Origin of the sequence: Bradyrhizobium sp. CCBAU 25338, from assembly GCF_028128965.1 — a bacterium.
GTDB lineage: Bacteria > Pseudomonadota > Alphaproteobacteria > Rhizobiales > Xanthobacteraceae > Bradyrhizobium > Bradyrhizobium liaoningense.
Genome location: NZ_LFKY01000035.1, coordinates 170258 through 226059 on the forward strand (window position 1 = coordinate 170258; position 55802 = coordinate 226059).

Here is a 55802-nt window from a genome sequence, read left to right on the forward strand (position 1 = left end):
ACAATCTGACGCTCAACATCCTGATGCTGATCCATCCGATCGAGGCCGTGAAACAATGGCAATCGGGGCCGCCGATCATCTGACCTGAAATGCGGCTTGTCCCGGCGCGCATCTGACCCTAGCTAAGCACACATGACAGACTTCTCTCCCCGCGAAATCGTTTCCGAACTCGACCGTTTCATCGTCGGCCAGGGCGACGCCAAGCGCGCCGTCTCGATCGCGCTGCGCAACCGCTGGCGGCGGCAGCAGCTCTCCGGCTCCTTGCGGGAGGAGGTTCTGCCGAAGAACATCCTGATGATCGGCCCCACCGGCGTCGGCAAGACGGAAATCGCGCGACGGCTCGCCAAGCTCGCGAACGCGCCGTTCCTGAAGGTGGAAGCGACGAAATTCACCGAGGTCGGCTATGTCGGCCGCGACGTCGAGCAGATCGTGCGCGATCTCGTCGAGGTCGCGATCGCCCAGGTGCGCGAGAAGAAGCGCAAGGACGTGCAGGCCCGTGCCCAGCTCGCCGCCGAGGAGCGCGTGCTCGACGCCTTGGTCGGCGCCAATGCGAGCTCGGCGACGCGCGAATCCTTCCGCAAAAAGCTGCGCGCCGGCGAGCTCAACGACAAGGAAATCGAGATCGAGACGCAATCGTCCGGCGGCGGCATGCCGATGTTCGAGATCCCGGGCATGCCGGGCGCGCAGATGGGCGCGATCTCGCTCGGCGACATTTTCGGCAAGTTGGGAGGCCGCAGCAAGACGCGGCGGCTCACGGTGGAGAGCTCGCACGAGATCCTCGTCAACGAGGAATCCGACAAGCTGCTGGACACCGAGCAGCTGACGCTGGAGGCGATCAGCGCGGTCGAGAACAACGGCATCGTGTTCCTGGACGAGATCGACAAGATCTGCGCGCGCGACGGCCGCGTCGGCGGCGACGTCTCGCGCGAGGGCGTGCAGCGCGATCTCTTGCCGCTGATCGAAGGCACCACGGTCTCGACCAAGCACGGTGCGGTCAAGACCGACCACATCCTGTTCATCGCCTCGGGCGCATTCCACGTCGCAAAGCCGTCCGACCTGCTGCCGGAATTGCAGGGCCGCCTGCCGATCCGCGTCGAATTGCAGGCGCTGACCCGCGACGACATGCGCCGCATCCTGACCGAGCCCGAGGCCTCGCTGATCAAGCAATATGTCGCGCTGATGCAGACCGAGGGCGTGACGCTCGACATCACCGACGGCGCGATCGACGCGCTCGCCGACGTCGCGGTGGCCGTCAACTCCACGGTCGAGAACATCGGCGCGCGGCGGCTCCAGACCGTGATGGAGCGGGTGCTGGACGACATCTCGTTCACCGCCCCCGACCGCAGCGGCGAGACGATCAAGGTGGATGCGGACTTCGTGCAGAAGCACGTCGGGGACCTCGCCAAGAACGCGGATCTGAGCCGGTTCATTTTGTAAATTTGGTTCAGTCCGCTATCTATCCGCGATCGTCCCTGCGAAAGCGGGGACACATAACCACCAGCGGTCCTTGTTGAAGCAGATGGCGGCTCCGATCCCGGCACAAACGACCGCCTGTGGTTATGGGTCCCGGGTCGCGCTTCGCTTGCCCGGGACGACAGCGGAGGTTGCTCTCACCAGTTCGGGTGGGGCGTGACCGTACGCATCCTGCAAAATCCCTGGCGGCTTCTGCTCGCGATCAACGCGGCGGTCATCGTTGGCGTCTTCATCCACAAGATCCAGCTGCCGCCTTACGTCCCCTATATTCATCTCCTCGTCGACTATCATTTCGGCTTCATCAAGCGCGCGCTGATCGGAGCGGTCGTCGCCCTCTTCACCGACAAGGTGCCGGTCTGGCTGGTGTTTGCGCTCGGCGGAGCGACGTGGCTGGTGACATCAGCGCTTTACGCAAAGCTATTCCAGAAGACCTTTGGTTTCAGTGCGAGGACACTGCCGCTGTTCGTCTTCATCGCGGGCTCGCCGTTCTTCCTGAAGAACTTCATGCACACGCTCGGCCATTTCGACATCTATGGCTGCGCGCTCGCGATCATCCTGCTGCTGATGCCCGCGGGCTCGCTGCTGTTCGTTGCCACGGCCGCGCTGTTCTCGATCGTGCTCGTGCTGATCCATCACATTCATCTCTTGATGTACGTGCCGACGATCATCACCATCGTCGTGATCAGGCACTATCTGACCCATGGCTGCAATCGCACCAACATTGCTTTCGGTAGCGTTGCCCTCGCCGTCGTCTCTGCGCTGTTCTTCGCCGCGCAGTTTCTGGGAACGATGCCGATCCCCGAAGCGGATTTCGTCGCCTATCTGAAGGGCCGGATGGCCGATCCCGCGCGGACCGACCTGCTGCAATTCGCCTATATCTGGTATCAGCCGCTGGCGAAGGAAGTTGCCGACACCTGGGGCCGCCTGCCGCACAACATTCTCGGCGTGCCTGTGTTTGCACTGCTGATCTGGCTGCACACGCCGTTGTGGCGTTATCTTGCGCGCCTGATCGGCGCACTTGCCAGCGAAACGCACCGCCGCCTCGTCGTCGCGGCGCTGGTCGGCATCAGCCTCGCCTATGTCGTGATGTTCGCGATGGTGTTCGACTATTCGCGCTGGATCTCGAACTGGGCGGTCTGCATGTTCCTGATCCTGCATGCGGTGAGGATGCTTCCGGCCGCTCGGGAGACAGAGCTGATCCCGGCGGAGGATCGCAAGACCAACATCTTCGGCTTGATACTCACGCTGATCCCACGCGTCGGAATTGTCCGGCCGTTTTAGTCTAAAGCTCTGCTTGGGCCGTATCGAAGGTGTGCTCCCTCCCCCGCCTGCGGGGGAGGGTTGGGGAGAGGGTGTTTCCGCAACGGGATTCCCCAAGAGGAGAAGAAGCCTCACCCGCGCCTTCGGCGCGACCTCTCCCGCAAGCGGGAGAGGTGTAGAGCCGCTAACCTCTCGCCCGCCTGATCCGTACATAAAGCGCGCCCTCGCCGCCGTGGCCGATATGCGCGGTCTCGAAGCCGACGACGAAGGCTCGGAATTCCGGCAGGCTGAGCCATTCCGGCACCTGACGGCGGAGCACGCCGCTTTCGCCGCCGCTGCGGCCCTTGCCGGTGATGACGAGCACGAAGGTCAGGCCATCCTGATGGGCGCGGTGCAGGAAACCGGCCAGCGCGCGATGGGCGCGCGTCTGGGTCATGCCGTGCAGATCGAGCCGCGCCTCGATCTCGCTGCGGCCACGCGAGAGCTTCGTCCGCTCGCGCTTGCCAAGCGGCGCCAGGGGCGGAATGGAGGGTTTCGTCACGCGCGGCGACGGCGCGGCGGCGATGGGCCGTGGCGATGACGCCGGTCGATTGGCCGGACCGGCGGGTGACGACTCCGGGCGCGCCGCGGCATGCACCTTTCGCACGCGGGGCTTCCTCAGCGGCTTGACCTGCCTCGAAACGAGGTCCCACAGCTCGCGCTCCTCATCGCTCAACGCACGGCGGCGCGGCGAGGGGCGAGGCTCCAGCACGGGCGGACGGGACGATCGTTTCATTGCTGCCGATGAGGGCGATTCTTCACCGGACGACGCGGCTCAGAGCCAGGGTCGATCGCGGGACGCGGCACCGGTAGCGGAACGGGACCGGCGATGGCAACCGTTTCGTTCTTGTCTTGCGGCGCGGCGGCAGCAGGCGTTGCCGCCTTGGCCGGGACGGTCTGCGGAAACAGCTTTGCGATCTTCTCCGAAGGCCTGGGATCCGGTATCGGCAATTTCGCGGCGCGCGGGCCGGGATCGAGGCTCTTCGGCACCAGCATCACGAAACGCATGGGATGGCGCAGCCGCCCGGAGACACGGCCGGCCTCCTGGCCGGCGCCGAAAAACAGATCGGCGCGTGCGGGGCCGATGATGGCCGAACCGGTGTCCTGCGCGATCATCAGCCGGTGAAACGGCGTCTTGGCGCGTTCGGACTCAATCGGCAGCTCGCCCTCGATGAAGAACGGCGTGCCGTAGACATGCAGCGATTTGTCGACCGCGATCGAGCGGCCGGCGGTCAGCGGAATGCCTTGCGCGCCCACCGCCTCGTCCTTGTCGGAGAGGTTGACCTCGCGGAAGAAGATGTAGGCACGGTTCGCGCGGCGCAGCTCCTTGGCGCCGTCGGGATTCTGCGCCATCCACTCCCTGATCTTCTGCATCGACATCTCCTCTTTCGGGATGATGCCGCGCTCGATCAGGATGCGGCCGACGGCCGTGTAGGGATAGCCGTTATAGGCATCGTAGTTGAGCCGAACCGAGCTGCCGTCTTCGAACTTGATCCGTGCCGAGCCCTGGATCTGGGCGAACAGAAGATCGGTCGGATCCTTGAGCCAGGCAATCTCGAGTCCTCGGCCGGCGATCTTGCCGTCCTCGATCTCGCCGCGGTCGTAATAGGGCACCAGCTTGCGGCGGCCGATCTTGCGATAGACCGGGCCCTTGTTGGGCAGGCTGACCGAATCCTGCTTGTAGCCGCGCACGAACAGATTCGAGGGACGGCGATAGACCGGCACGTTGTAGACATCGGTTTGCGTGCGCGATCCCTCCAGCACCGGCTCGTAATAGCCGGTGACGAAACCGTCGGGCTCGCCGAGGCGTGAGATCCGCAGCGGCGTGAAGTTCTCCTCGAAGAAGGTCTTCGCCTTGGCGTCGTCGGCGAGATCGAGCGTCTTGGCAGCGCGGCAAGGCTCGCTCAGCGAGGCGCCCAAGGCCTTGGGTTCGGCCGCGCCGTTCTGCGCATTGATCGGCCGGCAGCTGGCGCGGAACGTCTTGTAGGCGGCGAGATGGTCATCGTCTTCCCAACCCTTCACGTCCGCCCAGGCCAGCGGCAGATATTGCGCGCCGGGAATTTCGAACGGCAGGGGGAGCTGCGGATAGGGCAAGGCCCGCGGCGGGGCGGCAGGCAATTGCCGGGCGTGATGATGATGATGGCTGCGATGGTGGCGCCGCGCCGCCTCGGCACCGAGCGAAAACGACGAGAGCACGACGGCACACGCGCAAAGCGCCGTCGCGCTGTTCTTCAGAAAGACCTTAGTTCGCGCTTCCGGTGCCAACCAGCTTCCAGTTCGGATCGCGAGAGGAGGTGTCGCGGGCGAAAGTCCAGATGTCGGTGATGTCGGCGACCGTGTCGGCGCTGCCGTCGACGATGTTGCCGGCCTTGTCGCGGGTGGTCGAGATCATCTGCGAAACGAAGCGCACGGTGAGCTGGGCAGTGCGGTCGCGCATCTCCGCGCCGACGAGCTCGGCCTTGTCGATCGAGACGAAGCGCGTCTCGGTCTTCTGCTCGTTCTTCTCGCGTTCCTTGATCACGGCATCGAAACTGTCATAGACATCCGACGACAACAGATCGCGTAGCGCGCGGCGGTCGCCATTGGCGAAGGCCAGCACGATCATCTCGTAGGCGCCGCGGGCGCCCGAGATGAAATGGCGCGGGTCGAACGTGGAATCCTTCTCGACGATGGCATCGAGGCCCTGCGCCAGCGCAGTGCCCGGCTCGGTCAGCCCCTTCCAGCGATCGGAGGGCGGGGTCGGCTCGGCCGTCGGCGCCAGCGGGGCCTGGTCGATCACTTTGCCCGGCACGGTCACGACGTTGTTGTCCTGGGCACCTCCCAGCGCATTGCGGGCGGCGGTGCGATCGAACGGCGGCCGCTCGTTGCCCGTGCGCTGCCCCAGCACGCTACGCAGCCTCAAAAAGATAAAGACTGCCAGCGCCAGGAATATGATGGTGTAGATGTCCACGTCGTATTCGCTTTCTGGTCTTTTCAGGGGTCGTTGCCGGGAAAATCAATCCGGCCAGTAGACCGTTCCCCACGGAAACGGCAAGTCCACATCACCATTTTGGGTCCGCGTCAGGTCCGTGGGATGTAGGCACGAAATCTTGCCGGGCCAATGGCGCCTTTTGGCACAGTACCAAGTGTAGCGCGTTTTAGGCTTAAGGGGAAACCCGATCCTGCCGGGAAATCGCGCATCTTCAATCATTTAAGGCGCAATTTCGCGGAAAAGGCAGGATGACCCTCCAAACGGCGGGCGCGGCCCGATTCCGCGATCCGGGGCCGTTCGTCCTTGTGGAACGAGGCGGCCCTATGTTAGCCAACCGCCGCGAAATTCAGCCCCAATCGGGTAAGGAGAGACTTTCATGACCAACGGTAACGGCACCCCTCCCGAGGCGGCCCAGGCTCCCCAGCTCAACGTGCTGGCGCAATATACCAAGGACCTCTCGTTCGAAAATCCCAACGCGCCGACCTCGCTCCAGCAGCAGAGCCAGCCGCCGCAGATCAACATCCAGATCAACGTCAACGCCAACAATCTCAGCGAACAGGAGTTCGAGGTGACGTTGTCGGTCGAGGGCAAGGCCGAGACCGCAGGCAAGGTGATGTTCTCGTTCGAGCTCGCCTATGCCGGCGTGTTCCGGATCGTCAACGTGCCCAAGGAGAACCTGCATCCGCTAGTCATGATCGAGTGCCCGCGCCTGTTGTTCCCGTTTGCCCGCGAGATCATCGCGACCGCGGTGCGCGACGGCGGGTTCCCGCCCCTGATGCTGGATCCGGTCGACTTCGTCGGTCTCTATCGCCAGAACATGGAGCGGCAAATGGCCGCCCAAGGTCAAGCCGGTCAGGCCTGACCGACCGCCACGGGGGCTGGAGCGGGCAGGTACTCGTTCCAGATCGCCTTGTCGCCGAGCGTCGCGATGAAGGCCCGATGGGCCTCGCGCTCGGCCTCCGAAATCCGCGGCGCCAGCGGCACCAGGCGCTGCCGCCGCGGCGCATCGCCGGCCGCATTGACGCGGATTTCCTGGGTGTCAGAAGCCAGCAGCAGCTGCGACTGTCGCGCCCCGACCAGATCGACATAGACTTCGGCCAGCAGCTCGGCGTCCAGCAGCGCGCCGTGCTTGGTGCGGCGTGAATTGTCGATCGCATAGCGCGAGCAGAGATCGTCGAGCCGGTTGGACACGCCGGGATGCTTGCGGCGCGCCAGCAGCAGCGTGTCCACCAGCCGCTCGCGTGGGATTGCGGCGCGCTTGATGCGGTCAAGCTCGGCATTGATGAAGCCGATGTCGAACGAGGCGTTGTGGATCACCAGCGGGGCGTCGCCGATGAACTCCAGAAACTCGTCGGCGACCTCGTGGAACAATGGTTTCGTCGCCAGGAATTCGGACGACAATCCGTGCACCGCGAACGCTTCCGCCGGCATGTCCCGTTCAGGGTTGATGTAGACGTGAAAGGTCTGTCCCGTCGGCATGCGGTTGAGTATCTCCACGCAGCCGATTTCGACGAGTCGGTCGCCGCGGAGCGGATCGAGGCCGGTCGTTTCGGTGTCGAGGACGATTTCGCGCATGTCTTGGTCGCCGTGTGAGACGGCGAATCAGGCTCGCCGCTGCGGCATCTTAACGACCTCGGCCAGAATGTGCGCGATTTGCGCCCGCACCGGCTCAAGTCCGTGTGACGTATCCACCACGAAATCGGCGCGCCGCCGCTTTTCGGCATCCGGCGTCTGCTTGGCGATGATGGCATCGAGCTTGGCTTCGTCCATGGTGCCGCGCGCCAGCACGCGCTGGCGCTGGAGTTCGGGCGACGTCGAGACCACGACCACGGCGTCCACCCGCTTGTCGCCGCCGGTCTCGAACAGCAGCGGAATGTCCAGCACCACGACCGGCGCCTTGGCGGCCTCGGCGTCGGCGAAGAATTTCTGCCGAGAGGCGCCCAGCATCGGATGAACGATCTGCTCGAGCTGCTTGATCGCAGCAGGATCGTGCACGACGCGCGCCGACAGTTTTGTGCGGTCGACCTTGCCGTTGACGGTGGTGCCCGGAAAGGCAGCCTCGATCGCGGGAGCCGCTTCGCCCTCATAGAGCTGATGCACGGTGGCATCGGCATCGTAGACGGGGACACCGGCCTCCGCGAAAAGTTTCGCGGTGGTGGATTTGCCCATCCCGATCGAGCCGGTCAGTCCGAGGATCCGCATCAAGCCATAGCCATGTCTGTCAGTCAGACTGCAACTAGCCGCTCGCGGCGCAGGAACGCAAGCAGCGGCAGCAGCGGCAGGCCGAGAATGGTGAAATGATCGCCCTCTATCCGCTCGAACAGATGGATGCCTAGGCCTTCGAGCTGATAGGCGCCGACGCTGGTCGTGACGGCATAGCCGGCGGCGTCGAGATAGGCCGAAAGCTCGGCCTCGGTCATCTCTCGCATGGTCATGCGGGCGACTGACACGTCCTCGAAAACAATCCTGCCGTCAAGCGCCACGGCTACGGCCGAATTCAGCTCGTGGCTCTTGCCGGCGAGATCGCGCAGCTGCGCCAGCGCCTGTGTGCGGCCTGCGGGCTTGTTGAAGAGACGCATCCCGAGAGCCAATGTCTGATCGGCGCCGATCACGTAGCTTCCTGGATGACTCGTCGAAACCGCCTTGGCCTTTTCTCGCGCCAACAACAGGGCGATCTCGCGCGGGTTTGAGACTCTCGACGCGGTCTGAATGCCGCGCTCGTCGATATCCGCCGTCACAGCCTCGAATTCCAGCCCGGCATTGGCCAGCAGCATTTTGCGCGCGCTGCTTTGTGAGGCCAGAATCAACGGAGATGTGCCGCGCCACAGAGCCATGGCAGAAACTATTCCGAGGGCCGGTTGCGCTGGCGATCAGTATAGAGCTTCATGATCGCCGCCGCGGTTTCCTCGATCGAGCGGCGCGTGACGTCCAGCAGCGGCCAGTCATGCTTGGCGCTGAGCTTGCGAGCGAACGCGACCTCCTCGGTGACCGACTGCTTGTCGGTGTAGGTGTCGCTGCCGGACTCGGCACCCATGGACAGCAGGCGATTCTGACGGATCTGAATCAGGCGTTCCGGCGTCGCATGCAGGCTGACGACCAGCGGCCGCGTCAGCGTCTCGAGTTGCGAGGGCACCGGAATGCCTGGAACCAGCGGCACGTTGGCGGTGCGGATGCCGCGATTGGCGAGATAGATCGAAGTCGGCGTCTTCGACGTCCGGGACACGCCGACCAGGACCACGTCGGCCTCGTCGAGACCTTCGACGTGCTGGCCATCGTCATGTATCATCGTGTAGTTCAAGGCGTCGATGCGCTTGAAATATTCCGCGTTGAGGACGTGCTGGGCGCCGACGCGTCCCGTGGTCGCAGCGCCGAGATAGGCTTCGAACAACTGCATCACCGGGCCGATAATCGACAGGCTGGGAACATTGATCTGCTTGCACTTGTCCTCGAGCCTGGCGACCAGATCCTTTTCGAGCAGCGTGAACAGCACGATTCCCGGCGCTTCCTCGATCTCATCGAGCACGCGGTCGAGCTGCTTTTGGCTGCGCACCAGCGGATAGACGTGCTCGACCGGCGTCACGTTGGCGTATTGGGCCGCGACCGCGCGCGCCACGGTGATGAGCGTTTCACCAGTGGAGTCGGAGACCAGATGCAGGTGGAAATAATTGTTCGAGGTCGGCACAGAAACTCTTTGTATGAGGGCGGGGCAGTTTGTGGATTTCTGTGGAGCTTAACCCCTTGGAAAGGGATGTGCGACACCAGGGGCGGGACAACGGCCAATTTTCTTCACACCACTGCCGGTCAGGACAAGTCCGGCGCCCTCCGATGAGGGGAGCGGGATTGCGCGGATAACCCGCTTGATAAGCTGCCGACGGTCAAGCGCAAGCTCTTGAGTCCGGGCCGCTTATTCGAACGGCTCGAGGTCGCGCAGGATATGTTGATGGATGTGAACAAGCGCGCGTGAAGTGGCGGACGGAATTGTGTGAGTCCAATCCACGGTCACTAAGACTCAAACCTTAAGATTCTAAAAGTTTTAGGTTTAGAAGAGCCGAGCACGCGGATATGTGTGTGCACCCAAATCTATGAATGAATTCTTACCGGGCTCGTTCCATCCACTGTCCGGTGAGACAGGGCGCGTTCGAACGACATCGATCCTGGTTCGCGTCTGGAAAACGCGCAAGGCAAGACACGGAAGGGCTGCCGGCATGTACGAGTGGATCAAGGCGCTGCACGTGATCGCGGTCATCTCCTGGATGGCCGGCATGCTCTATCTGCCACGGCTGTTCGTTTATCATTGCGAAGCGGAGATCGGCTCGAAGCAGTCGGAAACGTTCAAGGTTATGGAACGCCGGCTGCTCAAGGCGATCATCAACCCGGCCATGATCGTGACCTGGCTGGCCGGTCTCTATCTCGCGTGGTCCGGTCATTGGTTCGCATCGCCCTGGTTGCACGTAAAACTGGCATTGGTCCTGGCCATGTCCGCGGTCCACGGCTTTTTTTCCCGTTGGCTGAAGGATTTCGCCGCTGACCGGCGGCCGCGGAGCCAGAAATTCTATAGAATAATCAATGAGGTACCGACTGTTCTGATGATCGTCATCGTCATCATGGTGATCGTGAAGCCGTTCTAGGCACGTCGCGCCGACGATTCGCTCAGCGCTTCGGCTTGCGGAGCAGGAAGCGATTTTCTATATTACCGACATCCCACCCAACGCAGGCGGATGTGGTTGTGTCCGAGCTTTCCAGAAGCCGGGTACCGCATCAGGTTTGAAGCCTCCCGGCGCTCACCTTGCCAGTCCTGCGGACCTTACCTTCTCACGTCCGCATTTCAGAGCCTCCTCGCACCCCCTCTTCTAAGGCTACCCCACAGGACCACCCCAATGCGGGAAATTAAACTCCAGGACCTCAAGTCGAAAACCCCGGCTGAGCTCGTCTCGTTCGCGGAAGAGAACGGGGTCGAGAACGCAAGCACCATGCGCAAGCAGGAGCTGCTGTTCGCCATCCTCAAGCAGCTCTCGATTGCCGAGACCGATATCGTCGGCGAAGGCGTCGTCGAAGTGCTCTCCGACGGCTTCGGCTTCCTCCGCTCGCCCGATGCGAATTATCTGCCGGGCCCCGACGACATCTACGTGTCGCCCTCGCAGATCCGCCGTTTTGGGTTGCGTACCGGCGACACCATCGAAGGCCATATTCGCAGCCCGAAAGAGGGCGAGCGATATTTCGCGCTGCTGAAGGTCAACACGCTCAATTTCGAGGACCCGGAAAAGGCCAAGCACAAGGTCAATTTCGACAACCTCACGCCGCTTTTCCCGAATCAGCGCTTCCGCATGGAAATCGACGATCCCACGCGAAAGGACCTGTCTGCACGCGTGATCGACATCGTCGCACCGATCGGCAAGGGTCAGCGCGCATTGATCGTCGCGCCGCCGCGCACCGGTAAGACCGTGCTGATGCAGAACATCGCACATTCGATTACGCACAATCATCCCGAATGCTATCTGATCGTGCTTCTGATCGACGAGCGTCCGGAAGAAGTCACGGACATGCAGCGCTCGGTGAAGGGCGAGGTTGTGTCCTCCACCTTCGACGAGCCGGCGGTACGTCACGTCCAGGTCGCCGAGATGGTGATCGAGAAGGCCAAGCGTTTGGTCGAGCACGGCCGCGACGTCGTGATCCTGCTCGATTCGATCACCCGCCTTGGCCGCGCCTACAACACCGTGGTGCCCTCATCCGGCAAGGTGCTGACCGGCGGTGTCGACGCCAACGCGCTCCAACGCCCGAAGCGGTTCTTCGGCGCCGCCCGTAACATCGAGGAGGGCGGCTCGCTGACCATCATCGCGACTGCGCTGGTCGATACCGGCAGCCGCATGGACGAGGTCATCTTCGAAGAGTTCAAGGGCACCGGTAACTCGGAACTGATCCTGGACCGCAAGGTGTCGGACAAGCGCACCTTCCCGGCGATCGACATCTCGCGCTCCGGCACCCGCAAGGAGGAGCTCATCACCGATCCGCAGGTGCTCAAGAAGATGTACGTGCTCCGCCGTATCCTCAATCCGATGGGCACGATGGACGCGATCGACTTCCTGCTCGACAAGCTCCGCTCGACCAAGAGCAACTCGGAGTTCTTCGAGTCGATGAACACCTGAGTGCACTGCAACAGAGGATTGGAGGGCGCCTTCGGGCGCCCTTTTGTTGTGCGGCTTTGCTGCAGCGAATTTGCAGCATGAAGGGTTGGTTCCTATCCGGATCGCTGGCGTTTATTAATATGTTGATATCACGTGGGAAAAAGCTGGATCGGACTCGGCCTGAAATCTCTTGGGTAGGGTGGTTTGCAGCAAAATGCTGTAGTTATGTTGCGTTGCAATATAGGTATTGCTGCAAGGTTTAGCGCAGCAAATCCTCCAGCTGGCCGGCGGAAATCGGAAGTTTGCCTTTTCGCCAGGAGGCGGACAAATAGGCCATGCATCCGAGAGACCAGACCATCTTTGCGCTGTCATCTGGCCGGGCGCCCAGCGCGATCGCGGTGGTGCGTGTGTCGGGCTCGCAGGCCGGCCGGGTGCTGACAAGGCTCGCGGGCCAGCTGCCGGCACCGAGGCAGGCAAGCCGCCGGTTGCTTTGTGACGGCGCGGGCCAGCCAATCGACGATGCCGTGGTGCTCTGGTTTCCAGGACCGGCCAGCGCGACCGGCGAGGACGTCGCCGAGTTTCACGTCCATGGCGGACGCGCGGTGCTTGCGACGCTCCTTGCGGCAATTTCGAATCTTCCGAATACCCGCGCCGCTGAGCCTGGAGAGTTCACGCGGCGCGCGTTCGAGAACGGCAAGATCGACCTCACCGAGGCCGAGGGTCTCGACGACCTCATCCACGCCGACACCGATCGGCAACGGCGCCAGGCGCTGCGCCAGTTGCAAGGTCTTCTCGGCGATCACGCGCGCGACTGGCGCGAACGCATCATCGAGGCGTCCGCGCTGATCGAGGCGGGCATCGATTTCTCCGACGAAGGCGACGTGCCGGCCGAATTGATGGCGCCGGCAGTCAGGGCAATCCAAGCCCTGTATGATGAAATCTCAAAAGCCCTTGCGGCGCAGGGACAAGCTGAACGTCTGCGTGATGGCCTGGTGGTTGCGATCGCGGGCGAGCCGAACGTCGGCAAGTCGACCTTGATCAACCAGCTCGCGCGGCGCGAGGTCGCAATCGTCTCGCCTCATGCCGGCACCACGCGCGACGTCATCGAGGTGCAGCTCGATCTCGACGGCTATCCCGTCACTGTCATCGACACCGCGGGAATTCGCGAGACCGATGATCCCGTGGAGCAGGAGGGCGTGCGTCGGGCGCGGGCGCGCGCCGGGGACGCCGACCTGGTCCTGTGGTTGGTGGAGGGCGGGCAAGCTGTCGATCCGGAAGCCATGCGCTCGCTTCGGAGATCCGGTGACGGTGCTGTTTCGCCGGGCGGCTTGGTCTGGATCGTCCGCAACAAGATCGATCTCGGCGGGCGCGAGGGCCCTGTGCCGCCGGGCGAGTTCCCGATCTCCGCGAGCCGGGGCGACGGCATTCCGGAACTGGTTGAGGCCCTCATAATGTTCGCCGCCAACTTCTTCGGAACGACGGAAGGTGCCTTGGTGACCCGGGCGCGGCAGCGCGATTTGCTGCGCCAGGCGTCGGACAGCTTGCGCCGGAGTCTGGAGCTTGTAGAAGAGGGCGAAGAGCTGGCGGCCGAAGAGCTGCGTGCTGCCGCCTATGCCCTGGGCCGGCTGTTGGGGCGGGTGGACGTCGAGGACGTCCTCGGGGCGATCTTCCAGAAGTTCTGCATTGGAAAGTAGAGCTAGTTCTTCATTGTAGAACTAGGACTTGTTCCATTCCTTGTGTTTCACGTGAAACAGCAATGATCGTGGTTCGCGGGTCTGCTTCACGTGAAACGGCGGCGACATTAGCTCGGGCCAATGTGCGAGCGGTTCCTTACTTCATCTGATGTCGCTTCATGGGGAATGGCGTTGGGGCCGCTGGCCGCGCGCCTCCATCTCATCTTTGGGATTTTGGGCCGCGTCGAGGCGCCGACCCGACGCTAACGAAATGGGTCAGTGCATCTGGTCGAATTCGACCCACTTTTCTTCCTATGAATCCCTTGAGACGACGCTGCGCCCGCGGGGGGATTCTGGTCTCGCCGTCGCTCGTTTCGGGCTCCTTCGACCGATATTGCTTCACGTGAAACAATAATCCCTTGAACGCTTCTTCTGCTGTGCATGGGGTTGTTTTGCGGAAAAGCGTATCGCCAGCCACTTCCTGTTTCACGTGAAACACCACCGTCCCGAGTTTCCACTTCCGGCTTCTTCTGCCCTGGGATAGAAGTCCGACCATGCGAACAGAACGAGCAAGCTTTGACGTCATCGTGATCGGGGGCGGCCACGCCGGCTGTGAGGCCGCGGCCGCTGCTGCGCGGATGGGCGCAACGACCGCTCTGGTGACGCACCATTTCTCGACTATCGGCGCGATGTCCTGCAATCCGGCCATCGGTGGTCTGGGCAAGGGTCATCTGGTCCGCGAAGTCGATGCTCTCGATGGTCTAATGGGTCGCGTGGGCGACGCCGGTGGCATCCAATTTCGTGTTCTCAATCGGCGGAAGGGGCCCGCTGTCCGTGGTCCGCGAGCCCAGGCGGACCGGAAGCTTTATGCGGCCGCCATGCAGGCCGCGATCCGGGAGACCGAGAGCCTTTCGATCATCGAAGGCGAGGCTGACGAGCTGATCATGGCCGAAGGGCGGGTCACGGGTCTTCGCCTGGGTGATGGCCGGGAACTGCGGGCGGGGGCGGTTGTGGTCACCACCGGCACATTCCTGCGCGGTCTGATCCATCTCGGTGAGAAGAGTTGGCCCGCCGGCCGGGTCGGCGAAGCTCCTGCGATGGGCCTTTCAAGCTCCTTCGAGCGTGTCGGCTTCACCCTCGGACGTCTCAAGACCGGTACGCCGCCCCGTCTGGACGGCACCACGATCGACTGGGCCGCCGTCGAGATGCAGCCCGGGGACGAGCCGCCGGAGCCTTTCTCGGTGATGACCGAGCGGATCACGACCCCGCAGATCCAGTGCGGGATCACCCGGACCACGGCCGCGACCCATGAGGTGATCCGCGCCAATGTCCATCGCTCTCCGATGTACTCCGGCCAGATCAAGAGCTCCGGCCCGCGCTATTGCCCCTCGATCGAGGACAAGATCGTCCGCTTCGGCGACCGCGACGGCCATCAGATCTTTCTGGAGCCGGAAGGGCTCGACGATACGACCGTCTACCCCAACGGCATCTCGACCTCGCTGCCGGAGGAGGTCCAGCTTGCGATCCTCGCCAGCATTCCAGGCCTGGAGCGGGTGAAGATGGTGCGGCCGGGCTATGCCATCGAATACGACCACATCGATCCTCGCGAGCTCGATCCGACCCTGCAGACCAAGCGCCTGCGCGGGCTGTTCCTGGCCGGGCAGATCAACGGCACCACCGGATATGAAGAGGCCGCCGGGCAGGGCATCGTGGCTGGCTTGAATGCGGCATTGTCCGCCGGTGGGGCCGCGCTGACGGTATTCGATCGGGCGGACGGCTATCTCGGCGTCATGATCGATGACCTTGTCACCCGTGGAATCAGCGAGCCCTATCGGATGTTCACCTCCAGGGCTGAGTATCGTTTGACGCTGCGGGCCGACAATGCGGACCAGCGCCTGACCGAGAAAGGCATTTCCTTGGGCTGTGTCGGCAGTGCCCGAACCCGGCATCACCGTGCCAAGATGGACGCCCTGAACGCGGCACGAACACTGTCGAAGTCCCTGACCATCACCCCGAACGAGGCGAGCAAGCACGGCCTGTCCCTGAACCGGGATGGGCAGCGCCGGTCGGCCTTCGAGCTGATGGCGTATCCGGAGATCGGCTGGAGCCAGATCCGGGCGATCTGGCCGGAGCTGGCGGCAATCGATCCTGTCATCGCCACTCATCTCGAGATCGACGCGAAATACGATGTCTATCTGGAGCGCCAGAGCGCCGACGTTGAAGCGTTCAGGCGCGATGAAGGGATGGTGCTGTCGGACGTCGATTACCAGCAGGTCCCAGGTCTCTCCAACGAGGTCCGGGCCAAGCTGGAGAAGGCCCGGCCCTTCACCGTCGGCCAGGCTGGCCGGATCGATGGCATGACGCCGGCCGCGCTCGGCATCCTCGCGGCTTATCTGCGCCGTGAAGCTCGGAAAACTTCCAAGGCAATCGCATAGGCGTTTCACGTGAAACAGCGCGGACCGGGCGGGGACAGGCCGCTATCGCGACGACCCGGAGCGGGTGAGGGTGCTGATCGGCGAGCCGAGCTGGCGCCGGCTGGACCGAAGAACGACAAGGCCAGGGCCAACGATCAGTCGCTGGACGCGATCATCGCAGCCGACAAGATCGCGGCGCTCAAGCTCGCTCCCGTTTCACGTGAAACCGAAGCCCGGCTCGATCGCTACATCGCCCTGCTGCGCGAGTGGCAGGCCAAGACAAATCTGGTCGCGCCTTCGACCTTGCCGCATCTCTGGACGCGGCACATTGCCGATTCGCTTCAGCTGGTCGATCTCGCGCCGACCGCCAAACGCTGGGCCGACCTCGGCAGCGGCGGCGGCTTTCCCGGCGTCGTCCTGGCCTGCGCCATGGCGGGGACGCCGGGCGCGAGCGTCCACCTCGTCGAGCGAATCGCCAAGAAGGCGGCTTTCCTGCGCGAAGCGATTCGCGTCACCACATCTCCGGGAGTCGTACATCTCGCTGAGATCGGGGATAATGTGGATAGAATCACCGGCCCCGTCGATTACGTCACCGCGCGCGCACTGGCTCCGCTACATCAACTCATCGGCTTTGCGGAGCCGCTGATGCGCCAGGGCGCAAAGGCGTTGTTTCTGAAGGGTCAAGATGTAGAGGCTGAATTGACCGAAGCCGCTAAATATTGGAATATTCAACCTCAGCTCCATCAAAGCCGTACGGGTGACGGCTGGATCGTGGAGCTGACGTCCGTCGAGCGACGCGGGTGAGGCGTTCAGGGGTGAGTGGGGAATTGCGATGAGCGTGATTGACGAACCGCAGCAAGAACAGACGGCCCAGGAGACCAATGAGGTCCCGCATGGCCACCCGCGCATCCTGGCGCTGGCGAATCAGAAGGGCGGTGTGGGAAAGACAACCACAGCGATCAACCTCGGCACGGCGCTCGCGGCGATCGGCGAGCGCGTTCTGATCGTCGATCTCGATCCCCAGGGCAATGCCTCGACCGGCCTCGGCATCGATCGCCGCAACCGCTCCTGCTCGACCTACGACGTGCTGGTCGGCGAAGCCGCGTTGCGCGAGGCGGTGGTCTCGACCGCGGTGCCGCGGCTGCACATCGCGCCCTCGACCATGGATCTCTCCGGCCTCGAGCTCGAGCTCGGCACCACGCCCGGCCGCGCCTTCAAGCTGCGCGACGCCATCGGCGCGCTCAACAACAACGTCTCGCCGGATGCCGACTACACCTATGTGCTGATCGACTGCCCGCCCTCGCTCAACCTGCTCACGGTGAACGCAATGGCGGCCTCCGACGCCATCCTGGTGCCGCTGCAATGCGAGTTCTTCGCGCTCGAGGGTCTGTCGCAATTGCTGCAGACGGTGGAGCAGGTGCGCTCGACGCTCAATCCGAACCTGTCGATCCACGGCATCGTGCTGACCATGTTCGACTCGCGCAACAACCTCTCGAACCAGGTCGTCGCCGACGTCCGCCAGTTCATGGGCGAGAAGGTCTACAAGACCATGATCCCGCGCAACGTGCGCATCTCCGAAGCGCCGTCCTATGGCAAGCCGGTGCTGGTCTACGATCTCAAATGCGTCGGCAGCGAAGCCTACCTGCGGCTCGCCACCGAGGTGATCCAGCGCGAGCGCGAGCTGCGCACGACGCATTGACGCTGCCGTAGGGTGGGCAAAGGCGTCTTCGCCGTGCCCACCGTCTTCCGCACACAATCGGTGGGCGCGCTTCGCTTTGCCCACCCTACGATAATTCAGTTCTGGAGTGCTGCACCGTGAATCCAAGGGAGCTGGCGATGGCCGACGAAGCGCGTTCGCGACTGGGCCGAGGTCTTGCGAGTCTGATCGGTGACGTCGGCGGCGAGGCTCAGCATGTCGATCGTCCGCGCGCACAGCGCAAGGTGCCGATCGAATTCATCAAGCCCAACCCGCGCAACCCGCGCCGCACCTTTTCGGAGACCGAGCTCAAGGAGCTCTCCGACTCCATCAAGCAGCACGGCGTGATCCAGCCGATCGTGGTGCGTCCGGTGAAGGGCGCGCAGGATCGCTACGAGATCATCGCGGGCGAGCGGCGCTGGCGCGCCTCGCAGCTCGCCGGCCTGCATGACGTGCCGATCGTTCCGGTCGACATCAGCGACAGCGACGCGCTGGAGTTCGCGATCATTGAGAACGTGCAGCGCGAAGACCTCAACCCGATGGAAGAGGCGCAGGGTTATCACGCCCTCGCCAACGAGTTCAAACGCAGCCAGGACGACATCGCAAAGGTCGTGGGCAAGAGCCGCAGCCACGTCGCCAACATGATGCGGCTGACGAAGCTGCCGGCAGAGGTGCAGGCCTACATCGCGACCGGCGAATTGACGGCGGGCCACGCCCGCGCGCTGATCGGCGTGCCGGATCCGCTCGCCGCCGCCAAGCGCATCGTCGAGGAGGGGCTCAACGTCCGCCAGGCCGAGGCTCTGGCGCACGAGGAAGGCGTGCCCGAGCGCAAGCCGCAGAAGGCGCGCGCCGGCGCGAAGGAAAAGGACCCCGATACGATCGACCTCGAAAAGCGTGTCAGCGACGCGCTGGGTCTCAAGGTCACCGTCAATCATCGCGATCCCGGCGGCTCCGTGCAGATCAACTACCGCAACCTCGATCAGCTCGACGAGGTGATGAAGCGGCTCGCCAAGGGCGCGCTGTAGGCCCGGCCTTCGCCGTCGTCCCCGTGTTCGCGGGAACGATGGCTGCGTGGGCGCGCGTCTGCATCCACATCGTCATTGCGAGCATAGCGAAGCAATCCAGAATCTTTCCGCGGAGAGATTCTTGATTGCTTCGCTGCGCTCGCAATGACGTGGAAAGATCGAAGGACTAAGCCCGCCGCTTCGCGTTTGCCGCAATCGCCATCAGCGCGCGCTGCGCTATGGCTGCAGCGAGGGTGGACTGCTTGCGGGTGTCGAGCGCCGCGGTTGCGAGCTGCTCGATGATGGCGGCGAGCCGCGCCGGGCTGAAATTGCGCAGCGCGGTTTCAACCGCGGGCTTTCGCGAAAAATGCAGGCGTGGAAAGCCGCCGTCGAGCACGGCGGAGGCCGGCGTGCCGTCGGCGATGGCGAGCGCGGATTTGTGCAGCCACGCAGCCTGCCGCAGCGCGGCGGAGATGATCACGCCGGGGTAGGTGCCGGCGATCATGGCCTTGGCGAATTCGGTCTCGACGATGTCGGGCCGTCCGGAAAAGGCGCCGTCGACGATCGGATCGAGCTTCAGCTCGGACGCATCGGCGACCACGGCCATGACGTCATCCAGCGTGACCTCGCCCTTGCCGTGGGCGTAGAGCGTCAGCTTGCGCAGCTCGTTGCGCGAGGCCTGGCGGTCACCGCCGAGAAAGGACATCAGCGCCGCGCGGGCGTCCTGCGCGATGCGCAAATTCGCGATGCGGAGCTCGTCCTCCATCAGCCTGGCAAGATCGCGCTCAGTGTCGGGATAGCAGCCGATCGCCACGGCCGTCTTGGCGCGCTCGCAAGTCTTGCGCAGCGGCGATTCCGGGCGAAGCTCACCGGCCTCGATCACGATGCGGCAATCCTTCACGTTCATCTCGGCCAGCGTCTCGATGCCGCTGGCAAAGCTGCGCGAGCCGGCGCGAACGCGGATGGCGCGGCGGCCGCCGAACAGCGGCACCGTCATGGCCTCGTCGACGAGGCGCGAGGGCTCGGCGGAGAGCTCGTCGCCGTCGAGCTTGACCAGCGAGAACGGATCGTTGGGATCGTCGACGGCGGATGCGATCAGCGCATCGGCGCGCTCGCGCACGAGGCCGGCATCGGGACCGTAGAGCAGGATGATCGGGCGGCCCGCGTCAGGGCGGGCGAGGAAAGCGTCGATCTCTTTTCCGCGCAGCGCGACCATGGTCTAGATCGTCATTCCGGAGCGCGCAGAGCGCGAATTGCGGTGCGCAATCGCGCACCAGAGAATCCAGAGGCTGGAGATCGACATTCCGGGTTCACGCTTCGCGTGCCCCGGAATAACGGGAACTGAATCAGGTGCCTGCGGTGAAGAACGAGGCGAGCCGGGTGGAGATGTTCTCGGCGATCTCGTTGGCGGCGCGATCCTCGGCATCGCGCACGGCGCGGGTGCGCGAGAAGCGCTGATAGGACCCCGGCATGTCATAGGACACGCGCGAGAATGTCGAGCCCGTCATGACCGACTTGCCGGTCGCGACATCGATCAGATTGTACTGGGCGTCGATGCCGAGATTTTCGCTGGTCGGCAGTCCCGTCGTGGCGCTGACGATCAGCGAGGAGCGGCTGGTGACGAAGCGGATATCCAGCCGGTGGGTCGGCGGCATGCCCGTTGCCGTGCCGTAAAGCTTGAAGGCCAGCGCGTTACGGATTTCGACGCCGACGCGGGCCTCGCGCGAAGCATTGGGCTTGTTGATCGGGGGTAGCTCGACGCCCATCAGCCGTTCGCGCAGACCGGGGGTGCCGTCAGTGCGCTCGGCATACATCGGCTGGAAGCAGCCTGCCGTCAGCGCCGCCAATGCAGCGACTGCCAGCAAGCGGGCTGCGATACGGATCCTAGCCGACAACATTCACGATCCTCTTGGGAACGATGATCACCTTGCGGACGGGCTTGCCGTCCAGGGCCAGCTTTACCGCATCGAGGGCCAAAACGGCAGCCTCGATTTCCGGATTCTGGGCCGCTGTTGCAACTGTGACCTCACTCCGCTTCTTGCCGTTGACCTGGACCACCAGGGTCACGCTGTCTTCGACCAGCAAATCGCGTTCGATTTGGGGCCAATTGGCCTCCGAAACCAGCCCCTTCTGGCCCAGAGCCCGCCAGCACTCCTCGGCCAGATGCGGCATCATCGGAGAGAACAGCTGGACCAGGATCTGGCTGGCCTCCCGGATCGCCCAGGCCAGATCTGGCGCCAGGTCGGCTGCGGGCTGGCCCGGGCGCTGGAGCACCTCCGAGAATGTATTGGTGAATTCGCGGATATGGGCGAGGCAGACGTTGAAGTGCAGCCGCTCGATGCCGGTGGTGACCTTGTCCAGCGCGCCATGGGCGGCCTTGCGCAAGGTGGTCGCGTCCGGGCCGAAGCTGGCCGGCCGGGCCGCCGGCGCACCGTTGCCGAGTTCGACGGAATCGTTCACCAGCCGCCACAGCCGCTGCACGAAGCGCGAGGCGCCCTGGACGCGCTCGTCGCTCCAGATCACGTCGCGGTCGGGCGGGGAGTCCGACAGCATGAACCAGCGGGCCACGTCGGCGCCGTAGGTCTCGATGATGTCGTCGGGGTCGACCGTGTTCTTCTTCGACTTGGACATCTTCTCGATCGGGCCGATCTGGATGTCCTCGCCGGTAGCGAGCAACGTTGCGCGGCGCCCGTTGCCGCCAACCTCGATCTTCACCTCGGCCGGCTGCACATAGGTGCCGTCGGCCTTCTGGTAGGTCTCGTGCACCACCATGCCTTGCGTGAACATGCCGGCGAATGGCTCGTCCAGCGCAATGTGCCCGGTCGCCTTCATCGCGCGGGTGAAGAAGCGGCTGTAGAGCAGATGCAGGATCGCGTGCTCGACGCCGCCGATGTACTGGTCGACCGGTAGCATCCGGTTGGCGACCGCAGGCGTCGTCGGCGCGTTCTCGTTCCAGGGATCGGTGAAGCGCGCAAAGTACCAGGACGAATCCACAAACGTGTCCATGGTGTCTGTTTCGCGCTGGGCCTTGCCGCCGCATTGCGGGCAGGTGACGTGCTTCCAGGTCGGATGATGATCGAGCGCGTTGCCCGGTCTGTCGAAGGTGGCGTCGTCCGGCAGCTTCACCGGCAGGTCCGCGTCCGGCACCGGCACCACATCGCATTTCGGACAGTGAATGACGGGAATCGGGCAGCCCCAATAGCGCTGGCGCGAAATGCCCCAGTCGCGCAGGCGGAAATTGACCTGGCGCTCGCCAACCGGTGCGTTGCCGCGCAGCTCCGTCTCGAGACGCTTCGCCACGTCTTCCTTCGCCTGCTCGATGGTCATGCCGTCGAGGAAGCGCGAATTGATCATGCGGCCGTCACCGTCATAGGCGGTGTCGGTGATCACGAAGGTCTTGGGATCCTGGCCTTCCGGGCACACGACGGGCGTGTTGCCGAGATTGTACTTGTTGACGAAGTCGAGGTCGCGCTGGTCGTGCGCCGGGCAGCCGAAGATGGCGCCGGTGCCATATTCCATCAGCACGAAGTTCGCGACATAGACCGGCAGCTTCCAGGACGGATCGAACGGATGCACCGCGCGGATGCCGGTGTCGAAGCCCTGCTTCTCCGCGGTGTCGATGATCTCCTGCGCGGTGCCGATCTTCTTGATCTCCGCGATGAACTCCGCAAGCCTAGGGTTCTTCGCCGCGGCGGCCTGCGCCAGCGGATGATCCGCCGAGATCGCCATGAATTTCGCGCCGAACAGCGTGTCCGGGCGCGTCGTGAAGATCTTCAGCTCGCTCTCGCCGGCCGGCGTCGTCGCTGGATCGAGCGCGAAGCGGACCAGCAGGCCCTCCGAGCGGCCGATCCAGTTGCGCTGCATCAGCCGCACCTTGTCGGGCCAGCGGTCCAGCCCGTCCAGTGCGCTCAAGAGCTCCTGCGAGTACTTCGTGATCTTGAAGACCCACTGGTTCATTTCCCGCTGTTCGACCACGGCGCCCGAACGCCAGCCGCGGCCGTCGATCACCTGCTCGTTGGCGAGCACGGTCATGTCGACGGGATCCCAGTTCACCTTGCGCTTCTCGCGCTCGGCGAGACCTTCGCGCAGGAAGTCCAGAAACATCTTCTGCTGGTGCTTGTAGTAGGAGGGATCGCAGGTTGCGATCTCGCGGCTCCAGTCCAGCGACAGCCCGATCGAGCGGAGCTGCTTCTTCATCGCGGCGATGTTGTCGTAGGTCCAGGCCTTCGGGGCGACCTTGCGCTCGATCGCAGCGTTCTCGGCCGGCAGGCCGAAGGCATCCCAGCCCATCGGATGCAGCACGTTGAAGCCCTTGGCGCGCATGAAGCGGGCCAGCACGTCGCCCAGCGTGTAATTGCGGACATGGCCGATATGGATGCGCCCGGAAGGATAGGGGAACATCTCGAGCACATAGTATTTCGGCCGCGGATCGTCGTTCCTGGAGACGAAGATCGCCTGCTCGTCCCAGAGGCGTTGCCAGCGCGGTTCGGCGTCGCGGGCGTTATAGCGTTCGGAGGTCATGGAATCGTTGGGTTTTCGTGGGTTCGGCCGTGTCAAGACGGCGGACTAGGCCATAGAAGACCTCAGGGGGTCAATGGGTTGCCGCGTTCTGGAACTTCGACCGCGCCTCCGCATAACTACGAGGGCCCGCGTTGGGGTGTGATTAAGGGGTCGATGCCAATTTGCGGCCCGACAAGGCCGCATGACCGCGATGGATTCCAGCTTCGACGATCCCGATTACGACTATGCCGCGTCCATCGCCGGACGGGCGATGCGGAGCATGGCCGAACAGCGTATCGCGCCGACTCCGGCCAATTTCGCGGTCTGGTTCCAGTATCTCTCAGGCAGCCATGACGATCTGCGCAACGCGATCGATCTGCTGATCGACCACAATCGTCCCTTCGATGCGCGAACCAATCAGGATCTGTTCGAGACCTACGTCGCGCCCCGGGTTAGTGCGGTCGTGGCCGACACCTCCGAGCGGCTGGAGGCGCTCATGGGGGCCGCGAAGGAGTTTCTGGCGACCGCGATCGCCGACAATCATTCGCAGATGCAGGTCATCAGCCAGGTAGCCGACCAGGGCAGGGCCGGCGTCGATCCAAAGCTGCTGGTCGCCCAGCTCATGAACGAGCTGGCGCGGGCCGCCACAAGGGCGACGCGGCTGGAGGCAGGCTTTGCGGAAAAGACCCGCGAGCTCGACGTGATCCGCGATTCGCTATCGAGGTCCGAGCAGCGCGCCCGGACCGACATGTTGACGGGGCTGGCGAACCGGCGGGCGCTCGACGAATTCCTGCGCAAGGCGCAGACGACTGCGGAATGGGGCGAGCCGCTCAGCGTGCTGTTGCTCGATATCGACTACTTCAAGGCCTTCAACGACAATTTCGGCCATGGCGTCGGCGACCAGGTGCTGCGCCTGATGGCGAAGGTGCTGCGCGAAAAGGTTCGCGAGCAGGATCTGCCGGCCCGCTATGGCGGCGAGGAGCTGATCGCGGTGCTGCCGGACGCCGATCTTGGCGCATGTGCCGAGCTCGCCGAGCGCATCAGGCGCGCGATTGCCGAATGCACGATCACGCGCCGCTCGACCGGCGAGATCCTGCCGAACATCAGCGTGTCGATCGGCGTGGCGCAGTACCGGACCGGCGAGGCGATCACCGATCTGATCGAACGTTGCGATCGCGCGCTTTATCTCGCCAAGAGCGGCGGCCGCAATCGCGTCGTGACGGAGGTCGAGCTCGGGCGGGCCGGGGCTGCGGCTACATGATCCGAAAAAATGTGCAGCGATTCTTCCTCGCGACAAACGCGGAACGCGTTAGCGCGGAGATCATGCTCAAACAACAACCCAGAGCGCGATGACGATTCATCTCAATCGCATCGCGCTCTAGGCGCTGACTACCATCATCATATCAGCCGCGCCGGTCTCGATCGCCTGCACGCCGTGCTCGACGACATTGTTGCGGCCGCGATGCTTGGCGGCATAGAGCGCGGCGTCGGCGGCTTCGATCAGGTCGCCGGGACGCAAGGACTCGTTCGGTTTCGTCGCGGCAACCCCGATCGAGACCGTGACGATCATGTGGTTCGAGGTGATGTGCGGCAGGCAGAGTTTCAGCACGGCCGCGCGCACCTGTTCGCCGATTTCGGCGGCGCGCATCACGTCGGTATTCGGCAGCAAGAGGCAGAATTCCTCGCCGCCATAACGTGCAGCAAAGCCCATCGTGTCGGCGGCGATGCCGGACAGCGACTCGCCGAGCCGGGTCAGGCAGGAATCGCCTTCGAGATGGCCGTAAGTGTCGTTGAACAGCTTGAAATGGTCGACGTCGATCATCAGGAGCGCGAGGTCGCTGCCGTATTGCTGCGCGCGCATCCATTCGAAATCGAGCCGGCTCTGGAAACCGCGGCGGTTGGCGAGCCCCGACAGCATGTCGATCGAGGCCATCACCGTCAACCGGTCGTTGCTCGCAATCAGCTCGCGCTCGCGCTGGCTCAACTGCGCAGCCATCGCATTGAAGGCGCGGGCCAGCGGAACGAACTCGGCCGGCAGCCGATTGCGTGCCGCGCGGGCCGACAGGTCGCCCTCGCCGAGACGCTTGGCCATGTCGGCGAGCATCTCGATCGGCTTGATGACGAGTTTCTCGGCGGCAATCAGGGCGCCGAGCAGGACGAACACGACGACGAATGCGAGCTGCAGATAGGCGGTGCGGATGTCGCGGCTGACCGCCGCCGACACCTTGTCTTCATCGATGCTGGCGATCAGGCGGGCATTGGTGCCGGCGATGCGGATGTAGCTGACCGCGCGGCGGGAGCCGTCGGCGGCGAGGAAGGACAGTGAACCCTCGTCCTGGTCGGACCGCAGCGCCTTGTCCGCGATCGCGGACATCAGCGGCATGTTGTCGAGGGGACGGCCGACCGCGCTGTGCTGATCGGCGGGGGCCGCCAGCACGGTGCCCGCGCTGTCGACCAGCACCGCGGTGATGCCGGCGCGGCCGCCAAGATTACTCATGACCTTCGACATCCAGTCGAGATTGACGGTGGCGAGCACGACGGCATCGGGCACCCCGCTGAAGGCCGAGACCGGATATACCGCCATCACGGTCGGCGAGAGCACCGGCCGCGACAGGATGAAATCGCTGAGAACGAAGCGGCCGGTTTGCTGTGCCTGCTGGAAGTAGGGCCGGTCACTGAGATCGAGGCCGACATACATGTTGTTGGTGGCGCATTGGATGCGCCCGTCCTGGCCGGCGATCAAAAGCGTGCGGATCCAGGGAAGGCTCGACGGCAGGCTTGCGCGCAGCACGTCGCAGCTCTTGCTGATGCCGCCGGCGGAGGCGCGGATGAAGGCTTCCGATTTCAGGATGGTCTCGACCGACGAGATCACCTCGCGTTGCGCATCGGCACTGTGCCTTGCCACCGTGGTGAACTCGGCCGCAGCCTGCGCGATCTGCCGCACACGCGTGTCTTCGAGCGAGCGGATGCGCTCGAGCATTAACGGCGCCACGAGAATGACCGCAAGCAACGCAAGCCGCGCCCGGATTCCCAGAACCTGCTTGAGTTTCGCGCGTTTGCGGTTGAGACTGACGCTTGCCATCTTCGTTACCCACCCCACGGGCCAAGGTAAAGCGAAGGGTTCAAAAACTGTTTCTTGAACTCGGTAAAATTGGACTTAACTCGGGCTACGATCACAGCCAAGAGACGTCATGACAGAAGCCATCGCCGCGCCGGTAACCGGCCATTCACCAAACGCGCTCGCCGCGGTCGAAGCTGAAATCGCCCGCGCCTGCAAGGACGCGCGGCGCGACCGCGCCTCCGTGACGCTGATCGCGGTGTCCAAGACTTTCGCCGCCGATGCAATTATCCCGGTCATCGCCGCCGGACAGCGGGTATTCGGCGAGAATCGGGTGCAGGAGGCCAAAAGCAAGTGGCCGGCCTTAACGTCTGTTTACCCCGATATCGCGCTGCATCTGATCGGGCCGCTGCAATCCAACAAGGCGAAAGAGGCGGTCGCGCTGTTCGACGCGATCCATTCGGTCGATCGCCCGAGCATTTGCCAGGCATTAGCCAAGGAAATCGAATCCCAGAACAAGCACCCGCAGCTCTTCGTCCAGATCAACACGGGCGAGGAACCGCAGAAGGCCGGCGTCGCGCCCGGCGAGGCCGATGCCTTCCTCGCGAGCTGCCGCGACACCTATGGGCTCACGATCTCCGGACTGATGTGCATCCCGCCCGTCGACGAACCGCCGGCGGCGCATTTTGCCCTCACCGCCAAGATCGCCGCGCGCAATGGATTGAAGAATCTCTCGATGGGCATGAGCGCCGATTTCGCGACCGCGATCATGCTGGGCGCCACCCATGTGCGCGTGGGGAGTGCGATCTTCGGGCATCGGTAGAAGCCGTTTAGCCGCTATCGACGGCGCAAGGCGCACGACCGACGCTCATGCCCGTGTCCCGGAAAAGCTGCAACGCTTGAAGCGTTGCAGGGCAGAGCCGGGACCCGGGGCGACACCGCACAATGCGGCGAGATGGGCCCCGGCTCTGCAGCGCACCGCTGAAGAAGCGCTGCGCTGCGTCCGGGGCACGAGCGCGAAACGTGGCGCTCGCAATGACGGCGGCGTTGCGAGTCGCGCCTACACGAACTCCACCGACACCTTGCCGAGCATGCCAAAGTCCGCCGCAAACCGATCGCCAGCCCGGATCGGCAGCGGCGGATGGCATGTGCCCGTCGTCACCACCTGCCCTGCCCGCAAGGTGATGCCAAGCCCGCGCAGCTCGTTGGCAAGCCAAACGAGCGCAACGCGGGGATCGCCGAGCACGTTCCTGCCGTGGCCGATATAGCGCTCGCCGCGCAGCGTGATCTGCGGGTGTTCCGCGACGAGATCGATCGCGCGCCAGTCCGCCGACGTCGCTGCGCCCAGCACGAACAGATGCGCGCAGGCATTGTCGGCGATGAGCTGGGCCTCGCCGGCGCGGGCGAAATCGGCAAAGCGCGAATCGGGAATCTCGATCGCGGGATGCAACGTCTCGACGGCGGCGAGCACCTCGTCGACGGTGTACGGCGCCGCGCGCGGCGGCAGATCGCGCCCCATCCGAAAGGCGAATTCCGGCTCGCCGACGCGCATCTCGTTGCCCTTCATCGACGCAGTCCCGCCGTCAGCGATCACGGTGTCGCTCATGATACGTCCGGCCATGGGGCCTGCGACATTGATGTGCTTCTGTCCGGCCTCGCTGGTTGCCGCGATCTTCCAGCCGAACAATTTCGCGCTCGATTGTCGTTCGAGCGCGGCCTGGATGGCGTAGCCCTCGGCGCGACTCTGTGGCCGCAACCGAGCCTCCAGTGCGTCCAGCTTGGTGCCGTCGCGCCAGTGTTGAACCAGGACCTGCGAAGCGGCGGCGATCTGATCCTTGTCGAGCATGCACCCTCACCCGATGATGATTCTTGTTCGCGGGCCCAGGCGCCGCAGCAATTGCAGCATCGCAGACTTCGTCATGGAGACGCAGCCCGCGGTCGGGCCGAAATTGTCGCGGGCGAGGTGCAGGAACACCGCGCTGCCGCGGCCGGCGATGCGCGGTCTGGTGTTGTGGTCGATCTCGATGATGAAGTCATAGAGGTGGTCGGCCCGCTTGAGCCGGTCACCGCCCTGCCCCTCGCCCAGCCGGATGCCCTGATTGTAATGGCGGTCCCGTGGATCCTCGCACCAGGCGTCTGCGCCGGTGATCTTCCGGGCCGGCAGGAACGTCTGGGGGCGGCTGTGCCGGTCGCCCCGCCACCACAGCCGCCTGGGACGGAAGCTGCCCCTGGGGGTGCCGCCATCGCCCTCGCGCTTGTTGGCGAGAATGCCGCCCCGCCCCAGCGCAACCGGGATGGTCAGCGTCCCGGCCGTCAGCCAGCCCCGGCGCGGATTGCCGGCCATAGCCTTAACGCGGATCGCAGACAGCGGCCCGGCGCATCGATTCCTGGCATAACCAACTGAAGCTGCTTTATTTTTCATGTGAACGTGCAATGTCGAATTCATTACAGGACATTCATCAAATCGCCCTGCTATTCTGAGTTAGAGTGCTTCTGGCTTGTGAATCGGTAACAGCCCACTACTTCAACACGAACAACAATAACAACGGCGACCCTAAACTTCCCTCGCGGCTGGGTGCGGCATGGATGCGCGCCGAGCCGGACCCTAAAAGGATGACCCCCTATGGCCAATGCCCGCAAGATCCTGATCGTGGATGACGATACCGATCTGCGCGATACGTTGGTGGAGCAATTATCGCTGCACGAAGAATTCGAAGCCTCCGCGGTCGACACCGGCGCCAAGGGCGCGAGCGCCGCAAAGGCGAATTCTCCCGATCTCGTCCTGATGGATGTCGGCCTACCCGATACGGACGGCCGCGAAGTCGTCCGTTCCTTGCGCAAGGGCGGATTCAAGGCGCCGATCATCATGCTGACCGGCCACGACACCGATTCCGATACGATCCTGGGGCTGGAATCCGGCGCCAACGACTATGTCGCAAAGCCCTTCCGCTTCGCCGTCCTGCTGGCCCGCATCCGTGCCCAGCTCCGCCAGCACGAAGCCAGCGAGGACGCGGTGTTCTCGGTCGGCCCCTACTCCTTCCGTCCCGGCTCGAAGATGCTGACCGCGGCCAATGCGCGCAAGGTCCGCCTCACCGAGAAGGAAACGGCGATTCTCCGCTTCCTCTACCGGGCCGGCCAGATGCCGGTGTCGCGCGAGACCCTGCTCCAGGAGGTCTGGGGCTACAATTCCGGCGTCACCACCCACACGCTGGAAACCCACATCTATCGGCTTCGCCAGAAGATCGAGAAGGACGCCGCCAACCCCGAGATCCTGGTCACCGAAGCCGGTGGCTACAAGCTGGTGCCGTGATACGTTCCGGAAACGCGCGATTCGTCGTAAATTGGCGCGTTCCTCGAGCCACGGACCGGAATGTCAATCGACGACGACGTAGCGCTTCTCGAGCGTGTCCCGACACTGCGCCTGTTGGGAGACGCCTCGTTGCGCATGCTGGCGATCGGTTCCGAGCAGCGTGACTTCGTCCGCGGTGATGTCCTGTTCGATCTCGGCGACGCCGCCGATGCCGGCTTCGTGGTCCAGCGCGGCGCCTTCAGGGTCGAAGACGGCGCCGGCGCCGAAATGATCGCCGGTCCCGGCGCGCTGATCGGCGAGCTCGCACTGGTGGTGCCGATGAAGCGGCCATCGCGTGCAATCGCGCTGGAGCATTCCTCCGTCATCCGCGTCGCACGCAGCCTGTTCCAGCGCGTGCTGGAGAGCGACCCCGCCGCCGCCGTGCGCCTGCGCGACGAATTCGCGGTGCGCTCCAGCCAGATCGCCAGCGACATCCTGATGGCCGGCGCGAAGCTGACGTCTTGAGTCTCTCTGTTGTCATTCCGGGGCTCGCGCTGCGCGCGCCCCGGAATGACAGGTGACGCTCATAGATCGAGCGTCACCGTGACGGGCACGTGGTCCGATGGACGCTCCCAGCTCCGCGCGTCGCGCAGGATCTTGAAATCGCTGACCGCGTCCTTCAACGCACGCGAGACCCAGATGTGATCGAGCCTGCGGCCGCGGTCGCCGACAGTCCAGTCGGCGGAACGATAGCTCCACCACGTATAGACCTTCTCCGACATCGGGATGCGCTCGCGCGCGACGTCGATCCATTCGCCGGCGGCGAGCGCCGCCTTCAGCTTCTCGGTTTCGACGGGTGTGTGCGAGACGACTTTCAGAAGCTGCTTGTGTGACCACACGTCGTTCTCGTGCGGGGCGACGTTGAGGTCGCCGACCAGGATGTGGCGGTCCTCGCCGCGCGGATGCAGCGGCTCGCACGCCTTCATCTCGTCGAGGAAGCGAAGCTTGTGGTCGAACTTCTCGTTCAGCGCGGGATCGGGAATGTCGCCGCCGGCGGGCACGTAGAAATTATGCAGCACCAAAGGCTTTGCGATGCCCGCCCTCTCGCCGAACGACACCGAGATGTGGCGCGAATCCACCTTGTCGCAGAAGGTGCGGATGTCCTTGGACTCGAAGGGAATCTTCGAGACGATGGCGACACCGTGATAGCCCTTCTGCCCGTTCAGCGCGACGTGCTCATAGCCGAGCCGCTTGAAGCGCTTCAGCGGAAAGGCGTCGTCGATGCACTTGGTCTCCTGCAGGCACAGCACCTCCGGTCGCGCGCTCTTCAAGAATTTCGCGACCAGGTCGATGCGCAGCCGCACCGAATTGATGTTCCAGGTTGTCAGGGAAAGACGCATGGTGACGATCTAACAAACTCCATCCGTCATGGCCGGGCTTGACCCGGCCATCCACGTCTTTTTGTCGGATCCAAAAACGTGGATGCCCGGGACAAGCCCGGGCATGACGGTGATTGGAGCGGTCATGCTATCTCAGCCCGGCGACGGGCCGTAATTGGTGAAATCGATCTTGAACATGTTGGGGTCGAGCTTCTTGCTCGAATCCAGATTGTAGACCGCGATCGTGGTGTCGTAGCCCTGCGGGTCGGTGACGGTCCACTGCTTGAGCTGGCCGTCCTTGGCACCGAACATCAGGAGCAGCCGGCTGGTGCCGACCAGCGCCTGCTTCTCCTCGATGGTGACGCTGACGAAGACGTCGTCGGCCGAGACGCCAACGACATTGGTGTCCTTCATCAGGTCGATGCGGTCGGACAGCAGGAAGCGCAGCGGCGTCTGCGACAGCGGATAGATGTCCTGGGTCGCGAGCTTGCGGTCGCGCACCACCAGCGACGATCCGTCGGCGACGATGTCGATCGGACTCGGCGCGTCATATTCGAAGCGCACCTTGCCGGGCTTCTGGATGTAGAAATCGCCCTGTGTCTTGCTGCCGTCGGGGCCGACCTGGACGAAATTACCGACCAATGTCTGAAGCGACGACAGGTAGGCGCTGACCTTGGCCGCCTGCGCTTTCTGGTTGGCATCGAAGGTCTGGAAGATGCTGCTCGGCACGTTGCGTCGCGGATCCGGGATGACCGGATTCGGTGGCGTCTGCATCGCGCCGGTCACAGCGGGCCCACCGGCCGGCCCGCCATCGCCGCGGCCCTTCGGCGCAGGCTTCGGCACGGGGACGGTCTGCGCGAACGAGGACGCAGTCACCATCGCGGCGGTGACGAGAAGCACGCCGGCCACGCGCGCGCCTCGCGCGGCGATGGTGGCGGCGAATCGAATGTGCGGATGTCTGATCAACGCGTCGTCCTGTATGGCTGGGCGCCTTTTTAGCGTGATTTCGGTCAAAAGCAGATAACGATTTCGCGTGAAATGATGTTCAGGGGCCGCTTGCCTCACATATGGCTGTCTTCTTCCTCGACCAGAATCTCGCGCTTGCCGGCGTGGTTGGCGGGACCGACGATGCCTTCGAGTTCCATGCGCTCCATCAGCGATGCGGCGCGGTTGTAGCCGATCTGCAGGCGGCGCTGGATGTAGCTGGTCGAGGCCTTGCGGTCGCGTTTGACGATGGCAACCGCCTGCTGGAACAGATCGCCGCCGCCATCCCCGCCCATGCCGGTTGCGTCGAACACGGCGCCGTCCTCGTCCTCGGTCGGCTCCTCGGCGGTGACGGCTTCGAGGTATTCCGGCTGTCCCTGCGTCTTGAGATGACGCACCACCTTCTCGACTTCCTCGTCGGAGGCGAACGGTCCGTGCACGCGGCTGATGCGGCCGCCGCCGGCCATGTAGAGCATGTCGCCCTGGCCGAGCAGCTGCTCGGCGCCCATCTCGCCCAGAATGGTGCGGCTGTCGATCTTGGAGGTGACCTGGAAGGCGATGCGCGTCGGGAAGTTCGCCTTGATGGTGCCGGTGATGACGTCGACCGACGGACGCTGCGTGGCCAGGATCACGTGCAGGCCGGCAGCGCGCGCCATCTGGGCGAGTCGCTGCACCGCGCCTTCGATGTCCTTGCCGGCGACCATCATCAGGTCGGCCATTTCGTCGACGATGATGACGATGTAGGGCAGCGGGTCGAGCGAGAGCTTCTCTTCCTCGTAGATCGCCTTGCCGGTTTCCTTGTCGAAGCCGGTATGCACCGTGCGCGTCGGCTCCTCGCCCTTGGCCTTCAATTCGAGCAGGCGCGTGTTGTAGCCGTCGATGTTGCGCACGCCGAGCTTGGCCATGTTCTTGTAGCGCTCTTCCATCTCGCGCACGGCCCATTTCAGCGCGACCACCGCCTTCTTCGGATCGGTCACGACGGGCGTGAGCAGATGGGGAATGCCGTCATAGACGGAGAGCTCGAGCATCTTCGGGTCGACCATGATCAGCCGGCACTGGTCCGGGCGCAGCCGGTAGACCAGGCTGAGGATCATGGTGTTGATCGCGACCGATTTGCCCGAGCCGGTGGTACCGGCGATCAGCATGTGCGGCGTGCGGGCGAGGTCGATGATGACGGGATCGCCGCCGATGGTCTTGCCGAGGCACAACGGCAGCTTTGCCACCGTGTCGGTCGCCTCCTTCGCCACCAGCAATTCGCGCAAGTAGACCTTCTCGCGATGCGCGTTCGGCAGCTCGATGCCGATCGCGTTGCGGCCGGGCACGACCGCGACGCGCGCCGACAGCGCGCTCATCGAGCGGGCGATGTCGTCGGCAAGCCCGATCACGCGCGAGGACTTGATGCCGGGCGCCGGCTCCAATTCGTAGAGCGTAACGACGGGACCCGGATTGGCCTTCACGATCTCGCCGCGCACGCCGAAATCCTGCAGCACGCCCTCGAGCGAACGGGAATTGGTCTCCAGCTCGGCCTTGCTGAGCGGCTGGCGATCGCCGGCTTTCGGGGCGGCCAGCATGGAGACGGAGGGAAGGTCGAACTTGTCGGAGGACTTCCTGGCCGCGGCCTTCGGTGCAGCCTTCTTGCGCGGGGCGCGCGCGGCCGGCTGCTCCTCTTCCTCCTCCTCGTCTTCCTCTTCTTCGTGCTCGTCCTCGTAGTTCTCGTCTTCGGACTGTGGCGAGATCGAGGGCGCGGCGCGGCCGCCGCCCAGATTCGGCTCCTGGCGGCTGAATGCAGCGGCCTTGGTCTTCGGTCCACTCGAGACCAGCGAGCGGTACGCGGCGCCAAGCAGCCAGATCAGCCGCGCCTTGGTGCTCATCAGCGCGTGGAACAGCCAGCCCAGCGATACCGAGCCGCGATCGCTCTCCTCGTCCTCGTCGAGCGGCTTGTCGTCATCCTCGATCTCCGCGAGCTCGTCGTCCTGCTCGCGGGCGCCAAGGCCGCAAGCGATCAGGAAGGTCACGGTCATCGCGACGAACAGGATCGTGCCAAGCACGACGCGATAGATGGTGCCGGCCGGTCCGAAGATCACTGCCGGCGCACGCACCAGCGCGTCGCCGACCACGCCGCCGAGGCCGGTCGGCAGTGGCCATGCACCGCCATGCGGCCAGCAGCTGACGAAGCCCGCCGCGATCACCGTGCAGAGAATCCAGCAGCCGAGCCGCAGCGCTTCGCGGTCGAACGGGCGATGGGTCATCATGCGCCAGCCCCAGACCGCAACCGTCAGGACCAGCATGATCGCGCCGAGCCCGAGGATCTGCATCGCGAGGTCTGCACCGATCGCGCCGGCATAGCCGAGGATGTTGCGGATCGGCCGCGAGGTGGCGTGGCTGAGGCTGGGATCCTGCACCGACCACGTCATCAGCGCGGCCGAGGCGACGCCCGCCAGCGCGATCAGGCCGAGGCCGGTGAGCTCGCGCATGCGCCGCGCCAGACCCTCGCGGATCGATGGCGGCAGATGGCCCACCAGCGGAATGACGCGTTCGATTGCCGACATGCTCATGGGCCCCGCCTAACCCAGAGTCTCGACCAGGCGGTGCAGCGCCTGCGCCGTGGTCTCTCCATCCTGCACCAGTGCGAGGCGAATGTAGCCGGCACCGGGATTGAAGCCGTCGGGCTGGAGCCGGGCCAGATAACTGCCGGGCACCACGCGCACGCCTGCTTCCTTGAAAAGTCTCAGCGTCACGGACACGTCGTCGCCGAGGGCGGACGTGTTGAGCCAGACGCAGAAGCCGGCATCGGGCCGGCGATAGCCGTAACGATTGCCGATGATCTGGTCGGCGAGATCGAACTTGATCCGGTAGAGCCTGCGGTTCTCCTCGACATGCGCTTCGTCGCCATAGGCGACGGTCGCGACATGCTGGAGCGGCACGGGCACCTGGGGCGCCGCAACGTTGCGCAGCTCCAGGAACATGCCGATGAACCTCTTGTCGCCGGCGGCGAAGCCGACGCGCATGCCCGGCAGGTTGGAGCGCTTCGACAGCGACTGGAACGCGACCACGCGGGTGAAGTCAGGGCCGGCGCATTCCAGAACGCTGCCAGGAGCCTCGCGAGTGTAGATCTCGGAATAGCACTCGTCGCTGAGGATCACGAAGCCGTAGCGGTCGGCGAGTTGCTTCAATCGTTTGAAATAATCGGGCGAGGCGACCGAGCCCTGTGGATTGGCCGGTGAAGCCAGATAGAACGCCACCGTGCGCGCCAGTGTAGCCTCGTCGATGGCATCGAGATCGGGCAGGAAGCCGTTCTCGACCGTTGTCGGCAGATAGACCGGCTCGCAGGCCGCGGCCCGGGTGCCGGCGCCATAGACCGGATAGAACGGGTTCGGCATCAGGATCACAGGCTTGCCGGGACGCGGCCCGACATAGCGCGCCGCGGTGATCGCCGCGAAGAACAGCCCTTCGCGGCTGCCGTTGAGGACGAGAATCTCGCCCTCGGGATCGAGCGGCCGCGGCAGCTTGAACCGCGACGACAGCCAAGCGCCGGCGGCTTTGCGGAACGGCTCGATGCCCTTGCCGAGCGGGTAGCGGCCGAAATCGGCGATGTGCTTCGCCAGCACCGGGCCGACGAAGTTGGGCACGGGATGCTGGGGCTCGCCGACTGCAAGCGTGATCAAAGGCTTACCCGGCTGATGCGGCGCCAGCAGCTCGTTCAGCCGGATGAAGGGCGAGCGGTCGGTGTCGGGGCTTCCACCGGCCAGCGGCGCACGGGATGAAGCGGTCATAGCCATTCTGGGCGCCAGCACTCTTGGAACAGCCGGTCGCGCGAAGGCACCGGCGGGAAGCGGTTCAGTTCACCATAGATAGGGCGAGGTTAAGACGCGATTAACCATCGGCCGCCGCCTGCGTCCAGAGCGGGAATATCGAGGCCGGATCACAATATATTCGGGACGCTTCTGCCCTGACTTGCAAGCGGAACCGACCAAAAGAAAGGGGCTCCAGCTTGCGCTGGAGCCCCTCAACGGTCAGGGCATTGCCGGGTATGTGCCCGAACCGGAGTTGTGGACGCGGCCTCGATGAGACCGCGTCCCGGGAGGAGACTTACATGTTGTAGGCGCGCTCGGTGTGCTCGGTGATGTCGAGGCCTTCACGCTCGCTCTCGACATTGGCGCGGAGGCCAACGATCACGTCGACGACCTTGTAGAGGATCGCCGAACCGACGCCCGACCACACCAGCGTGGTGCAGACGGCCTTGATCTGGGCGAGAATCTGCGTGGCGAAGTCGTAATCGGCAACCTTCGGCGGGATGGCCGTGTAGTCGACGATGCCGGCGCCGCCGAGAGCGGGGTTGACCAGGATGCCGGTGCCGATGGCGCCGACGATGCCGCCGATGCAGTGCACGCCGAACACGTCGAGCGAGTCATCGTAGCCGAGCGCGTTCTTCACGACGGTGCAGAAGAACAGGCAGACCACGCCGACCACGAGGCCGAGGACGATCGCGCCCATCACGCCGGAGAAGCCGGCTGCAGGCGTGACGGCCACGAGACCCGCGACAGCGCCGGAGATGACGCCGAGCACGGAGGGATGACCCTTGATGATCCACTCCGCGAACATCCACGACAGCGCGGCGGCCGCGGTGGCGACGAAGGAGTTGGTCATGGCGAGGGCTGCGCCGCCGCTGGCTTCGAGGTTGGAGCCGGCGTTGAAACCGAACCAGCCGACCCAGAGCAGCGAGGCGCCGATCATCGACATGGTCAGCGAGTGCGGGGCCATCAGGTCCTTGCCGTAGCCGACGCGCTTGCCGATCAGGAGAGCGCCGACGAGACCTGCGATGCCGGCGTTGATGTGCACCACGGTGCCGCCCGCGAAGTCGATCGCGCCCATCTTGAAGATCCAGCCGGCGTCGGCGTTGATCTCGTCGAGCTTGGCCTGCGCCGCGGTTTTCGCCGCCGCATCACCCGCCGCAGCCAGAGCCTTGGCCGCATCCTGGATCAGGTCCGGGCCAGGCCAGTACCAGACCATGTGCGCGATCGGGAAGTAGATCAGCGTCACCCAGAGCGGGACGAACAGGGCGAGCGCCGAGAACTTCATGCGCTCGGCGAAGGCGCCGACGATGAGGGCGGGCGTGATCGCCGCGAAGGTCATCTGGAAGCACATATAAATGAGCTCCGAGATGTTGGCGTCGACCGAGAAGGTCGCGGCCTTCGAGTCGGTGGTGACGCCCATCATGAAGGCCTTGGAGAAGCCGCCGATGAAGTCGGAGCCGCCGGTGAAGGTGAGGCTGTAGCCGTACACGGCATAGATCACGGTGACGACGCAGACGGTGTAGAACACCTGCATCAGGACGGAGAGCATGTTCTTGGAACGGACGAGACCGCCGTAGAACAGCGCGAGGCCGGGGATCGTCATCAACAGCACCAGCACTGTCGATGTCATCATCCAGGCGTTGTCTCCCTTGTTGACCGTTGGCTCGGCGTAGGCTGCGGTCGCAGCGAACAGGCCGACTGCGAGAGCCGCCAATCCCGCGCCATAGGGACGCTTGAACGTCATATTATTCACTCCTGATTGGATAAGGTTGAGCGCGAAATCAGAGGGCCGCGGCATCGGCCTCGCCGGTGCGGATGCGCACCGCATGGTCGAGGTTGATGACGAAGATCTTGCCGTCGCCGATCTGTCCGGTTTTCGCCGCGGACGTGATGGCGTCGATGGTCTTGTCGACCTGGTCGGAGGCGACAGCGACCTCGATCTTGATCTTGGGCAGGAAGCTCACGGCATATTCGGCGCCGCGATAGATTTCCGTATGACCCTTCTGGCGGCCATACCCCTTGACTTCCGTCACCGTGAGACCGTGAACGCCGATGGCGGTCAGGGCGTCACGGACTTCTTCCAGCTTGAATGGCTTGATAATCGCCATAACAATTTTCATGGGTCCTATCCCCGCTTGGGCCCGGTCCGGACGTGGCCGGGCGTTTCTCGACTGGTTCGCCACGAGGGAGAAGATTCACTACGCGGGCACAGCCGGACCCCTAGAATCAAATGCCGTGCCAGATCGGACGTGTTGCCTAACAGACTATGAAAACGGGTGTTTTCGCGTTCGACGGGTATTGTGGTGCAGTGCGCTATTACGTCGCGCTTAAATCGTGGTCAGGCCTGCTCAAATCCAGGGCAGGACAGACTGCCGACACAATGTTGCTCACGCGTCGGGCAGCAAGAAGGTAATTTCGTAGTGCAGTCGCCTATTGCAGGGCTTCACCGTGCTGCGAAATATCCAGCCCCTCGAGCTCCTGCTCACGGGATACGCGCAAGGGCACGAACAGGCCGACCAGCTTGAGCAGGATGAAGCTCACGCCCCCCGACCAGACGAAGGTGACGGCGACCCCGTAGAACTGAATCAGGATCTGCTGAGGATGGCCCTCCAGCAGGCCCGCGGTGCCGCCGATGGCGCTGGTCGCGAACACACCGCCGAGCAGGGTGCCGGTCAGCCCGCCGATGCCATGGACGCCGAACACGTCGAGCGAATCGTCATAGTTGAAGCGGTGCTTCAGCCAGGTACAGGCCCAGTAGCAGACCGCCCCGGCGACGATACCGATGACGATGCCGTGCCAGGGCGCGACGAAGCCCGAGGCCGGCGTGATGGTGCCGAGCCCGGCCACCGCGCCGGAGATCATGCCGAGCACGGAGGGCTTGCGCCGCGTCGACCATTCGATTGCGCCCCATGTCAGCGCGCCGGCGCAGGCGGCAAGATGGGTCGCGATGATCGCCATCACCGCGCGTGAATTCGCCGAAAGCGCCGAGCCGCCATTGAAGCCGAACCAGCCGACCCACAGCAGGCCGGTGCCCACCACCGCGAGCGACAGATCGAACGGCGAGAGATTCTCGGTGCCGTAGCCGTGACGTCGCCCCATCACCTTGGCCGCAACGAGGCCGCCGGTGCCGGCCGACAGGTGAACCACGAGGCCGCCGGCGAAATCCAGAACGCCCATGCTGGCAAGGAAGCCGCCGCCCCACACCCAATGCGCCAGCGGGATGTAGACGAAGATGAACCAGGCAACGGAGAACAGGAGATAGGCGGAGAACCGCATGCGGTCGGCGACCGAGCCCGCGACCAGGGCGACCGTGATGATCGCAAACGTCATCTGGTACAGCATGAACAGCGATTCCGGGATGGTCTTGGCCGCAGGGTTGACGCTGTCCATGGTCATGCCGGCGAGAAACCAGCGGTCGAGCGTGCCGATCCATGGGCCGTCGCCAACGAAACAGAGCGAATAGCCGAACGCCACCCAGAGAATGGAGATCAGCGTCACCGCGGCGAGGCTCTGCGCCATGGTGGCGAGCACGTTCTTCTTGCGCACCATGCCGGAATAGAACAGCGCGAGCCCCGGGATCGTCATCATCAGCACCAGCGCGGTGGCGACGATCATCCAGGCCGTGTCGGCGGTGTCGATCCCGGAGGGCGCGGCGTGCGCCGGCACGGCCACCGCGGACACGAGCCCGATCGGCGCAGCCATGCACGCTGCGCGGCGCAACAATCCCGCCATGTCGTTTCCCCCAGCATTAATTGGCGTCGCACGCTGTGGCGTCGTTGCCCGGTGCGATCGAAGATTTATCAGAGCGTTTTCGAGCGAAGTGGATACCGGCTCGCGTCGAGAAGACGTGTCGAACCGAAACCTAGAGCGCGTCGCTGTCGGTTTCGCCGGTGCGGATGCGCAGCGCATGGTCGATCGGCGTGACGAAGATCTTGCCGTCGCCGATCTGCCCGGTACGGGCGGTCGCGGTGATCACGCTGACTGCCTTGTCGGCAACGTCGGAGGCGACCGCGATCTCGATGCGCAGCTTGGGCAGGAAGTTCACGACATATTCGGCGCCGCGATAGATCTCGGTGTGGCCCTTCTGCCGGCCGTAACCCTTCACCTCGGTCACGGTCATGCCGTGGACGCCGATCGCGGTCAGGGCCTGCCTGACCTCATCGAGCTTGAAGGGTTTGATGATCGCGACGACGAGTTTCATGGTCAGGCCTATTCCCCGGGATGCGCCGCGCCGTATGTCCCCGGCGCAGCGTCAATCTGGCATCTTTCCGGGCAAATGGCATAAAAAAGTTGCAGACTGAAGCGGAAAAACGTCTGCCCATGTGAACGGGCGCCTCTGTACAGGGCAACCGTTCATCATTCACAATGCATTTTTGGCATGGATGCGGTGAACCCGCGGCGGTCGGGCGGTACAAAAGGGTTTTGGGGGACGCTTCATGGCGAGTTGGTTCTACGCATCCGAGGGCAAGCAGCAGGGGCCGTTTCCGGAGGGACAATTCCGCGATCTGATCGCCCAGGGCGTCGTCCGCCCGGATACGCTGGTATGGACAGAGGGCATGGCGGGCTGGCAGAAGGCCGCCGAAATCCCCGGCCTGATCGGAGGAGGCCCCCCGCCGATGATGCCGGCCGGCGGCCCGCCGATGATGGATTCCGGCGGTTATGCAGGCGCGGGCAGCGGCAGCTCTCTGGCGGTCGATTTCGACATCCTGGAATTCACCTGGCGCAGCATCGTCCTGCTGATCGGACTGATCTTCGTCATCCCGGCGCCGTGGGTGTTCGTCTGGTACACGAAATGGATCGTGTCCTGCGTGAAGGTCCCGGGCCGGCCCAATCTCAGCTTCACCGGCGACGCGATGACGCTGGTGCCCTGGTATTTCGGCTTCATCGTTCTGGCGATCGCCCTCGGCTTCATCGGCAGCGATATCTTGAGCAACCTGCTGTTCATCGCGCAGATCGTTCTCTACTGGCTCCTGATCAAATGGATGGTCGCGAACCTCGCCTCCAACGGGCAGCCGCTGGGCCTGAGCTTCACCGGCTCGATCTGGGCCTATATCGGCTGGAATCTGCTGTTTGCGATCTCCATCATCACCATCATCGGCTGGGCCTGGGTCGCCGCGGCCCAGATGCGCTGGTTCTGCCGCAGCGTCGAGGGCACGCGGCGCGAGGTCGTGTTCAAGGGGAGCGGTCTCGACATCCTCTGGCGCGGCATCGTCGCTGCGATCCTGTGCAGCCTGATCATCCCGATTCCGTGGGTCTATCGCTGGATCATGAACTGGTTTGCCTCGCAGACCGAGCTCGTTCCGCGCGGTTCGTTCGGAGCATGACCCAGAAAGCCACCGGCGCGATCCATCGCGCCTGTGGCGCTATGCCTTCCGCTCGCGCACGGAGCCTTCCTGCGCGACGGAGGCGACCAGCGTGCCGTCAGGCTTGAAGATCGAGCCGCGGGTCAGGCCGCGGCCGCCTCGTGCGCTCGGCGAGTCCTGCGCGTAGAGCAGCCATTCGTCGGCTCGGAAGGGGCGGTGAAACCACATCGCGTGGTCGAGGCTCGCCGGCATCATGCGCTTGTCGAACAGCGTGCGGCCGTAGCGCGCCATGATCGCATCGAGCAGCGAGAAATCCGAGGCATAGGCCAGCGCGCACATATGCAGCGCCGGATCGTCGGCCAGCTTCGCCGCGGTCTTGATCCAAACGTGAATGCGGCCGTCGTCGATCTTCTGGCCGAAATAGCGGCCGAGCTCGACCGGGCGCAGCTCGATCGGGCGGTCGGATTCATAGTAGCGGCGGATGAACTCCGGCATCTCCTTGAACATCGGCTGCTTCGCGACCTCCTCCGCCGTGAGCTTCTCCGGCGGCGGCACGTCGGGCATCTTGTCCTGATGGTCGAACGCGCTCTCCTCCTCGGCGTGGAACGACACCATGATCGAGAAGATCGCGTTGCCGTGCTGGATCGCAGTGACGCGGCGGGTCGAATAGCTCTTGCCGTCGCGCAGGCGCTCGACCTGGTAGATGATCGGGATCTGCGGATCGCCCGGCAGGATGAAATAGCAATGCAGCGAATGCGGCAGCCGGCCCTCGACGGTGCGGCACGCGGCAACCATCGCCTGCCCGATCACCTGGCCGCCGAACACCCGCTGCCAGCTCGTCTTCGGGCTGTTGCCACGGAACAGGTTCACCTCGAGCTGCTCGATGTCGAGGATCGAAATGAGGTCGATCAGGCTTTTGGACATGATGGTGCTTTCGAAGATCTCGTCATTCCGGGGCATCGCGATAGCGATGAACCCGGAATCCCGAGCTGACAACCTCTGGATTTCCGGGTTCGCGCTCGACGCGCGCCCCGGAATGACACATCGGGCCATTCGGCCCTTGTTTCACCGCACTGTTTCGCCCAGCTCAAGTCTGCTAGCAAGACCGGGAATTGACCGGGAAACTTGGTATGTCGGTACAGGGTAGCATTGTCATCGGTGGCGGCGCGTTTGCAGGGCTTGCACTGGCCCTGGCGCTGCGCCAGGGGCTCGGGCCCGAGATTCCCGTCATCGTCGCCGATCCCGCGCTCGGTACGCGGCCGAGCCGCGACCCCCGCGCCACCGCGATCGTGGCCGCCTGCCGCCGCTTGTTCGAGACGATCGGCGCCTGGGACGCCGTCAGGAGCGAGGCGCAGCCGATCCTCGACATGGTCGTCACGGATTCGAAGCTGGAGGATGCCACGCGTCCGGTGTTCCTCAACTTTGCCGGCGATGTCGCGCCGGGTGAGCCCTTCGCGCATATGGTCGAGAACCGCCGCCTGATCGATGCGCTGGTGGTGCGGGCGGAGGCCGAGGGCATCGATCTGCGTGCGACCACCGTGGCGTCCTACGACGCGCGTTCCGACGGCATCGACGTGACGCTCGGCGACGGCAGCGTGATCGCGGCGAGCCTGCTGGTCGCCGCCGATGGCGCGAGGTCGAAGCTGCGCGAGCGCGCCGGCATCGCCACCCATGGCTGGGAGTACGACCAATCCGGCATCGTCGTCACCGTCGGCCACGAGCGCGATCACGAGGGTCGTGCCGAAGAGCACTTTCTGCCGGCGGGCCCGTTCGCGATCCTGCCGCTGTCGGGCAAACGCTCGTCGCTGGTGTGGACCGAGCGCCGAGCTGAGGCCGCGCGCATCATCGCGCTCAGTGACGAGGAATTTCACAGCGAGCTCGAGCAGCGCTTCGGCCTGCATCTCGGCGAGGTGAAGGCACTCGACAAGCCGCGCGCGTTTCCGTTGTCTTATTTCGTTGCGCGTTCCTTCATCGCCGAGCGCCTCGCACTGGTCGGCGATGCCGCCCACGTCATCCACCCGATCGCGGGCCAGGGCCTCAACATGGGCCTGAAGGATGTCGCCGCGCTGGCGGAAGTGGTCGTCGATGCCGCGCGGCTCGGTATGGATATCGGCGGCGCCGACGTGCTCGAACGCTACCAGCGCTGGCGCCGCTTCGACACCATGGCGATGGGCGTTGCCACCAACTCGCTGAATTTCCTGTTCTCCAACCAGTCGACGCTGCTGCGCACGGTGCGCGACATCGGCCTTGGCCTCGTCGACCGCGCCCCGCCGCTGAAGAACCTCTTCATCCGCCAGGCCGCGGGGCTCACCGGCGAGGTGCCGCGGCTGTTGAAGGGCGAGGCGTTGTAGCGCGTGATCTTACCGCATGCTCAGCTGTCGTCCCGGACAAGCGCGCCATAGGCGCGCGCAGATCCGGGACCCATACGCCGCAGCAATAGTTTGCGAAGACCCGGAGTTGCCAGCCTCGTGCCACAACCACTCCCTGTGGCTATGGATCCCCGCTTTCGCGGGGATGACAGCGAGAATGTGGCGCGGCCATAGCGCCCCATTCAAGCGACGTGAGCTCAATCGATCTTGCGCGCTTCTTCCGGAAGCATGATCGGGATGCCGTCGCGGATCGGATAGGCAAGCTTGGCGCTGCGCGAGATCAGTTCCTGCTTTGCGGCATCGAACTCGAGGGGCCCCTTGGTCAGCGGACAGACCAGAATCTCCAGCAATTTGGGATCGACGCTGGCTTCGGCACGTTCGGTGGGCGCGTTCATGGGATTCTCCGGCAGTCGGTAGGCTTTAGCATAGAAATTCGCGCCCGCCCATCACGGGCCTAAGCGGCGAGCATCGCCAGGAGCTCGTCGAGCAGGGCCTGAAGCCGCGCGGCCGGCAGCGGCGGGCCCGACAGGGCGAAGCCGAGAAATGTCCAGTACAGGACCTGCGCGCGCGCCTCCGCCGTCGCCGGGGTGAGCCCACGCTTGCCCAGCAGCTCTTCGATGTAGTCGAGCCTGCGGCGGTCGATTGCGCGCACCGCCCCTTGCGCCGCCGCATCGAACGCCGCCCAGTTGCGCACCGCGCGCTCGAGCTCGAGCCGCGCGCCAAACGATCTCCTCAGCAGCGTTCTGAGCGGCTCGTCGCTGGCGGCTTCGACGTCGGCGATGATCTGCTCGGCCGCGATCTCGCGCCAGCGCTTCAGCACGGCGGCGTGAAACGCGGCCAGGTCGGCGAAATGCCAATAGAAGCTGCCGCGCGAGACGCCCATGGCCTTGGCCAGCGGATCGGCTTTCAGCGCCGTGAAGCCGCTTTTGGCGAGCACCTTCAGGCCCTCTTTGGTCCAGTCGTCGGCGGAAAGCTGTTCGGTCATGCCGGGCTCCAGATGACGACCATACACTAATGTATTGACAGCCCGGGGCAAGCGGTGCATATATCCATACAGTGCTGTACGGATGGAGCATGCCCCATGCGCGACCTTCTCCTGCAATGTTCCGGCCTCGCCGCGATCGTGCTGGCGCTCATCCACGGCGTGCTCGGCGAGACCAAAGTCTTCGCCCGCGCCAGCATCGAGCCGGCGCGCCTGCGCACGCTGATCCGACTGGTATGGCAGGCCGGCACGGTGGCATGGGTCGGCGGCGGCGCGCTGCTGCTGGTTGCGCCCCGGCTGGAGTCGAGCCTCGCCCGGCACTGGATCGTCGCCACGCTCGCCATCGTGTTCGGCTTTGCGGCCCTCGCCAACGCCTTCGCCATGCGCGGCCGCCATTTCGGCTGGGTCGGCATGGGTGCAGTGGTCGCGCTCGCGGTCGCCGGCTACTAGCGCTGCGCATCCGGCCCGTTAGGCGTAAGGCCGCCCCTGTGAGCCACGTTAGAACTTATCTAAAGCGAACCAGGCCCGTACCCGATTGACTTCATCACCTCCTTTGCTTCCTTCGGTGCGCTCCGCGGCCCTGCGGTGCGCCCACGACAGAGGAGGAGATGTTCGTGAAGGTCATTCGTGTTGTTGCCATTGCACTGACCATCGGGATTGGCATGGGATCGGCGGCCATGGCCGACGGCTTCAAGGACTGCACCAAGCTCGATAAGGCGTCGTGGAAGCCGGCCAGCGAAGCCGAAGCCAAGGCCAAGGCGGCGGGCTACGAGGTGCGCCGCTCCAAGATCGAGGGCTCGTGCTACGAGGTCTACGGCGTCAAGGAAGGCAAGCTCTACGAGCTGTTCTACAGCCCCGAAGATCTCAGCCTCAAGCACACGATCGCCAAGTAGATCGCGCGCGTGAGCCCCGAAGCGAAGTGGGCTTGATGAAAGAAGTGCCGGAGGAGCGCGGGGTGTCCGACAGGGCACCCGCGAATCGACTCGTCTCGCGGACGGTCGCGGTCTGGGACCTCCCGCTGCGCCTCTGGCACTGGATTCTCGCGATCTCGGTTCTGATCGCGTGGTTCACGCCGACCGTGTATGACGGCGTTCACCGCATCGTCGGCTATGCGGTCATCGGCCTGCTCGCCTTCCGCCTGCTCTGGGGTTTCATGGGGAGCCGCTATTCGCGCTTCCGGATGCTCGGTGTCAGGCTGCGCGTCGCGCCGAACTATCTCTGGAATCTGCGGCGCGGCATGACCGGCCGCTATATCGGGCTCAATCCCGCCGGCAGCTTGATGCTGGTCGCGCTGCTGGCCTCGCTCGCCGTCTCGACGATCACGGGAGCGATGTCGGTGACCGTCACTTTCTTCGGCGTGTGGTGGGTCGAAGACATCCACCATTATTCATCGGACGCGGTCATCGTTCTGGTCGTGCTGCACGTGTTGGGTGTGCTGGTGATGGGGATTCTCCAGCGCGAGAACCTGATCCGCGCGATGTTCACCGGGCGCAAGCGCATCCGGCATCATTCGTGAAAATTTTGAAGGCCGCATTCCGTCCTCGTCATGGCCGGGCTTGTCCCATCCACGTTCTTCTGTGTGGCAAAGACGTGGATGCCCGGGTCAAGCCCGGGCATGACGGAGCTTGTGGTGCCTACAGTCTCACTGCAGCGGCGGATCACCGCTGGTGCGCTTCTTGGCGAGGTCCATCTCGGTGACGGCGATCAGGATCTCGGCGCGGGTCTTCAGGTCGGGCGCTTCCAGCATCGCCTGCTTCTCCGCCGGGCCATAGGGCGACATCATCGCCAGCGCGTTGACGAGCGCCTCGTTGGGCGCGCTCTCCACGCCTTCCCAGTCGACCTTGAGATTGTTGGCCTTCAGGAAGTCGGCCAGCACGGCCAGCAGCGCGTCGCGATCGACCTCCTCCTCGCCCATGCGCGCGGTGAAGTCGTCGACGAAGGCGAAGAAGTCCACCTTGCACTGCCGGTAGGCGGTCAGCACTTCGAGCTCCTCGACAACCTTGAAGCGCGCGACGCCGGTGAGCTCGAGGATGTAGCGGCCGTCGCCGGATTCAGCGAGCTGGGTGATACGGCCGACGCAGCCGACGCGGAACAGCGCCGGCTTGTCGGAATTCTTCGGTGAATGCGCCGCGTCGGGCTGGATCATGCCGATCAGGCGATGCCCGTCGCGAAGGGAATCGTCGACCATCGCCAGGTAGCGCGGCTCGAAGATGTTGAGCGGCATCTGACCGCGGGGCAGCAGCAGCGCGCCCGGCAGCGGAAACACCGGAATGATCTCCGGGAGGTCGGCGGGCCCGCGATATTCGATGTTGATCGGCATCTGCCCGGTCCCCCTGGCGTCGCCAGCGCGCCCTTACGAAAACAGGATCGTCGACAAACGTTTCCGTCCTTCGACGGTTGCATCATCCGTGCCGCCCCAAGCCTCGAAGAACTGCACCAGCTGCTTGCGGGCGCCGTCGTCGTTCCACTTGCGGTCGCGCTTGATGATCTCGAGCAGCTGCTCGGTCGCCGCCGCGCGATTGCCTTGTGCGTTGAGCGCGGTGGCGAGGTCGAACCGGGCCTGATGATCGAGCGGATTTGCGGCGACTTTCTGTTCCAGCTCGGCGACCGGTCCAAGTGATTTGGCCTGCTCGGCGAGATCGATCGCGGTCTGCACCGCCTTCACGGCCGGGTCGTTGCGCTTGGACTCGGGCACCATGGCCAGCGTCTGCTTGGCCTGCTCCATCGCGCCGGAGACGGCGTAGCACTTCGCAAGGCCGGCAAGTGCCGCGATATTGGTCGAATCGTGCTGGAGCGCCTCGGCATAGATCTGCGCCGCCGCCGCCGTATCGCCCTCGGCGAGCACCGCTTCGGCCTCCTGCACGATCTCGGCGACGTTGACCTCGCCCGGCGCGGTGACGCCCTTGGTCAGGCGCTCGATGAAGGCATTGATCTGGCTCTCGGGCACCGCACCCATGAAGCCGTCGGCCGGCTGGCCGTTGACGAAGGCGATCACGGCCGGGATCGACTGGATGCCCATCTGGCCCGGGATTGCCGGATGCTGGTCGATGTTCATCTTGACCAGCTTGACCTTGCCCTTGGCCGCCTTCACAGCCTTTTCGAGCACGGGGGTGAGCTGCTTGCAGGGGCCGCACCACTCCGCCCAGAAATCGATCAGCACCGGCTGGCGCTTCGATTCCTCGATGACGTCCTTCACGAAGGTCTGGGTGGTGGTGTCCTTGATCAGGTCGGCCGCAGCCGGGCCCGCCGCTCCGTTACCCTGGTCGATGATCGTCACGGGATTCCCTCGTCATGTCTGGAATGACGGCTCTTTAGCACGCCGCCACATCATATGCTTGTGGTCGGCTCCTAAATTGGGCCGAATGGGCCGAATTTCAATCCAGGGCCTCCGATTCGCCGGTTCCGGGGCCTTTCCGGTCGATTTGGCGAGCTTCGGCGTCCATTGGGGCCCTCAATTGCGAATTGAGGCCGCCGGTAGCTGTTGCATTCCCCTCCCGCTTTTGGCATACGACAGCCGTTGCCGGCGCGTCACGCGACCGACACAGGATGCGGGTGTAGCTCAGTGGTAGAGCACGACCTTGCCAAGGTCGGGGTCGAGGGTTCGAGCCCCTTCGCCCGCTCCAATTTTTCCCAGAGCATCCAGCCGAACCGGGTCGGGCCGTGGTTTTCCGCGCCGCTGACGGCTGTATTGTTGAGTTTCGCATGACAATCCTGATCACCGGCAGTGCCGGCCATCTCGGTGAAGCCATTCTCCGGACGCTCCGTGGGCGCGGGTTGCCCGTGCGCGGGATCGATCTGAAGCCATCGCCCTTCACCGATGCCGTCGGCTCGATCGTCGATCCCGCATTCGTGCGGGAGCAGATGGATGGCGTCACCGCCGTCATCCACACCGCGACGCTGCACAAGCCGCATGTGGCGACCCACTCCAAGCAGGACTTCGTCGACACCAACGTCACCGGCACGCTCAACTTGCTCGAGGCGGCCGCGGCGGCGGGCGTGAGGAGCTTCGTCTTCACCAGCACCACCAGCGCGTTCGGCTCGCAGCTGCGCCCCGAGACGGGGCAGGCCGCGGTGTGGGTCACCGAGGATCTGCCGTCGGTGCCGAAGAACATCTACGGCACCACCAAGCTGATGGCCGAGAGCCTCTGCGAGCTGTTCTTTCGCGAGCGCGGTTTGCCGGTGGTGGTCTTGCGGACCTCGCGCTTCTTCCCCGAGGACGACGACGATCCTTTGATGCGGTCGGCCTACGCGCTCGAGAACGCGCAGGCCAACGAGCTGCTCTATCGCCGGCTGGATATCGCGGACGCCGTGAGCGCGCATCTGCTCGCCGCCGAACGCGCGCCGAGGATCGGCTTCGCCCGCTACATCGTGTCGGCCACCACCCCGTTCGAGCAGCGTCATCTCGCCGCGCTCGCGTGCGATGCGGCGGGCATCGTGCGCGAGCTCTATCCGGAGTGCGCGCAGCTCTATGCGGCGCGCGGCTGGCGGCTCTTCCCCGCGATCGACCGCGTCTATGTCAACGACCGCGCGCGGCGCGAGCTGGGCTGGCGGCCCGAATTCGACTTCGCGCATGTGCTGCGCAGCCTGCAAGGCGACCGCGATTTTCGTAGCACGCTGGCACGCGAGATCGGGTCGAAGGGCTATCATGACACGGTGTTCGACGATGGACCCTACCCCGTCGCCTCGTAAGCGCCGCAATCGCCATTTTGCTCGACGCTTCAGATGTCTGCCCGGCGTCACCGGGAGCGGGCCAGCCTGAGCCGTTCTACTGTGCATGGGGTTGTTTTCGTGTTTTTACATGAGCCGCCCCTCGTGCCGTCTGCAAACGATCCGTGCGCCACTTTGATTCCGCGCTGCAGCGAGAGCGTTGTCGTCGCTGCGATCGCCCCCTCATTGACATTCCGTCTCAATTTTTTCGGAGCGCGAACGCGGTGCAGGCGGCGCGCTTCTCACCGCTCGCGGATGTGCTAACCTTTTTGGGTCTGTCGTGTTGACGGACCCAAGACTTCGCCTCTCGACTGGCAAAAGCAAAATAAAGCGCAGCCCTGACGGCTGCCTTAGGGGAGTGACGCGATGCAATTCCATAGATCCGTCTTTCAATCCGTTCTGGCGCTTGCAGCGGTTGCCCTTCTCGCGGGGACCGGCGCTGGCCATGCGCAACAGCAGGACAAGAGCAAGCCGCTGAAAAAATACGAATCCGGCACCAAGGAGTTCTGGACCCACCCGCCGGACGACTGGTTCCTCGGTGACGAGACCGAGGCGCAGAAGGGCCTCGCGCCGCCCTCGGGCCCGCCGACCGGCGCCTCCGACGCCGAGCTCGCCAACATCGTCAAGAAGATCAAGCTGCCGCCGGGCTTCAAGATCGAGGTCTACGCCTCGGGCGTGCTGGCCGCGCGGCAGATGGCCTGGGGTGACAAGGGCACGCTGTTCGTCGGCTCGTTCGGCCTCGGCAACGTCTATGCCATCAAGGACAACAACGGAAAGAAGGAGGTCAAGACCGTCCTCAAGGGCCTGAACATGCCCACCGGTCTCGCCTTCAGGGACGGCGCGCTCTACGTCATCGCCGTCGACAAGCTGATCCGCTACGACAACGCCGAAGCCAATCTCGACAAGCTCGGCGACGGCAAGGTCGTCTATGACGACATGCCGTCCTATGCCGCGCATGGCTGGAAGTACATCGCGGTCGACAAGGAAGGCTGGTTCTTCCTGCCGTTCGGACCGCCCTTCAACATCGGCATCCCGCCGACCAGCGTCTCGCAGATCCGCCGCGTCGATCCCAAGACCGGCAACGCCGAAATCTGGGCGCTCGGCGTTCGCAACTCGGTCGGCGGCGACGTCGATCCGCGCACCGGCAAGCTCTGGTTCACCGAGAATGCCCGCGACTGGATCAGCGATGATCTGCCCAGTGACAAGCTGAACATGATCAACCGGATCGGCGAGCATTTCGGCTATCCCTATTGCCACCAGGGCAATCTGCCCGACGACAAGTTCGCGATGGGCCACAAATGCTCCGAGTTCACGCCGCCCGTGCTGAATCTCGGGGCCCATGTCGCGCCGCTCGGCATGAAGTTCTACACCGGCGACCAATTCCCCGCCGAGTACAAGAACAACATCCTGATCGCCGAGCACGGCTCCTGGAACAGGCACAAGTACCAGGGTGCACGGATCGTGCGCGTGATCGTCGGGCCCGACGGCAAGAATCCCAAGCAGGAGATCTTCGCCTCCGGCTGGCTCGAGGGCGACCAGGGCTATCTCGGCCGTCCCAACGACATCATCCTCGCCAAGGACGGGTCGATCCTCGTCGCCGATGATTGGGCCGGCGCGATCTACCGCATCAGCTACAGCAAGAAGTAGCGCGCGCACGACACGAGGCTGCGGCGGCCGGAAGGCGCCGCAGCCTTTTGCTTGACACGGCGAGCACACAGCGGAACGCGTTCGTCATGCCCGGACTTGATCCGGGCATCCATCAAGCGAGAAGCCGTTCAAGAATGAGATGGATTGCCCGGGCAAGCCCGGCAGTGACAGTCGGAGAAATCATCCATGCGAGCAGTTTGGTCTGGAGTTCTGGCAGCCACGCTTCTCACTGCGCCGGCCACGCGTGCCGCCGACGTTGCCGCCGGCAAGGCCAAGGCGGAGGTTTGCGCCGGCTGTCACGGCGAGAACGGCATCTCGCAGACCGAGAACATCCCCTCGCTCGCCGGTCAGCCCGATCAATTCCTGCAATGGCAGCTGGTGTTCTTTCGCGCCGGCTCGCGCAAGAACGAGCAGATGCAGCCGATCGTCGAGGAGATCACCAACGAGGACATCCGCAATCTCGGCGCCTATTTTTCTTCGCTGACGCCTCCGAAGGGAGCCGAGGACGCGGATCCGGACCTGTCGAAGAAGGGCGCGCAGGTTGCCGCCGGCCGCCGCTGCGCTTCATGCCACACCGACAGCTATGCCGGCACCAAGGGAGTCGCGCGGCTCGCTGGGCAACGCGAGGAATATCTCGTCAAGGCGCTGCACGACTACAAGGCCGGCCAGCGCGTCGGCGGCGGCGTCGCCGCGATGGCGGACGTCGCCTATCACATGAGCGACGAGGAGATCACCGCCGTCTCGCACTATCTCGCGAACTTCAAATAACGCGGGATGCTGCGGCAAACACAACTCGTCATCCCGGGGCGCGCAAAGCGCGAGCCCGGGATCCATAACCACAGGATGGCGTTTTGCGAAGACTCGGAGTCACCACTTCGCTCCACAACCACTCTCTGTGGCTGGGTCCCGGGCTCGCGCTGCGCGCGCCCCGGGACGACAGCGGAGTGTTTAGCTCGCCCGCTGCTTCTCATACGCCTTCAGATGCGTGTACGCGATGCGCAGCTTCGGCACCGGCACCTTGGCGGCGTCGGCGCGCGCGATGAGGTCGCCGATGACGTGATCGGCCTCGACCGGCAAGCCGGCCTTGATGTCGCGGAACATCGAAGCCGTCATCGGCGAGCCTTCGGCGGTGAGGTTGCCCTTCACGCGCTCGAAGAACGGCCCGCCCGGCGGATAGCCGGACGCGGCGGCGATCGCGCTGGTCTCGTCCAGCATGCCGAGCAGGAAATCCCGGCCGCCCGGAGCCGCAAGGATGTCGCCGACTGAGGCGCGCATCAGGCTGGTGGATGCCGCGAGCGAGGAGAGGAAAACCCACTTCTCCCACATGTCCTGCATGATGTTCTGGCTGGCGGTGGCGCCAGTGATGCCGCTCTTGAAGGCTTCGTCGATCGCCTTCACCCGGTCCGACATCTTGCCGTCGCGCTCGCCGTAACTGATCGACTGCATCGGCTGGAGCTGCACCACCTCGCGCTTCTCGTTCAAGGTCGCGGCGATGGCGCAGAGGCCGCCGAGCACCCGCTCCTTGCCGAACCTGGCATCCAGCGTGTCGAGATGCTTCATGCCGTTGAGCATTGGAATGATCGCGGTGTTCGGCCCGACCGCCGCGGCAAACGACTTGATGGCGTCGTCGAGGTCGAACGCCTTGCAGCTCAAGAGCACGACGTCGAACTTGTCCCTGAGCGCGTCCGCCTGCACGGTCGGTGGATTCTTCAAGGTCACGTCGCCGTTCGGGCTCTTGATGACGAGGCCGGCGCTCGCCAGCTCGCTGGCGCGCCGGGGCCGGACCAGGAAGGTGACGTCGCGGCCGGCCTGCAACAGCCTGCCACCGAAATAGCCGCCGATTGCGCCGGCGCCGACCACGAGAATACGCATTGCAGAGCTCCGTTGAACGAGGCGAATGGCGAGTAGGGAATAGCGAATAGGGTGCGAGGCCGCAAATGACGAGTCACAATTTCACGACTCGCTGTTCGCCATTCCCTATTCACCCCCTTCCAGCACCATCTCCTCGACTTCGCGCAGCTGTTCCTTGCCGAAGAACATCTCGTTGCCGACGAAGAAGGTCGGTGAGCCGAAGGCGCCGCGGGCGACCGCCTCCTCGGTGTTCTTGATCAGTTTGCCCTTGACCTCGGGTTCCCCAGCGCGGGCGAACAGCCTTTGCGCGTCGAGGCCGGAGGACGCCAGCGCCTTCCCCGCGATTTCAGGATCGTCCATCTTCTTCGGCTCGCGCCACATGTGGTGGAAAGCGGCCTCGACATATTTCTCGAACACGCCTTCGAGCTGCGCCGCGATTGCCGCGCGCATCAGGTTCAGCGTGTTGACGGGGAAATGCGGATTCCAGACATAGGGCTGGACATGGAAGCGCTTGATGAAGCGCTCGGTCTCGATCGCCTGGAATTCGCGCTTGTTCTTGATGCCGGCCAGGGTTTCGGCCGGCGACTTGTTGTTGGTCGACTTGAAGATGCCGCCGAGCAGGATCGGCACATATTCGAACTTGACCCCAATCCGCTGCTCGATCGCCGGAATCGCCAGATGGCTGAGATAGGCGTTGGGGCTGCCGAAGTCGAACAGGAATTGCGGGGCGGTACGGGTCAAAATCATTCTCCCTGACGTCGCTTTTCGTCATTGTGGCGCAGGCCGCGCCACAGGTCCACCGTTTAATGACGGTCATAATACTTAGGGCCGTCAGATCAGACGCTTGATCGCCTGCCTGCGCCACACCAGGAGGTAATAGCCCATCTGCAAAATGAACATGGCGCAGAACACGATCGGATAGGTGGCCCAGACGCCTGCGAGGCCGACCGTGCGGCTCAGGATCACCGCGGCCGGCAGCTCGATCGCGACAATCGCGAAGATCGACAGCAGCATCGGTGTGAACGCGACACCGGCCGCACGCATCGCGCCTGAAAACACCGTGGCGAGGCCGAACGGCACCGAGCTCCACAAGGCGATGTACAGCAGCCCTTTCGCCAGATCGAGGACGGCGCCATCGGTGATGAAGATGCCGAGCACCGCGCGCGGCACGAGATAGATCAGCGCCACCAGCCCGCCGGTCAGGACGATGTTGAACATGAGGCCGGTGCGGACGATGCTGTCGAGCCGCGTCCTGTCGCCGCCGCCGACAGCCTGGGCGCCGAGGATCGAGACCGCGATCGAAATCGACATCGCCGTGAACTGCGTGTAGCCCATCACCTGGTTGACCGCGCCGTACGCGGCCGTGGCCTCGGACCCATAGCCGTTGACGAGGCCGAGCAGCACCAGCTCGGCGATCGCCATCGCCACCATGCCGATGGCGCTCGGCAGTCCGATGCCGAGGACCTTTCCGAGCACGGCGCCGTTCAGCCGCAGGTGACGCAGCAACGCAGCGTCGGGTGCGAGCGCGTGCTTCTTCCGCAGCAGATAGGCCGCCAGCACGATCAGCGTCGTCGCATTGGCGATCGCAGATGCCCACGCCGGGCTGGTGATGCCCGCCGCCGGCAATCCGGACGCGCCGCGGATCAGCAATGGCGTCAGGATCAGGCCGGTCGCAGTCGACAACGCCAGCGCCAGCAGCGGTGTCAGCGCGTCGCCGACGCCGCGGATCATTGCAGTCATCAGCAGGAAGACGAAGCCGAGCGGCACGGTCAGCAGCATGATCCGCGCATAGGCGCTGGCCTCATCGAGAATGTCCGCGGGCGTGGCGAGCGCCATCATCAATTGACGGCTGAAGAGCCCGCCAATCAGTGCAACCGAAATCGACAGCAGCAGGCCGACTGCGAGTGTCGTACCCGCGATGATCTTGATCCGGCCGTGCTCGCCTGCGCCAAAGGCCTGGCCGATCAACACGGTGGCGCCGGTGCTCAGCCCCATGACGAAGGCGAACAGGAAGAACATCACCGGGAAGAACACCGAGACCGCGGCGAGCGCGTCGACGCCGATCATCTGGCCGAGATAGACATTGCTGACGGTGCCGAACAGCGATTGCAGCGCGTTACTCAGCATCAAGGGTGCGAGGAAGCGGAGAAATGTGGTCCAGAGCGGTTTTGGAGCGGACATTGGATCGGCCTTTCATCAGGGCGTGCGAAGCCGTTGCCGCGCGATGCGCGGCTCGGCCTTCGATGGGGTTGCGAAGAGCGCTGCGCTTTAAGCGCGGTCGCTGTAGGCGAGCTTGACGATGTGGTCGCGGATATCAGTCGGCCAATCGGCGATCAGCCCGGTGAAGCGCCGCCGGTCATCCGCGAACAGCGCGCGCGAGGCCTCCTCGAACTGCGGCAGATTGCCGGCCATGGTCGACATGAAGTGATAGGCCGCATCGCGCGCCTGGCGCTCGCGGTCCTTGGCGCCGCTGGCGCGCCTGGCCTCGTCGACGAGCTTGCGCAGCGCGACCGAGGCGCCGCCGGCCTGGGCGTTAAGCCACTCCCAGTGCCGCGGCAGCAACGTCACTTCGCGCGCGACCACGCCGAGTTTCGGCCGGCCGCGGCCGCGCGGCTCTGCGGGTGTCTCGGCCGCCTCGGCCGGCGGCGGTGCCAGCTTCTCCAGCCGCGCCAGCACCTCGCGATCCTCGCCGCGCAGGTCGAAGTCGATCGACCGACCCGTCCCGTCGTCGAAGATGATGATCGGTTGGTCCAGCGGCTGCGTTGCCCGCTTGACGGCGAGCGCGACTTCGCCGGCCGTGCCGGAGGCCAGCCGGCGCTGGCCGACGAACGCTGTGTAAGTCCCTTGCATTGGAATCATTGCCATATTGATCGTGTTGGCAGCTTAATACCCGGGTAAATTACCCGCGTCAATATACCCGGGTGAAAATATCCGCGCCGGCGCCTCGACAATGTGTTCCCGGGCTGGCACGAACGCTCGGCCGATCGACCACGCCTAGCCTTAAGGACCCCGCGATGCTGACCGTTCACCACCTCAACAATTCCCGCTCGCAGCGCGTGCTGTGGCTGCTCGAGGAGTTGGGCGTGCCCTACGAGATCGTGCGCTATCAGCGCCAGCCGGACATGCGCGCGCCGAAGGAGCTGCGCGCTATCCATCCACTCGGAAAGTCGCCGGTCATCACCGACAACGGCAACACCATCGCCGAGTCGGGCGCGATCATCGAATATCTCATCGCGACCTACGGCAACGGCCGGCTGATCCCGCCGCCCAACACGCCGGAGCGGCTG

54 protein-coding genes and 1 tRNA gene (2 of these 55 running past the window's edge) are annotated in these 55802 nt (G+C 64.4%); 25 read left to right on the forward strand and 30 right to left on the reverse strand.

The features are described 5' to 3' along the window. The 3 genes from ACM42_RS16020 to ACM42_RS16030 all read left to right on the forward strand — a co-directional run. A protein-coding gene (locus tag ACM42_RS16020) for a DUF2585 domain-containing protein (RefSeq protein WP_271528823.1) crosses the window boundary here: on the forward strand, nucleotides 1–83 show its 3' end. 541 nt of this gene lie to the left of the window's left edge; 83 of the gene's 624 nt are visible here — the last part of the coding sequence; its start codon lies off the left edge, out of view; it ends in the stop codon at nucleotides 81–83. 49 nt (nucleotides 84–132) lie between these two features. Further along, nucleotides 133–1437, forward strand: coding sequence for an ATP-dependent protease ATPase subunit HslU (gene hslU, locus ACM42_RS16025; RefSeq protein WP_271528824.1), 1305 nt, complete (start codon nucleotides 133–135; stop codon nucleotides 1435–1437). Between the two features lie 192 nt (nucleotides 1438–1629). After that, nucleotides 1630–2754 carry a hypothetical protein gene (locus ACM42_RS16030; RefSeq protein WP_271528825.1) on the forward strand — a complete coding sequence of 375 codons (1125 nt, stop codon included), beginning with the start codon at nucleotides 1630–1632 and terminating at the stop codon, nucleotides 2752–2754. A 163-nt stretch (nucleotides 2755–2917) separates the two neighbouring features. Here ACM42_RS16030 and ACM42_RS16035 read toward each other — a convergent pair whose 3' ends face one another. The 3 genes from ACM42_RS16035 to ACM42_RS16045 are packed head-to-tail and all read right to left on the reverse strand — an operon-like array spanning nucleotide 2918 to nucleotide 5722. Next, complete coding sequence (locus tag ACM42_RS16035) at nucleotides 2918–3508, reverse strand: Smr/MutS family protein (RefSeq protein ID WP_271528826.1); 591 nt, start codon at nucleotides 3506–3508, stop codon at nucleotides 2918–2920. Continuing rightward, complete coding sequence (gene mltA / locus ACM42_RS16040; RefSeq protein ID WP_271528827.1) at nucleotides 3505–5037, reverse strand: murein transglycosylase A; 1533 nt, start codon at nucleotides 5035–5037, stop codon at nucleotides 3505–3507. Before mltA ends, ACM42_RS16035 begins: the two co-directional genes overlap by 4 nt. Further along, nucleotides 5015–5722 carry a Tim44/TimA family putative adaptor protein gene (locus ACM42_RS16045; protein WP_271528828.1) on the reverse strand — a complete coding sequence of 236 codons (708 nt, stop codon included), beginning with the start codon at nucleotides 5720–5722 and terminating at the stop codon, nucleotides 5015–5017. Before ACM42_RS16045 ends, mltA begins: the two co-directional genes overlap by 23 nt. A gap of 397 nt (nucleotides 5723–6119) precedes the next feature. On the opposite strand from ACM42_RS16045, the gene secB reads away from it, so the two are divergent. Then, nucleotides 6120–6605 (forward strand): protein-export chaperone SecB, encoded by a 486-nt coding sequence (gene secB, locus ACM42_RS16050; protein ID WP_271528829.1) that lies wholly within the window; start codon nucleotides 6120–6122, stop codon nucleotides 6603–6605. Here secB and dnaQ read toward each other — a convergent pair. The 4 genes from dnaQ to ACM42_RS16070 are packed head-to-tail and all read right to left on the reverse strand — an operon-like array spanning nucleotide 6596 to nucleotide 9425. Further along, entirely contained in the window at nucleotides 6596–7318 is a 723-nt protein-coding gene (gene dnaQ / locus ACM42_RS16055) for a DNA polymerase III subunit epsilon (RefSeq protein WP_271528830.1), read from the reverse strand. The two genes, secB and dnaQ, sit on opposite strands and share 10 nt — an antisense overlap. A 27-nt stretch (nucleotides 7319–7345) precedes the next feature. Beyond that, a complete protein-coding gene (coaE, locus tag ACM42_RS16060; protein ID WP_271528831.1) occupies nucleotides 7346–7945 on the reverse strand; it encodes a dephospho-CoA kinase in 600 nt (199 codons plus the stop codon). Nucleotides 7946–7968: 23 nt separating this feature from the next. After that, nucleotides 7969–8577: a Maf family protein gene (locus ACM42_RS16065; protein ID WP_271528832.1), complete on the reverse strand. Its 609-nt coding sequence runs from the start codon at nucleotides 8575–8577 to the stop codon at nucleotides 7969–7971. 8 nt (nucleotides 8578–8585) lie between these two features. Beyond that, complete coding sequence (locus ACM42_RS16070) at nucleotides 8586–9425, reverse strand: pyruvate, water dikinase regulatory protein (RefSeq protein ID WP_271528833.1); 840 nt, start codon at nucleotides 9423–9425, stop codon at nucleotides 8586–8588. A 523-nt stretch (nucleotides 9426–9948) separates the two neighbouring features. Between ACM42_RS16070 and hemJ the strand changes: the two genes are divergently transcribed. The 7 genes from hemJ (at nucleotide 9949) to ACM42_RS16105 (ending at nucleotide 18673) form a co-directional block, all read left to right on the forward strand. Continuing rightward, entirely contained in the window at nucleotides 9949–10371 is a 423-nt protein-coding gene (gene hemJ, locus ACM42_RS16075; protein WP_271528834.1) for a protoporphyrinogen oxidase HemJ, read from the forward strand. A 249-nt stretch (nucleotides 10372–10620) separates the two neighbouring features. Next, nucleotides 10621–11886, forward strand: coding sequence for a transcription termination factor Rho (gene rho / locus ACM42_RS16080; protein WP_271528835.1), 1266 nt, complete (start codon nucleotides 10621–10623; stop codon nucleotides 11884–11886). A gap of 314 nt (nucleotides 11887–12200) precedes the next feature. After that, the gene (gene mnmE, locus ACM42_RS16085; RefSeq protein ID WP_271528836.1) at nucleotides 12201–13559 is read left to right on the forward strand and encodes a tRNA uridine-5-carboxymethylaminomethyl(34) synthesis GTPase MnmE; all 1359 of its coding nucleotides are present in this window, start codon (nucleotides 12201–12203) and stop codon (nucleotides 13557–13559) included. Between the two features lie 533 nt (nucleotides 13560–14092). After that, nucleotides 14093–15973: a tRNA uridine-5-carboxymethylaminomethyl(34) synthesis enzyme MnmG gene (mnmG, locus tag ACM42_RS16090; RefSeq protein WP_271528838.1), complete on the forward strand. Its 1881-nt coding sequence runs from the start codon at nucleotides 14093–14095 to the stop codon at nucleotides 15971–15973. Between the two features lie 141 nt (nucleotides 15974–16114). After that, on the forward strand, nucleotides 16115–16756 hold the full coding sequence (gene rsmG, locus ACM42_RS16095; protein ID WP_271528980.1) for a 16S rRNA (guanine(527)-N(7))-methyltransferase RsmG: 642 nt from the start codon (nucleotides 16115–16117) through the stop codon (nucleotides 16754–16756). A 28-nt stretch (nucleotides 16757–16784) separates the two neighbouring features. After that, on the forward strand, nucleotides 16785–17651 hold the full coding sequence (locus ACM42_RS16100) for a ParA family protein (protein ID WP_028181374.1): 867 nt from the start codon (nucleotides 16785–16787) through the stop codon (nucleotides 17649–17651). Nucleotides 17652–17788: 137 nt separating this feature from the next. Then, nucleotides 17789–18673, forward strand: coding sequence for a ParB/RepB/Spo0J family partition protein (locus tag ACM42_RS16105; protein WP_271528839.1), 885 nt, complete (start codon nucleotides 17789–17791; stop codon nucleotides 18671–18673). 166 nt (nucleotides 18674–18839) lie between these two features. Here the strand turns inward: ACM42_RS16105 and holA are convergent, their stop codons facing one another. From holA to leuS, 3 genes are all read right to left on the reverse strand, one after another. After that, a complete protein-coding gene (gene holA, locus ACM42_RS16110) occupies nucleotides 18840–19868 on the reverse strand; it encodes a DNA polymerase III subunit delta (protein ID WP_271528840.1) in 1029 nt (342 codons plus the stop codon). 130 nt (nucleotides 19869–19998) lie between these two features. After that, nucleotides 19999–20550: an LPS assembly lipoprotein LptE gene (lptE, locus tag ACM42_RS16115; RefSeq protein WP_271528841.1), complete on the reverse strand. Its 552-nt coding sequence runs from the start codon at nucleotides 20548–20550 to the stop codon at nucleotides 19999–20001. Beyond that, nucleotides 20537–23173: a leucine--tRNA ligase gene (gene leuS, locus ACM42_RS16120; RefSeq protein WP_271528842.1), complete on the reverse strand. Its 2637-nt coding sequence runs from the start codon at nucleotides 23171–23173 to the stop codon at nucleotides 20537–20539. Before leuS ends, lptE begins: the two co-directional genes overlap by 14 nt. A gap of 190 nt (nucleotides 23174–23363) precedes the next feature. Between leuS and ACM42_RS16125 the strand changes: the two genes are divergently transcribed. Beyond that, nucleotides 23364–24413 carry a GGDEF domain-containing protein gene (locus ACM42_RS16125; protein WP_271528981.1) on the forward strand — a complete coding sequence of 350 codons (1050 nt, stop codon included), beginning with the start codon at nucleotides 23364–23366 and terminating at the stop codon, nucleotides 24411–24413. A gap of 117 nt (nucleotides 24414–24530) precedes the next feature. Here the strand turns inward: ACM42_RS16125 and ACM42_RS16130 are convergent, their stop codons facing one another. Beyond that, on the reverse strand, nucleotides 24531–26234 hold the full coding sequence (locus tag ACM42_RS16130) for a diguanylate cyclase domain-containing protein (protein WP_271528843.1): 1704 nt from the start codon (nucleotides 26232–26234) through the stop codon (nucleotides 24531–24533). Between the two features lie 109 nt (nucleotides 26235–26343). Between ACM42_RS16130 and ACM42_RS16135 the strand changes: the two genes are divergently transcribed. Further along, a complete protein-coding gene (locus ACM42_RS16135) occupies nucleotides 26344–27033 on the forward strand; it encodes a YggS family pyridoxal phosphate-dependent enzyme (protein ID WP_131870614.1) in 690 nt (229 codons plus the stop codon). Nucleotides 27034–27270: 237 nt separating this feature from the next. On the opposite strand, the gene ACM42_RS16140 is transcribed toward ACM42_RS16135, so the two are convergent. Together ACM42_RS16140 and ACM42_RS16145 are read right to left on the reverse strand one after the other, a co-directional pair. Further along, nucleotides 27271–28056, reverse strand: a complete 786-nt coding sequence (locus ACM42_RS16140) for a 2-keto-4-pentenoate hydratase (protein WP_271528844.1) — start codon at nucleotides 28054–28056, stop codon at nucleotides 27271–27273. 6 nt (nucleotides 28057–28062) lie between these two features. Then, complete coding sequence (locus tag ACM42_RS16145) at nucleotides 28063–28632, reverse strand: L,D-transpeptidase family protein (RefSeq protein ID WP_271528845.1); 570 nt, start codon at nucleotides 28630–28632, stop codon at nucleotides 28063–28065. 201 nt (nucleotides 28633–28833) lie between these two features. Here ACM42_RS16145 and ACM42_RS16150 point away from each other — a divergent pair, with 201 nt between their 5' ends. Together ACM42_RS16150 and ACM42_RS16155 are read left to right on the forward strand one after the other, a co-directional pair. Next, the gene (locus ACM42_RS16150) at nucleotides 28834–29520 is read left to right on the forward strand and encodes a response regulator transcription factor (RefSeq protein ID WP_008142830.1); all 687 of its coding nucleotides are present in this window, start codon (nucleotides 28834–28836) and stop codon (nucleotides 29518–29520) included. A gap of 60 nt (nucleotides 29521–29580) precedes the next feature. After that, the gene (locus tag ACM42_RS16155) at nucleotides 29581–30024 is read left to right on the forward strand and encodes a Crp/Fnr family transcriptional regulator (protein WP_028181423.1); all 444 of its coding nucleotides are present in this window, start codon (nucleotides 29581–29583) and stop codon (nucleotides 30022–30024) included. Between the two features lie 59 nt (nucleotides 30025–30083). Here ACM42_RS16155 and ACM42_RS16160 read toward each other — a convergent pair whose 3' ends face one another. The 8 genes from ACM42_RS16160 to ACM42_RS16195 form a co-directional block, all read right to left on the reverse strand. After that, a complete protein-coding gene (locus ACM42_RS16160) occupies nucleotides 30084–30899 on the reverse strand; it encodes an exodeoxyribonuclease III (RefSeq protein ID WP_271528846.1) in 816 nt (271 codons plus the stop codon). Between the two features lie 132 nt (nucleotides 30900–31031). Next, complete coding sequence (locus ACM42_RS16165; protein WP_271528982.1) at nucleotides 31032–31787, reverse strand: outer membrane lipoprotein carrier protein LolA; 756 nt, start codon at nucleotides 31785–31787, stop codon at nucleotides 31032–31034. A gap of 152 nt (nucleotides 31788–31939) precedes the next feature. Beyond that, complete coding sequence (locus ACM42_RS16170; protein WP_271528847.1) at nucleotides 31940–34417, reverse strand: DNA translocase FtsK; 2478 nt, start codon at nucleotides 34415–34417, stop codon at nucleotides 31940–31942. Nucleotides 34418–34426: 9 nt separating this feature from the next. After that, nucleotides 34427–35641 carry an aminotransferase class I/II-fold pyridoxal phosphate-dependent enzyme gene (locus tag ACM42_RS16175; protein WP_271528848.1) on the reverse strand — a complete coding sequence of 405 codons (1215 nt, stop codon included), beginning with the start codon at nucleotides 35639–35641 and terminating at the stop codon, nucleotides 34427–34429. Between the two features lie 310 nt (nucleotides 35642–35951). After that, on the reverse strand, nucleotides 35952–37400 hold the full coding sequence (locus ACM42_RS16180) for an ammonium transporter (protein ID WP_028176995.1): 1449 nt from the start codon (nucleotides 37398–37400) through the stop codon (nucleotides 35952–35954). Between the two features lie 37 nt (nucleotides 37401–37437). Next, on the reverse strand, nucleotides 37438–37776 hold the full coding sequence (locus tag ACM42_RS16185) for a P-II family nitrogen regulator (RefSeq protein ID WP_008142813.1): 339 nt from the start codon (nucleotides 37774–37776) through the stop codon (nucleotides 37438–37440). A 310-nt stretch (nucleotides 37777–38086) separates the two neighbouring features. Next, the gene (locus ACM42_RS16190) at nucleotides 38087–39388 is read right to left on the reverse strand and encodes an ammonium transporter (protein WP_271528849.1); all 1302 of its coding nucleotides are present in this window, start codon (nucleotides 39386–39388) and stop codon (nucleotides 38087–38089) included. A gap of 130 nt (nucleotides 39389–39518) precedes the next feature. Beyond that, the gene (locus tag ACM42_RS16195) at nucleotides 39519–39857 is read right to left on the reverse strand and encodes a P-II family nitrogen regulator (RefSeq protein WP_028176997.1); all 339 of its coding nucleotides are present in this window, start codon (nucleotides 39855–39857) and stop codon (nucleotides 39519–39521) included. Nucleotides 39858–40092: 235 nt separating this feature from the next. Here ACM42_RS16195 and ACM42_RS16200 point away from each other — a divergent pair, with 235 nt between their 5' ends. After that, entirely contained in the window at nucleotides 40093–40980 is an 888-nt protein-coding gene (locus ACM42_RS16200; protein WP_271528850.1) for a DUF4339 domain-containing protein, read from the forward strand. A 39-nt stretch (nucleotides 40981–41019) separates the two neighbouring features. Here ACM42_RS16200 and tesB read toward each other — a convergent pair whose 3' ends face one another. Next, the gene (tesB, locus tag ACM42_RS16205; RefSeq protein ID WP_271528851.1) at nucleotides 41020–41883 is read right to left on the reverse strand and encodes an acyl-CoA thioesterase II; all 864 of its coding nucleotides are present in this window, start codon (nucleotides 41881–41883) and stop codon (nucleotides 41020–41022) included. 206 nt (nucleotides 41884–42089) lie between these two features. Here tesB and ACM42_RS16210 point away from each other — a divergent pair, with 206 nt between their 5' ends. Beyond that, complete coding sequence (locus ACM42_RS16210) at nucleotides 42090–43310, forward strand: ubiquinone biosynthesis hydroxylase (protein ID WP_271528852.1); 1221 nt, start codon at nucleotides 42090–42092, stop codon at nucleotides 43308–43310. Nucleotides 43311–43525: 215 nt separating this feature from the next. On the opposite strand, the gene ACM42_RS16215 is transcribed toward ACM42_RS16210, so the two are convergent. Together ACM42_RS16215 and ACM42_RS16220 are read right to left on the reverse strand one after the other, a co-directional pair. After that, nucleotides 43526–43723 (reverse strand): Trm112 family protein, encoded by a 198-nt coding sequence (locus ACM42_RS16215; RefSeq protein ID WP_028177001.1) that lies wholly within the window; start codon nucleotides 43721–43723, stop codon nucleotides 43526–43528. A gap of 59 nt (nucleotides 43724–43782) precedes the next feature. Beyond that, nucleotides 43783–44313 (reverse strand): TetR/AcrR family transcriptional regulator, encoded by a 531-nt coding sequence (locus ACM42_RS16220; RefSeq protein WP_271528853.1) that lies wholly within the window; start codon nucleotides 44311–44313, stop codon nucleotides 43783–43785. A 96-nt stretch (nucleotides 44314–44409) separates the two neighbouring features. On the opposite strand from ACM42_RS16220, the gene ACM42_RS16225 reads away from it, so the two are divergent. The 3 genes from ACM42_RS16225 to ACM42_RS16235 all read left to right on the forward strand — a co-directional run bounded on the left by ACM42_RS16225 (nucleotide 44410) and on the right by ACM42_RS16235 (nucleotide 45826). Continuing rightward, entirely contained in the window at nucleotides 44410–44760 is a 351-nt protein-coding gene (locus tag ACM42_RS16225) for a hypothetical protein (protein ID WP_271528854.1), read from the forward strand. A 164-nt stretch (nucleotides 44761–44924) separates the two neighbouring features. Beyond that, entirely contained in the window at nucleotides 44925–45203 is a 279-nt protein-coding gene (locus ACM42_RS16230; RefSeq protein ID WP_271528855.1) for a PepSY domain-containing protein, read from the forward strand. A 35-nt stretch (nucleotides 45204–45238) separates the two neighbouring features. Next, complete coding sequence (locus tag ACM42_RS16235; protein WP_271528856.1) at nucleotides 45239–45826, forward strand: cytochrome b/b6 domain-containing protein; 588 nt, start codon at nucleotides 45239–45241, stop codon at nucleotides 45824–45826. A 126-nt stretch (nucleotides 45827–45952) separates the two neighbouring features. On the opposite strand, the gene ACM42_RS16240 is transcribed toward ACM42_RS16235, so the two are convergent. Next, nucleotides 45953–46630, reverse strand: a complete 678-nt coding sequence (locus tag ACM42_RS16240) for an LON peptidase substrate-binding domain-containing protein (protein WP_271528857.1) — start codon at nucleotides 46628–46630, stop codon at nucleotides 45953–45955. Between the two features lie 33 nt (nucleotides 46631–46663). Next, entirely contained in the window at nucleotides 46664–47587 is a 924-nt protein-coding gene (trxA, locus tag ACM42_RS16245) for a thioredoxin (RefSeq protein WP_028177007.1), read from the reverse strand. Nucleotides 47588–47858: 271 nt separating this feature from the next. Here trxA and ACM42_RS16250 point away from each other — a divergent pair. The 4 genes from ACM42_RS16250 (at nucleotide 47859) to ACM42_RS16265 (ending at nucleotide 51432) form a co-directional block, all read left to right on the forward strand. After that, nucleotides 47859–47933, forward strand: a tRNA-Gly gene (locus tag ACM42_RS16250). 79 nt (nucleotides 47934–48012) lie between these two features. After that, the gene (locus tag ACM42_RS16255) at nucleotides 48013–48999 is read left to right on the forward strand and encodes an NAD-dependent epimerase/dehydratase family protein (RefSeq protein WP_271528858.1); all 987 of its coding nucleotides are present in this window, start codon (nucleotides 48013–48015) and stop codon (nucleotides 48997–48999) included. A gap of 384 nt (nucleotides 49000–49383) precedes the next feature. Beyond that, complete coding sequence (locus ACM42_RS16260) at nucleotides 49384–50664, forward strand: PQQ-dependent sugar dehydrogenase (protein WP_271528859.1); 1281 nt, start codon at nucleotides 49384–49386, stop codon at nucleotides 50662–50664. Nucleotides 50665–50850: 186 nt separating this feature from the next. Beyond that, nucleotides 50851–51432, forward strand: a complete 582-nt coding sequence (locus ACM42_RS16265) for a c-type cytochrome (RefSeq protein WP_271528860.1) — start codon at nucleotides 50851–50853, stop codon at nucleotides 51430–51432. A 180-nt stretch (nucleotides 51433–51612) separates the two neighbouring features. Here ACM42_RS16265 and panE read toward each other — a convergent pair whose 3' ends face one another. The 4 genes from panE to ACM42_RS16285 all read right to left on the reverse strand — a co-directional run bounded on the left by panE (nucleotide 51613) and on the right by ACM42_RS16285 (nucleotide 55365). Continuing rightward, nucleotides 51613–52536, reverse strand: coding sequence for a 2-dehydropantoate 2-reductase (gene panE / locus ACM42_RS16270; RefSeq protein WP_271528861.1), 924 nt, complete (start codon nucleotides 52534–52536; stop codon nucleotides 51613–51615). Nucleotides 52537–52641: 105 nt separating this feature from the next. Next, nucleotides 52642–53256, reverse strand: coding sequence for a 2-hydroxychromene-2-carboxylate isomerase (locus ACM42_RS16275; protein WP_271528862.1), 615 nt, complete (start codon nucleotides 53254–53256; stop codon nucleotides 52642–52644). 90 nt (nucleotides 53257–53346) lie between these two features. Further along, the gene (locus tag ACM42_RS16280) at nucleotides 53347–54696 is read right to left on the reverse strand and encodes an MATE family efflux transporter (RefSeq protein WP_271528863.1); all 1350 of its coding nucleotides are present in this window, start codon (nucleotides 54694–54696) and stop codon (nucleotides 53347–53349) included. An 87-nt stretch (nucleotides 54697–54783) separates the two neighbouring features. After that, nucleotides 54784–55365 (reverse strand): DUF2239 family protein, encoded by a 582-nt coding sequence (locus tag ACM42_RS16285; RefSeq protein ID WP_271528864.1) that lies wholly within the window; start codon nucleotides 55363–55365, stop codon nucleotides 54784–54786. A gap of 164 nt (nucleotides 55366–55529) precedes the next feature. Between ACM42_RS16285 and ACM42_RS16290 the strand changes: the two genes are divergently transcribed. Next, nucleotides 55530–55802, forward strand: partial view of a glutathione S-transferase family protein gene (locus tag ACM42_RS16290; RefSeq protein WP_271528865.1) — the beginning only. Its footprint extends 393 nt past the window's final position; 273 of the gene's 666 nt are visible here — the first part of the coding sequence; its start codon is at nucleotides 55530–55532; its stop codon lies beyond the right edge, outside the window.

Coding starts and splice junctions, on each gene's coding strand:
- hslU (WP_271528824.1), top strand. CDS start 133: ATGACAGACTTCTCTCCCCGCGAAATCGTTTCCGAACTCGACCGTTTC.
- ACM42_RS16035 (WP_271528826.1), bottom strand. CDS start 3,508: ATGAAACGATCGTCCCGTCCGCCCGTGCTGGAGCCTCGCCCCTCGCCG.
- secB (WP_271528829.1), top strand. CDS start 6,120: ATGACCAACGGTAACGGCACCCCTCCCGAGGCGGCCCAGGCTCCCCAG.
- dnaQ (WP_271528830.1), bottom strand. CDS start 7,318: ATGCGCGAAATCGTCCTCGACACCGAAACGACCGGCCTCGATCCGCTC.
- coaE (WP_271528831.1), bottom strand. CDS start 7,945: ATGCGGATCCTCGGACTGACCGGCTCGATCGGGATGGGCAAATCCACC.
- ACM42_RS16065 (WP_271528832.1), bottom strand. CDS start 8,577: ATGGCTCTGTGGCGCGGCACATCTCCGTTGATTCTGGCCTCACAAAGC.
- hemJ (WP_271528834.1), top strand. CDS start 9,949: ATGTACGAGTGGATCAAGGCGCTGCACGTGATCGCGGTCATCTCCTGG.
- rho (WP_271528835.1), top strand. CDS start 10,621: ATGCGGGAAATTAAACTCCAGGACCTCAAGTCGAAAACCCCGGCTGAG.
- mnmE (WP_271528836.1), top strand. CDS start 12,201: ATGCATCCGAGAGACCAGACCATCTTTGCGCTGTCATCTGGCCGGGCG.
- mnmG (WP_271528838.1), top strand. CDS start 14,093: ATGCGAACAGAACGAGCAAGCTTTGACGTCATCGTGATCGGGGGCGGC.
- ACM42_RS16100 (WP_028181374.1), top strand. CDS start 16,785: ATGAGCGTGATTGACGAACCGCAGCAAGAACAGACGGCCCAGGAGACC.
- ACM42_RS16105 (WP_271528839.1), top strand. CDS start 17,789: ATGGCCGACGAAGCGCGTTCGCGACTGGGCCGAGGTCTTGCGAGTCTG.
- holA (WP_271528840.1), bottom strand. CDS start 19,868: ATGGTCGCGCTGCGCGGAAAAGAGATCGACGCTTTCCTCGCCCGCCCT.
- lptE (WP_271528841.1), bottom strand. CDS start 20,550: ATGTTGTCGGCTAGGATCCGTATCGCAGCCCGCTTGCTGGCAGTCGCT.
- leuS (WP_271528842.1), bottom strand. CDS start 23,173: ATGACCTCCGAACGCTATAACGCCCGCGACGCCGAACCGCGCTGGCAA.
- ACM42_RS16125 (WP_271528981.1), top strand. CDS start 23,364: ATGGATTCCAGCTTCGACGATCCCGATTACGACTATGCCGCGTCCATC.
- ACM42_RS16130 (WP_271528843.1), bottom strand. CDS start 26,234: ATGGCAAGCGTCAGTCTCAACCGCAAACGCGCGAAACTCAAGCAGGTT.
- ACM42_RS16135 (WP_131870614.1), top strand. CDS start 26,344: ATGACAGAAGCCATCGCCGCGCCGGTAACCGGCCATTCACCAAACGCG.
- ACM42_RS16140 (WP_271528844.1), bottom strand. CDS start 28,056: ATGCTCGACAAGGATCAGATCGCCGCCGCTTCGCAGGTCCTGGTTCAA.
- ACM42_RS16145 (WP_271528845.1), bottom strand. CDS start 28,632: ATGAAAAATAAAGCAGCTTCAGTTGGTTATGCCAGGAATCGATGCGCC.
- ACM42_RS16150 (WP_008142830.1), top strand. CDS start 28,834: ATGGCCAATGCCCGCAAGATCCTGATCGTGGATGACGATACCGATCTG.
- ACM42_RS16155 (WP_028181423.1), top strand. CDS start 29,581: ATGTCAATCGACGACGACGTAGCGCTTCTCGAGCGTGTCCCGACACTG.
- ACM42_RS16160 (WP_271528846.1), bottom strand. CDS start 30,899: ATGCGTCTTTCCCTGACAACCTGGAACATCAATTCGGTGCGGCTGCGC.
- ACM42_RS16170 (WP_271528847.1), bottom strand. CDS start 34,417: ATGAGCATGTCGGCAATCGAACGCGTCATTCCGCTGGTGGGCCATCTG.
- ACM42_RS16175 (WP_271528848.1), bottom strand. CDS start 35,641: ATGGCTATGACCGCTTCATCCCGTGCGCCGCTGGCCGGTGGAAGCCCC.
- ACM42_RS16180 (WP_028176995.1), bottom strand. CDS start 37,400: ATGACGTTCAAGCGTCCCTATGGCGCGGGATTGGCGGCTCTCGCAGTC.
- ACM42_RS16185 (WP_008142813.1), bottom strand. CDS start 37,776: ATGAAAATTGTTATGGCGATTATCAAGCCATTCAAGCTGGAAGAAGTC.
- ACM42_RS16190 (WP_271528849.1), bottom strand. CDS start 39,388: ATGGCGGGATTGTTGCGCCGCGCAGCGTGCATGGCTGCGCCGATCGGG.
- ACM42_RS16195 (WP_028176997.1), bottom strand. CDS start 39,857: ATGAAACTCGTCGTCGCGATCATCAAACCCTTCAAGCTCGATGAGGTC.
- ACM42_RS16200 (WP_271528850.1), top strand. CDS start 40,093: ATGGCGAGTTGGTTCTACGCATCCGAGGGCAAGCAGCAGGGGCCGTTT.
- tesB (WP_271528851.1), bottom strand. CDS start 41,883: ATGTCCAAAAGCCTGATCGACCTCATTTCGATCCTCGACATCGAGCAG.
- ACM42_RS16210 (WP_271528852.1), top strand. CDS start 42,090: ATGTCGGTACAGGGTAGCATTGTCATCGGTGGCGGCGCGTTTGCAGGG.
- ACM42_RS16215 (WP_028177001.1), bottom strand. CDS start 43,723: ATGAACGCGCCCACCGAACGTGCCGAAGCCAGCGTCGATCCCAAATTG.
- ACM42_RS16220 (WP_271528853.1), bottom strand. CDS start 44,313: ATGACCGAACAGCTTTCCGCCGACGACTGGACCAAAGAGGGCCTGAAG.
- ACM42_RS16225 (WP_271528854.1), top strand. CDS start 44,410: ATGCGCGACCTTCTCCTGCAATGTTCCGGCCTCGCCGCGATCGTGCTG.
- ACM42_RS16235 (WP_271528856.1), top strand. CDS start 45,239: ATGAAAGAAGTGCCGGAGGAGCGCGGGGTGTCCGACAGGGCACCCGCG.
- ACM42_RS16240 (WP_271528857.1), bottom strand. CDS start 46,630: ATGCCGATCAACATCGAATATCGCGGGCCCGCCGACCTCCCGGAGATC.
- ACM42_RS16255 (WP_271528858.1), top strand. CDS start 48,013: ATGACAATCCTGATCACCGGCAGTGCCGGCCATCTCGGTGAAGCCATT.
- ACM42_RS16260 (WP_271528859.1), top strand. CDS start 49,384: ATGCAATTCCATAGATCCGTCTTTCAATCCGTTCTGGCGCTTGCAGCG.
- ACM42_RS16265 (WP_271528860.1), top strand. CDS start 50,851: ATGCGAGCAGTTTGGTCTGGAGTTCTGGCAGCCACGCTTCTCACTGCG.
- panE (WP_271528861.1), bottom strand. CDS start 52,536: ATGCGTATTCTCGTGGTCGGCGCCGGCGCAATCGGCGGCTATTTCGGT.
- ACM42_RS16280 (WP_271528863.1), bottom strand. CDS start 54,696: ATGTCCGCTCCAAAACCGCTCTGGACCACATTTCTCCGCTTCCTCGCA.
- ACM42_RS16285 (WP_271528864.1), bottom strand. CDS start 55,365: ATGCAAGGGACTTACACAGCGTTCGTCGGCCAGCGCCGGCTGGCCTCC.